At 70.0% G+C, this 57,671-nt stretch carries 43 protein-coding genes and 1 pseudogene (1 of these 44 running past the window's edge); 32 read left to right on the plus strand and 12 right to left on the minus strand.

Annotation, left to right across the window (positions count from 1 at the left end; translation table 11 throughout):
• A partial coding sequence (locus R2S09_RS18255) for a plastocyanin/azurin family copper-binding protein (RefSeq protein WP_306190940.1) occupies positions 1-510 on the minus strand: 510 nt, incomplete at its 3' end.
• Positions 511-1,326: 816 nt separating this feature from the next.
• Here R2S09_RS18255 and R2S09_RS18260 point away from each other — a divergent pair.
• From R2S09_RS18260 to R2S09_RS18270, 3 genes are all read left to right on the plus strand, one after another.
• Positions 1,327-2,343, plus strand: coding sequence for a multicopper oxidase domain-containing protein (locus R2S09_RS18260; protein WP_316742066.1), 1,017 nt, complete (start codon positions 1,327-1,329; stop codon positions 2,341-2,343).
• A gap of 198 nt (positions 2,344-2,541) precedes the next feature.
• Positions 2,542-6,591: a ThuA domain-containing protein gene (locus R2S09_RS18265; protein ID WP_316742067.1), complete on the plus strand. Its 4,050-nt coding sequence runs from the start codon at positions 2,542-2,544 to the stop codon at positions 6,589-6,591.
• Positions 6,592-6,887: 296 nt separating this feature from the next.
• Positions 6,888-7,127 carry a LuxR C-terminal-related transcriptional regulator gene (locus R2S09_RS18270; RefSeq protein WP_306190874.1) on the plus strand — a complete coding sequence of 80 codons (240 nt, stop codon included), beginning with the start codon at positions 6,888-6,890 and terminating at the stop codon, positions 7,125-7,127.
• 341 nt (positions 7,128-7,468) lie between these two features.
• On the opposite strand, the gene R2S09_RS18275 is transcribed toward R2S09_RS18270, so the two are convergent.
• Entirely contained in the window at positions 7,469-8,458 is a 990-nt protein-coding gene (locus tag R2S09_RS18275) for a sugar phosphate isomerase/epimerase (RefSeq protein WP_306190875.1), read from the minus strand.
• Positions 8,459-8,890: 432 nt separating this feature from the next.
• Here R2S09_RS18275 and R2S09_RS18280 point away from each other — a divergent pair, with 432 nt between their 5' ends.
• The 4 genes from R2S09_RS18280 (at position 8,891) to R2S09_RS18295 (ending at position 16,696) form a co-directional block, all read left to right on the plus strand.
• Positions 8,891-11,353 (plus strand): PQQ-dependent sugar dehydrogenase, encoded by a 2,463-nt coding sequence (locus R2S09_RS18280; RefSeq protein ID WP_306190876.1) that lies wholly within the window; start codon positions 8,891-8,893, stop codon positions 11,351-11,353.
• Positions 11,354-11,715: 362 nt separating this feature from the next.
• A complete protein-coding gene (locus R2S09_RS18285; protein ID WP_316742070.1) occupies positions 11,716-12,924 on the plus strand; it encodes a cytochrome P450 in 1,209 nt (402 codons plus the stop codon).
• A gap of 231 nt (positions 12,925-13,155) precedes the next feature.
• Positions 13,156-15,198 carry an alkaline phosphatase family protein gene (locus R2S09_RS18290; RefSeq protein WP_316742072.1) on the plus strand — a complete coding sequence of 681 codons (2,043 nt, stop codon included), beginning with the start codon at positions 13,156-13,158 and terminating at the stop codon, positions 15,196-15,198.
• A gap of 244 nt (positions 15,199-15,442) precedes the next feature.
• Complete coding sequence (locus R2S09_RS18295) at positions 15,443-16,696, plus strand: Ig-like domain-containing protein (protein ID WP_316742074.1); 1,254 nt, start codon at positions 15,443-15,445, stop codon at positions 16,694-16,696.
• Between the two features lie 273 nt (positions 16,697-16,969).
• Here the strand turns inward: R2S09_RS18295 and R2S09_RS18300 are convergent, their stop codons facing one another.
• Positions 16,970-17,806 (minus strand): alpha/beta hydrolase, encoded by an 837-nt coding sequence (locus R2S09_RS18300; RefSeq protein WP_316742076.1) that lies wholly within the window; start codon positions 17,804-17,806, stop codon positions 16,970-16,972.
• Positions 17,807-18,160: 354 nt separating this feature from the next.
• On the opposite strand from R2S09_RS18300, the gene R2S09_RS18305 reads away from it, so the two are divergent.
• The 3 genes from R2S09_RS18305 (at position 18,161) to R2S09_RS18315 (ending at position 20,764) form a co-directional block, all read left to right on the plus strand.
• Complete coding sequence (locus R2S09_RS18305) at positions 18,161-18,886, plus strand: alpha/beta hydrolase (protein WP_316742077.1); 726 nt, start codon at positions 18,161-18,163, stop codon at positions 18,884-18,886.
• 91 nt (positions 18,887-18,977) lie between these two features.
• Positions 18,978-19,319 (plus strand): GNAT family N-acetyltransferase, encoded by a 342-nt coding sequence (locus R2S09_RS18310; protein WP_316742079.1) that lies wholly within the window; start codon positions 18,978-18,980, stop codon positions 19,317-19,319.
• Between the two features lie 263 nt (positions 19,320-19,582).
• Complete coding sequence (locus tag R2S09_RS18315) at positions 19,583-20,764, plus strand: MFS transporter (protein ID WP_399144142.1); 1,182 nt, start codon at positions 19,583-19,585, stop codon at positions 20,762-20,764.
• A gap of 22 nt (positions 20,765-20,786) precedes the next feature.
• Here the strand turns inward: R2S09_RS18315 and R2S09_RS18320 are convergent, their stop codons facing one another.
• On the minus strand, positions 20,787-23,534 hold the full coding sequence (locus tag R2S09_RS18320; RefSeq protein WP_316742083.1) for an AAA family ATPase: 2,748 nt from the start codon (positions 23,532-23,534) through the stop codon (positions 20,787-20,789).
• Positions 23,535-24,733: 1,199 nt separating this feature from the next.
• On the opposite strand from R2S09_RS18320, the gene R2S09_RS18325 reads away from it, so the two are divergent.
• The 12 genes from R2S09_RS18325 to R2S09_RS18380 all read left to right on the plus strand — a co-directional run bounded on the left by R2S09_RS18325 (position 24,734) and on the right by R2S09_RS18380 (position 39,873).
• Positions 24,734-27,481 carry an AAA family ATPase gene (locus R2S09_RS18325; protein ID WP_316742085.1) on the plus strand — a complete coding sequence of 916 codons (2,748 nt, stop codon included), beginning with the start codon at positions 24,734-24,736 and terminating at the stop codon, positions 27,479-27,481.
• Between the two features lie 91 nt (positions 27,482-27,572).
• Positions 27,573-28,337 carry an alpha/beta hydrolase gene (locus R2S09_RS18330; protein WP_316742086.1) on the plus strand — a complete coding sequence of 255 codons (765 nt, stop codon included), beginning with the start codon at positions 27,573-27,575 and terminating at the stop codon, positions 28,335-28,337.
• A 181-nt stretch (positions 28,338-28,518) separates the two neighbouring features.
• Positions 28,519-29,727 (plus strand): sugar ABC transporter substrate-binding protein, encoded by a 1,209-nt coding sequence (locus R2S09_RS18335; RefSeq protein ID WP_316742088.1) that lies wholly within the window; start codon positions 28,519-28,521, stop codon positions 29,725-29,727.
• A 31-nt stretch (positions 29,728-29,758) separates the two neighbouring features.
• Positions 29,759-30,628 (plus strand): sugar ABC transporter permease, encoded by an 870-nt coding sequence (locus R2S09_RS18340; RefSeq protein WP_316742089.1) that lies wholly within the window; start codon positions 29,759-29,761, stop codon positions 30,626-30,628.
• Positions 30,625-31,440 carry a carbohydrate ABC transporter permease gene (locus R2S09_RS18345; protein WP_399144105.1) on the plus strand — a complete coding sequence of 272 codons (816 nt, stop codon included), beginning with the start codon at positions 30,625-30,627 and terminating at the stop codon, positions 31,438-31,440. Before R2S09_RS18340 ends, R2S09_RS18345 begins: the two co-directional genes overlap by 4 nt.
• 160 nt (positions 31,441-31,600) lie before the next feature.
• Entirely contained in the window at positions 31,601-32,575 is a 975-nt protein-coding gene (locus tag R2S09_RS18350; protein ID WP_316742090.1) for a helix-turn-helix domain-containing protein, read from the plus strand.
• Between the two features lie 203 nt (positions 32,576-32,778).
• The gene (locus R2S09_RS18355; protein WP_306190890.1) at positions 32,779-33,204 is read left to right on the plus strand and encodes an SsgA family sporulation/cell division regulator; all 426 of its coding nucleotides are present in this window, start codon (positions 32,779-32,781) and stop codon (positions 33,202-33,204) included.
• A gap of 136 nt (positions 33,205-33,340) precedes the next feature.
• The gene (locus tag R2S09_RS18360; RefSeq protein WP_316742092.1) at positions 33,341-34,705 is read left to right on the plus strand and encodes a cytochrome ubiquinol oxidase subunit I; all 1,365 of its coding nucleotides are present in this window, start codon (positions 33,341-33,343) and stop codon (positions 34,703-34,705) included.
• Positions 34,698-35,978, plus strand: a complete 1,281-nt coding sequence (locus tag R2S09_RS18365) for a cytochrome d ubiquinol oxidase subunit II (protein ID WP_316742093.1) — start codon at positions 34,698-34,700, stop codon at positions 35,976-35,978. Before R2S09_RS18360 ends, R2S09_RS18365 begins: the two co-directional genes overlap by 8 nt.
• Positions 35,975-37,741, plus strand: a complete 1,767-nt coding sequence (locus tag R2S09_RS18370; protein WP_316742095.1) for an ATP-binding cassette domain-containing protein — start codon at positions 35,975-35,977, stop codon at positions 37,739-37,741. The genes R2S09_RS18365 and R2S09_RS18370 overlap by 4 nt, the downstream gene beginning before the upstream one ends.
• A complete protein-coding gene (locus R2S09_RS18375) occupies positions 37,738-39,444 on the plus strand; it encodes an ATP-binding cassette domain-containing protein (RefSeq protein WP_316742097.1) in 1,707 nt (568 codons plus the stop codon). Before R2S09_RS18370 ends, R2S09_RS18375 begins: the two co-directional genes overlap by 4 nt.
• A gap of 189 nt (positions 39,445-39,633) precedes the next feature.
• A complete protein-coding gene (locus R2S09_RS18380; protein WP_316742235.1) occupies positions 39,634-39,873 on the plus strand; it encodes a WhiB family transcriptional regulator in 240 nt (79 codons plus the stop codon).
• On the opposite strand, the gene R2S09_RS18385 is transcribed toward R2S09_RS18380, so the two are convergent.
• The 5 genes from R2S09_RS18385 to R2S09_RS18405 all read right to left on the minus strand — a co-directional run bounded on the left by R2S09_RS18385 (position 39,870) and on the right by R2S09_RS18405 (position 45,115).
• Positions 39,870-40,763, minus strand: a complete 894-nt coding sequence (locus R2S09_RS18385; RefSeq protein ID WP_316742099.1) for a hypothetical protein — start codon at positions 40,761-40,763, stop codon at positions 39,870-39,872. The two genes, R2S09_RS18380 and R2S09_RS18385, sit on opposite strands and share 4 nt — an antisense overlap.
• Before the next feature lie 353 nt (positions 40,764-41,116).
• Complete coding sequence (locus tag R2S09_RS18390) at positions 41,117-41,854, minus strand: YoaK family protein (protein ID WP_306190895.1); 738 nt, start codon at positions 41,852-41,854, stop codon at positions 41,117-41,119.
• Entirely contained in the window at positions 41,835-42,359 is a 525-nt protein-coding gene (locus R2S09_RS18395; protein WP_316742100.1) for a DoxX family protein, read from the minus strand. The genes R2S09_RS18390 and R2S09_RS18395 overlap by 20 nt, the downstream gene beginning before the upstream one ends.
• A 56-nt stretch (positions 42,360-42,415) precedes the next feature.
• A complete protein-coding gene (locus R2S09_RS18400; RefSeq protein ID WP_306190897.1) occupies positions 42,416-43,078 on the minus strand; it encodes a hydrolase in 663 nt (220 codons plus the stop codon).
• Between the two features lie 150 nt (positions 43,079-43,228).
• On the minus strand, positions 43,229-45,115 hold the full coding sequence (locus tag R2S09_RS18405; protein WP_399144111.1) for an amidohydrolase: 1,887 nt from the start codon (positions 45,113-45,115) through the stop codon (positions 43,229-43,231).
• A gap of 385 nt (positions 45,116-45,500) precedes the next feature.
• Here R2S09_RS18405 and R2S09_RS18410 point away from each other — a divergent pair, with 385 nt between their 5' ends.
• A complete protein-coding gene (locus tag R2S09_RS18410) occupies positions 45,501-46,472 on the plus strand; it encodes an alpha/beta hydrolase (RefSeq protein WP_316742102.1) in 972 nt (323 codons plus the stop codon).
• A gap of 124 nt (positions 46,473-46,596) precedes the next feature.
• Here the strand turns inward: R2S09_RS18410 and R2S09_RS18415 are convergent, their stop codons facing one another.
• Positions 46,597-47,724, minus strand: coding sequence for a low temperature requirement protein A (locus R2S09_RS18415; protein WP_316742104.1), 1,128 nt, complete (start codon positions 47,722-47,724; stop codon positions 46,597-46,599).
• 50 nt (positions 47,725-47,774) lie between these two features.
• A complete protein-coding gene (locus tag R2S09_RS18420) occupies positions 47,775-48,059 on the minus strand; it encodes a hypothetical protein (RefSeq protein ID WP_316742105.1) in 285 nt (94 codons plus the stop codon).
• Positions 48,060-48,297: 238 nt separating this feature from the next.
• Between R2S09_RS18420 and R2S09_RS18425 the strand changes: the two genes are divergently transcribed.
• From R2S09_RS18425 to R2S09_RS18440, 4 genes are all read left to right on the plus strand, one after another.
• A complete protein-coding gene (locus R2S09_RS18425; RefSeq protein WP_306190902.1) occupies positions 48,298-48,876 on the plus strand; it encodes a Dps family protein in 579 nt (192 codons plus the stop codon).
• 99 nt (positions 48,877-48,975) lie between these two features.
• Positions 48,976-49,845: a LysR family transcriptional regulator gene (locus tag R2S09_RS18430; protein WP_316742106.1), complete on the plus strand. Its 870-nt coding sequence runs from the start codon at positions 48,976-48,978 to the stop codon at positions 49,843-49,845.
• Positions 49,846-50,094: 249 nt separating this feature from the next.
• Positions 50,095-51,222, plus strand: a complete 1,128-nt coding sequence (locus tag R2S09_RS18435; protein ID WP_316742108.1) for an LLM class flavin-dependent oxidoreductase — start codon at positions 50,095-50,097, stop codon at positions 51,220-51,222.
• Positions 51,219-51,833 (plus strand): FMN reductase, encoded by a 615-nt coding sequence (locus R2S09_RS18440; RefSeq protein ID WP_316742111.1) that lies wholly within the window; start codon positions 51,219-51,221, stop codon positions 51,831-51,833. Before R2S09_RS18435 ends, R2S09_RS18440 begins: the two co-directional genes overlap by 4 nt.
• Before the next feature lie 347 nt (positions 51,834-52,180).
• Here R2S09_RS18440 and R2S09_RS18445 read toward each other — a convergent pair whose 3' ends face one another.
• Positions 52,181-53,071 carry a LysR family transcriptional regulator gene (locus R2S09_RS18445; protein WP_316742113.1) on the minus strand — a complete coding sequence of 297 codons (891 nt, stop codon included), beginning with the start codon at positions 53,069-53,071 and terminating at the stop codon, positions 52,181-52,183.
• A 103-nt stretch (positions 53,072-53,174) separates the two neighbouring features.
• On the opposite strand from R2S09_RS18445, the gene R2S09_RS18450 reads away from it, so the two are divergent.
• The 5 genes and pseudogenes from R2S09_RS18450 to R2S09_RS18470 form a co-directional block, all read left to right on the plus strand.
• On the plus strand, positions 53,175-53,441 hold the full coding sequence (locus tag R2S09_RS18450) for a YciI family protein (protein WP_306190907.1): 267 nt from the start codon (positions 53,175-53,177) through the stop codon (positions 53,439-53,441).
• A gap of 75 nt (positions 53,442-53,516) precedes the next feature.
• Positions 53,517-53,821: pseudogene (locus tag R2S09_RS18455) on the plus strand (EamA family transporter); the annotation flags it as partial.
• A 796-nt stretch (positions 53,822-54,617) separates the two neighbouring features.
• Positions 54,618-55,679, plus strand: coding sequence for a sugar ABC transporter substrate-binding protein (locus R2S09_RS18460; protein WP_316742115.1), 1,062 nt, complete (start codon positions 54,618-54,620; stop codon positions 55,677-55,679).
• Positions 55,680-55,731: 52 nt separating this feature from the next.
• On the plus strand, positions 55,732-57,294 hold the full coding sequence (locus R2S09_RS18465; protein ID WP_316742117.1) for a sugar ABC transporter ATP-binding protein: 1,563 nt from the start codon (positions 55,732-55,734) through the stop codon (positions 57,292-57,294).
• A protein-coding gene (locus tag R2S09_RS18470) for an ABC transporter permease (RefSeq protein WP_306190910.1) crosses the window boundary here: on the plus strand, positions 57,287-57,671 show its beginning. Its footprint extends 659 nt past the window's final position; the window shows 385 of its 1,044 coding nt (coding positions 1-385); the start codon lies at positions 57,287-57,289; the stop codon falls past the right edge of the window. Before R2S09_RS18465 ends, R2S09_RS18470 begins: the two co-directional genes overlap by 8 nt.

The following is a 57,671-nucleotide window of genomic DNA, read 5'->3' on the forward strand; positions in this document are numbered from 1 at the left end:
GACCGTCGCACTGTCGACGTAGTTCCCCGAGGCGTCCTTCGTCCCCGACACCGACGCCGACGTGTCGGGGGCGGTGGTGTCGTCCCCTGGCGCGGCGGTGACGGTCAGTTCGCCCGACATGATGTGACCGGGCATCGCGCAGTAGTACCGGTAGACGCCGGGAGTGAGGGTGACCTCGGCGGTGTGCCGGCCGCCGCTGGAGTCCGACGGGCTCGCCTGGATGTTGAGGCTGACGTCGGTGTTGTAGTCGGAGTTGGAGGTGTCGAACGTCAGCGTGTGCGGCATTCCCGTCGTGTTGCCGGTCGCCGCGCTGTTCTCGAACACGATCGTGGCCGGTCCGGCCACCGCGGTGGTGGGGGCGGACGTGTACCCCGTGTATCCGTCGCCGGCCGTCCAGGTCAGCACCTGGGTCGCGGCCGTGGCGTCGTCGGCGCGGCTCCAGGCCGCGTAGGCGGCCGGGGCGGCCAACGCGAACACCGTGAGCACCAAGCCGCCCAGCGCCAGGACCACCGGATGCGTGACGAACCGGCTGCGTCGCGCGGGCCTGGAAGGGGGCGGATCCGTCTGGGTATGGAGCAGTCTTCTGAACACCGCTGCACCTTTCGCGAATTCGCTTGTTGCGGTACCGCGCACGGATCCGCGGTTCCGCCGGGTGGACGACCGGCCGCCGGGACGACCGGTCGGGGCCCGTCCGGCCTGGTGCCGCGCGGAACTCGGTTCCGAAGCGGCGTCGGCGCTCGGGCCGCCATACGGCCCGCGCCCTGAACTCGACGGCACGATGAGCGAGCTGTGGGTGATCACGGGTGCGTGACAACGGCTGACCGGCCGCGACCGCACGAGCGAGCGATCGGCGTCCGCTCCGCCCCGTGCCGGAGCGATGACGCCGCGGACCCGCGCACGAGACTCACCCACCTCTCCGATCGCAGCAACGTTGCGAAGCTACCGGTCTTTTGACGCCCCGCCAAGATCTATGACCGCAACCCAACCAACTTTGACCTGAGTCTGGAAAAACTGGAGCAGCGCCGTTACGGTGAGGCCGTTCCGAGGCGCAGTCCGCCTTGCCGAGCCGAGCCGACTTCGTCCGTACCGCGCGCATCCGCCCGCCGGACGGCCCCGAACCGGCGAACCGACCCGACGGCCTCTGTGTCGAACCCGACGACTCCTCTGCCGAACAAGACGACCGCTCCGCCGGCCCCGTGGGGGTCGAACGCCCGGCGCACCACCGCAAACCGCCGCGTCCGGATGCCGTGCCGCACGGGACGTCGGCGCACCTCACGACCACGAAACGCCTTCAGGCATCCCAGGCCTGTCGCGGATTGGAGAGCGATGACCGACTCAGGCGCAGGCGCGAGACGCCTCTTGACCCGGCGATCGTTCGCCACTTCAGCTGTGGCGGCCACCGTCGCCCCCGCGGTGCTGGGCGGTACCGCCGCCGCGACCCCGGGCAACACCGCCGTCCCGGCCTCGGACAAGCCCGCCGCCGCGGACAAGGGCGGCGATGTCCGCAACCTGACGCTTTACATGGAGAAGCTGCCGAACGGGGAGATGGGCTACGGCCTTCGCCCCGGCGAGGCGACGATCCCGGGCCCGCTCATCGAGCTGACCGAGGGCGACACCATGAACATCGAGGTGGTCAACAACCTCGATGTCGCCGCCAGCCTGCACGTGCACGGCCTGGACTACGACGTCGCCAGCGACGGCACCAAGATGAACGACAGCGTCGTCCAGCCGGGCGAGCGCAGAACGTACGTCTGGCGCACCCACGCCCCGGGCAGACGCCACGACGGGACATGGGAGGCCGGAAGCGCCGGCTACTGGCACTACCACGACCACAACGTGGGCACCGAGCACGGCACCGGCGGGATCCAGAAGGGGCTGTACGGCCCCGTGGTGGTGCGGCGCAAGGGCGATGTGCTGCCGGACAAGCAGTTCACGGTCGTCTTCAAGGACATGACGATCAACAACAGGACCGCGCCCAACACCCCCACCTTCAAGGCCGTCCGCGGTGAACGGGTGGAGTTCATCGTGATCACTCACGGGGACTTCTTCCACACCTTCCACGTCCACGGCCACCGCTGGGTGGACAACCGCACCGGGATCCTGGAGGGCCCGCAGGACGTCAGCCGGGTGATCGACACCAAGACCACCGGCCCCGCGGACTCCTTCGGGTTCCAGGTGATCGCCGGCGAACGGGTCGGCGCGGGCCACTGGATGTACCACTGCCATGTCCAGAGCCACTCCGACATGGGGATGTCCGGGGTCTTCATGGTGACCGAGGCCGACGGCACGGTCCCCGGCGGCATGCACTCCATGCCTGGCATGCCCGACATGCCCGGCATGTAGAAGGAGTGGCGCTCATCCCGTCGCTCCCCCGAGCCACGCCCGTCGGACCTGACCGGACGGTCTGACGGGCGTGCACCACCCCGCCACCGCTCGCTCGGCCCTGGGCCATCGGGTCCAGGGCGACGCCGACCGAGTGGCGGGCCCGGCTCTCCACCCCCTGACCACTCTTCCGTTGTCGGATCGAGTCAAGGAGCAACAATGGGCCGAAGAAACCGGTTCACCCTGTCGCGACTGAGTGGTGCGCCACCGTCGCATCCCGCGCCCTCCCCCCGTCGTACGCCCGCCTGGCGACGCGGGGTCGTCCTGCTGTCCAGCTCCGCGCTGGCACTGGGACTGTCCGCGCTGCCGGCCGTGCAGGCACAGGCGCGGCCACAGACGGGCGCGGCCGAGGACCAGAGCACCGCCGCCGACGCCTCGGTGAACGTCCTGGTCTTCCACGGACCGGCCGATCAGCAGGACGACCCCGTCACGGCCGCCGTCTCGACGATCAAGGAACTGGGCCAGAAGAACGGCTTCTCCGTGGACGAGTCGGACGACCCGTCCGTCTTCACCACCGACCGCCTGGCGCACTACCGCGGTGTGGTCTTCCTGTCGGCGAAGGGCGTGTCCCTCAACTCCGACGAGGAGTCCGCGTTCCAGGCCTACGTCAAGGGCGGCGGCGGTTTCGTCGGCGTCCACGACGCGGCACGCGCGGAGGCCGGCTCCAGCTGGTTCACGGGCCTGATCGGCACACGTCCGGCCGCCAGCCTGCCCGCCTCGGAGAAGGTGGCGGACGTCACGGCGAGCGACGACAACCCGCCCAACGAGACGAAGGCCAAGCTGTTCGACGGCAGCAACACCACCAAGTGGCTGGCTCACCAGAACACCGCGTGGGTGACCGCGAAGATGGACCGCGCGGTCGCGGTGGCCCAGTACGCGCTGACGTCGGCCAACGACTACCCGGGCAGGGATCCCAAGGACTGGACCCTGCAGGGCTCGCAGGACGGGAACGACTGGAAGACGCTGGACACCCAGACCGGCCAGAGCTTCCCGGACCGTTTCCAGACCAAGCAGTACAAGTTCTCCAACACCACGGCCTACCAGTACTACCGGCTGAACGTCACGGCCAACTCCGGTGAGCCGCTGACCCAGCTGGCCGAGCTGCGGCTGTTCGGCGCCGACCCGGCGCCCGCGCCGGAGACCAAGGTGCAGCAGGCGGTCGTGGACGTCACCGACCGGCAGCACCCGGCGAACAAGGGCCTGCCGCTGAAGTGGACCCGGTCCGACCAGTGGATGAACTGGGACCCGAACCCGAACGGCAAGGTCCAGACGGTCGCCCAGGTCGAGGAGAACTCCTACGACGCGGGACCGGCGGGCAACGGCGCCTTCCACCCGGTCTCCTGGTGCCGGGACTACGACGGCGGCCGGTCGTTCTACACCGGTATGGGCCGCACCGAGGACAGCTACACCTCGGACACCAAGTTCCAGAGCCATCTGCTCGGCGCCATCGAGTGGACGACCGGCATGGTCCGCGGCGACTGCCAGGCGACCATCGCGTCGAACTACTCCGTCGAGCGGCTCACGGCCAAGAACCAGTCCGGTCAGCTCGACCAGATCGGCGAGCCCCACGGTCTGACGGTCGCCCCCGACGGCAAGACCTTCTACATCGGCAAGGCCGCCTGCCCGAGCGGCCCGATCCCCGACTGGAACGACCCCAAGGTGGGCCTGGGCTGCGGCACCATCCACCAGTGGGACCCCAAGACCAAGCAGGTCAAGCTGCTCACCACGCTCGACGTGATGGGCAACCGCGGCAGCGGTGACGAGCTGGTCAAGAACGAGGAGGGCCTGGTCGGCATCACGCTCGACCCCAAGTTCGAGCAGAACGGCTGGATCTACATCTACTGGATGCCGCACGAGTCGGTCGACCGGGACAAGCAGACGGGCCAGCGCACCATCTCGCGCCTGACCTACGACTTCAAGAACCAGTCCATCGACAAGAGCACCCGCAAGGACCTGCTGCACTGGACCGCCCAGATCCACAGCTGCTGCCACACCGGAGGCGGCATGACCTTCGACAACAACGGCAACCTCTACGTGGGTGTCGGTGACGACAACTCCTCGCAGGGCGCCGGGGCGGGCTACTCCGGGAACAACTGGACCAAGGACTACAAGGGCCTGTCCTTCCAGGACGCCCGCCGTACGGCCGGCAACACCAACGACCTCAACGGCAAGATCCTGCGGATCCACCCCGAGCCCGACGGCACGTACACGATCCCCAAGGGCAACCTGTTCACCGGCAACGAGGAGGGCGGCGGCAAGACCCGCCCGGAGATCTACGTCATGGGTGTCCGCAACATCGCGCGGATCGCCTGGGACAAGACCAACAACTGGCTGACCGCGGCCTGGGTCGGCCCCGACGCGCCGACGCCCGACCCGGAGCTGGGCCCGGCCAAGTACGAGACCGCGACCATCATCACCTCCGCGGGCAACCAGGGCTGGCCTTACTGCATGGGCAACAAGCAGCCCTACCGCGACCGCAGCAACACCGACGCGAGCGTGCTCACCGGCTGGTACGACTGCGACCACCCGAAGAACACCTCGCCCCGCAACACCGGACTGGTGGACCTCCCGCCGATCCGCAGCAACATGATCTGGTACTCGCCGCAGGGCGGCGGCGTGGACTACCCGAAGCGCAGCGACGGCAGCGGGCTGCCCACGTACGTGCAGAGCGACGAGAAGTACACCGAGCCGTACCTCAAGGGCGGCGGCCAGGCCATCATGGACGGCCCGACCTACCACCGCTCGGAGGTCGACACCGACAGCGGTGTCGCCTGGCCCGCGTACTGGGACAACAAGTGGTTCATCGGTGACGAGTCCAACGCCAACAACCGCGTCGCGGTCACCGTCACCCCGGACAACGTCAAGGACCAGTCCCAGCCGGCCTTCGGCGAGGACCTGCGCCAGATCCTCCCCGGCGGCGTCGGCGACAACAAGGTGCAGAGCTGGATGGACGCCAAGTTCGGCCCGGACGGCGCGCTCTACATGCTCGACTACGCCGGCGGGTTCTTCAGCCTGGACCCGAACCAGAAGCTGGTCCGTGTCGCCTACCACGGCGGCCCGGCCACGCCGAACCCGAGCGACGCCGCGGGACGCGCTGTCGCGCAGAGCAAGCCGCGGACGATCCAGTTCTCGGCCGCGAAGGCGGGCGGCGTCTCCTGGGAGTGGGACTTCGGTGACGGCAGCCGGCCGTCGCACGAGGCCGACCCCACGCACACGTACGCCGATTACGGCACCTACCACGCCACGCTGAAGGTGACCTACGCGGACGGCGAGCAGGCCACCGGGAAGATCGACGTGACGGCGGGCTGCACGGCGCCCGACGCCCGTTCCACGGTCCGGCTGCTCGACACCGACACCGGTGTGGCCAACCACGAGGTCGGCGGCGGCTGCACGATCAACGACCTGATCGACGACGAGGGCGCCTGGCCGAACCACGGCGCGTTCGTCAGCAACCTCAACGACCTGGTCGACCAGTTCCGCAAGGACGGCATCATCGACAACCACGAGGCGGCGACGCTCAGCAAGGAAGGTGCCCGGTCGCCCATCGGCAAGACGCCCGGATACAAGTCCCTCTTCGACGGGTCGGCGAGCAGCCTCGCCGGATGGAGCCAGGCCGGTGCGGGCACGTTCTCGCTCCTGCCGGACGGCACCATGCGCAGCTCCGGCGGCATGGGCATGCTGTGGTACAGCAAGCAGCAGTTCAAGGACTACTCGATCAGGCTGCAGTTCCGGGACGTCGCTCCGGAGGGCCACCAGGCCAACAGCGGTGTGTTCGTGAGGTTCCCGGATCCGCGGACTCCGCTGGACCAGCGGCCCGAGGGCTGCAGCACCACGGGATCGGCCCGCACCGCTCCGGAGTGGGTGGCGATCTACTGCGGCAACGAGATCCAGATCTACGACGGCGCCACCGGTGAACCCCAGAAGACCGGCTCGGTCTACAACTTCGATCCACTCGGCCTGGACCAGGCGAAGGTCACCCCGAAGGGCCAGTGGAACGACTACGAGATCCGGGTCGTGGGGCAGCACTACACGATCATCCGCAACGGCGCGGTGATCAACGAGTTCGACAACACGCCCGGCAAGTCGTCGTCGCGGGCGGGCGATCCGCCCACGGACCTGCGTCAGTTCCTCAGCGGCTACGTGGGACTGCAGAACCACAGTGACAACGACCTGATCGAGTTCCGCAACATCCGGGTGCGGGACCTGTAGCAGGGAGCGGTCGACGCCGGGCTCGGGGCGGCAGCCCCGGGCCCGGCTCTGCCACGGGTTGAACCGTTCAACGGGCAGAAGTTTTCGTGTAGAGCGGATCAAATGCGGACCCATGCAGCAGCGGCACCCTTGACCCTGTGCACGCGACCGGTTACCCAAGCTACTGAAGTTGCCCGAGTCATCTGAAACGTTTGCAGGCGATGAAAGATCCCGCGGTCGATCACGGTTCTGGCCACCCCCTGTGGGGCGGCCTTCCCCGCGTTCCCTGCCGGCCGCGCTCGGCGAAGGAGACGGAAGTGTCCACGCTCAGCTACCCGACAGGCCGGCGAACCCAACCCGACACCGCGTGTCTGCTCAGAGACGAGGTGCGTCTGCTGTCGCTCCTGGCGACCGGTCTGCCGGTCGAGGCCGTCGCCCGGCGGCTCCACGTCTGCCCCCGCACGGTGCGGCGTCGCTGCCGGGGTGTGTGCGACAAGATAGGCGTCGGCAGTGTCATCGAGGCCGTCGCCTGGGCGGCCCGGCGCAGACTGATCTGAACGCGCCCCGAAGCGGGGCACCTCTCCTGACGCAGCGCACTCCTGCGCGCCCTGCCGCGTCCCTCGAGGGGTGCGGCAGGGCGCGCGAAGTCGGACGGGAGCGGGCTGCGTGCCGCGCGGGCCCGGCGGGTACGTCGGTCAGGGCCGCCGTGGGCGGGTTCACTCGCCGGCACGGCGGCGCGCCGGCGACCCCGGCACGGCCGTCCAGCGGCGACGTCTCGCGCGGTGAGGAGGCCCTTGAGGGGGCCGTCACGGCCAGGCATGAGAAAGCGGCCACCCCGTTCCGCCGCCCGCCCCGGCAGGAGCGGGGGTGGGCGGCGGAACGGGGTGGTGACGCCGGGTCAGGAGAGCAGGTCCGCGAGCGCGGTGTAGCTGCGCTGCGCGGCACCGAGCGAGCCGGGCGGGTCGGGCTGGGTGCCGGGGGCGGTGTCCTGCTCCCAGATGCCGTGGTGGTCGCCGAACGGGCCGATCGCGTGGATGAAGCGCTGGTAGCGCATGTCACCGGCGCCGAACTCGGTCATGTCGTAGCCGTCGGCGGCGTTCGGGTCGGACTTGCCGTCCTTCATGTGGAACAGCGTGTAGCGGTAGGGGTGCGCGCGCACATAGGCGGCGGGGTCGAAGCCCGGGTAGCGGAACTGGCCGACGAAGGCCCAGTACACGTCCATCTCGAGGTAGACGTGGGCGGGGTCGGTGTTGTTCAGGAAGACGTCGTACAGACGCACTTCGGGCTGGTCCTGGGCGAAGGCGAACTCGGCCCAGTGGTTGTGCTGGTAGAGCTTGAGTCCGCGCGCCGACGCGGCCTCGCCCCAGTGGTTGAAGTCCTCCGCGGCCGCCTGGTACGCGGCGACCGTCCGGGTGTCCGAGGGGGCGCTCGGGGTCCCGATGTTCCGCATGCCGAGGATCTGGGCGTTGTCGAGCTCCTGCTGCAGGTTGCTGCGGAAGGACCCGATGCCGATGTGGCTGCCGATGGCCCGCAGACCGTTGTCGTCGAGCAGCGTGCGGATCTCCTGGAGCGTGATCTGCCGGCCCAGGATGGAGGTGTTCTGGGTGTATCCGGCGAACTCCACCTCCTTGTAGCCCATCCGCGACAGTTCCTCGAAGACGACGCGGAAGCCGAGGTCGTAGACCTTGTCGCGGACGCTGTAGAGCTGGATGCCGATGGCGTCCTTCGGGATGCTCAGGCGCGCGCCCTGGGGCCCGGCGTCCGGGGCGAGTGTCTGGGCGGCCGCGGGGAGCGCGCCCGCGACGGACGCCGCGCCGATGGCCACGGTGCCGGCGGCTGCCGCCCGCAGAAAGCCTCTGCGGCCGACGTCATGGGTGAACTGACCCATCATCACTCCTTAGGTGGGGAGCAGGCGGTGCGTTGTACGGGGGCGTTCGTCGACCTGGAAGGCCTGAGGGACGGGTAGTTGGCGGAACTGACGGACGATGAACACCTGAGACGGCCGATAGTTCACCACGAACCGTCGCTACTTTTCACCGGACGAGCAAAAGATGTGGCCACTTGAGGCAATGAAACGCGGCTACCCGGCAGTAGATTCTTGACAGTGCATGGCCACGGGTTCACGCTCATGACGCTTCCTCAGGGGGCCGTGGATGGTGCGGGCGCCCGTGCAGATCTGGGACATGTGCCCGCTCCACCGGTCGAACGGCACACACCGGCCCGGCATCCGGCCCCGGCCCGACACCCCCGCGCGACGCGACGGTTCGCGCGATGTTCATCGCAGCGCCACACGAGAGGCAGGCAGTACGTGCGTACACCAGTGAGCCGACTACTCACCGCCACGTTGAGCGCGGTGCTCAGCGTGGGGGTCGCGGTGGCCGGATCGACGTCCGCGCAGGCGCGGACCGAGGCTTCGGCCCGTACGGCCGCGGCCGGGCCCAGTGCCGCGACATCCGACTTCCAGCAGGTCACTCTTGCCAAGGGACCCGAACAGGTGGGCGAGCCCATGGGGCTCGCCGTGCTGCCCGACGGCAGCGCACTGCACAGCTCCCGCGACGGCACCGTCTACTACACGACCCTCGACGGACTCACCGACGTCGCGGCGAAGCTGTCGGTCTACACCCATGACGAGGACGGGCTGCAGACCATCGCGCTCGACCCGCACTTCGCCAAGAACCACTGGGTCTACGCCTACTACGCCCCCCGACTCGACACCCCCATGACCGACGCCCCGGGGAACGGGACGGCCGCCGACTTCGCGCCCTACAAGGGCTACAACCAGCTGTCCCGGTTCACCTTCACCGACGGAAAGCTGGACCTGTCGAGCGAGAAGAAGATCATGCGGGTCGACACCGACCGGGGGCAGTGCTGCCACGTCGCGGGCGACATGCACTTCGACGGCGACGGCAACCTGCTGCTGAGCACCGGCGACGACTCCAACCCGTTCGAGTCCGACGGCTACGCCCCCATCGACCGGCGCCCGGAGCGCAACCCCGTCTTCGACAACGAGCGCTCCACGGCCAACACCAACGACCTGCGCGGCAAGCTGCTGCGGATCAAGGTGCACGACAACGGCACCTACACGATCCCCGACGGCAACCTGTTCCCGGAGGGCACGCCCAAGACCCGTCCCGAGATCTACGCGATGGGCTTCCGCAACCCCTTCCGGTTCAACGTCGACAAGAAGACCGGCGTCATCTACCTGGCCGACTACGGCCCGGACGCCAGCACCGCGAACCCGAAGCGCGGGCCGGAGAACACGGTCGAGTTCAACCGGATCACCAAGCCCGGCTTCTTCGGATGGCCCTACTGCATCGGCGACAACACACCGTACGTGCAGTACGACTTCGCCACCGGACAGTCCGGGAAGCCCTTCGACTGCGCCCACCCGGTGAACGACGCTCCTCTGAACACCGGTCTGAAGGACCTGCCCCCGGCCCAGCCGGCGTGGATCTGGAACCACTACGCGGGCAACCCGCTGTTCCCCCAGCTCGGCGGCGAGGGCGCGCCCATGGGCGGCCCCGTCTACGACTACGCCCCGGGGCTGAAGTCCGCGGTCAAGTTCCCCCAGAGCTATGACGGGAAGTTCTTCGCCTACGAGTTCGGCGCCCACTGGATCAAGCCGATCGCATCCGACGGCAGCGGAAAGATCCAGTCGATCGACACGCTGACCAACGGCAACGACTGGGCGCGCCTGGTGGAGCCCATCGACACCGAGTTCGGGCCGGACGGCTCGCTGTACGTGCTCGACTACGGCAGCGCGTGGTTCGGCGGCTCCCTGGACGCCGGGCTCTACAAGATCGAGTACTCGCCGGGCAACAAGGCGCCGACCGCCGTGATCAAGACGGACACCACCTCGGGCAAGAACCCGCTCACGGTGAAGTTCGACGGCACGGGCTCCACCGACCCCGAGAACGACCAGCTCAGCTACGCGTGGGACTTCGACAACGACGGCACGACCGACTCCACGAGTGCCGCCCCCTCGTTCACCTACACCGCGAACGGCCAGTACCACGCCAAGCTCACGGTCAGCGACCCGAGCGGCAGGACGGGTGTCGCCGCCGTCCTGGTCACGGCGGGCAACTCCGCGCCGGTGCTGTCGTTCTCCGAGCCGCCGAACGGACTGACGTTCAAGGACGGTGACACGGTCGCGTGGAAGATCGACGCGACCGACCCGGACGGCACCCCGGTGGACTGCTCCAAGGTCCAGGTCAGCTACTCGCTCGGCCATGACATGCACTCCCACAACCTCTCGCAGGCCACGGGGTGCAGCGGTACGTTCTCCATGACCACGGCGGGCCACACGGACTCCGACGACTTCTACGGCATCCTCTCCGCGAGCTACACCGACACCTCGCCGACCGCCGGGGTCCCCGACCTCACCGGCACCACGCAGATCATCCTGATGCCCAAGGGCAGGCAGGCGGAGTTCTACCGCACGCAGTCCGGCGTGCAGACGACCTCCGTCGCCGGTGCCCAGGGCGGCAAGGCGGTCACGTCGATCGGCAACGGTGACTGGATCGAGTTCGACCCGTACGACCTCCAGGGTGTGAGCAAGATCGACTTCCGGGCCGCGTCGAGCGGTGCCGGCGGCACGATCGAGGTCCGCACCGACGCCCCCGACGGCCCGCTGGCCGGTACGGCGACGGTCGGCGACACCTCCGGCGCCTTCACGACGGTCAGCGCACCGGTGACCGACCCGGGCGGGACGCACAAGCTGTACTTCGTCTTCAAGGGCGGCAGCGGCGACCTGTTCAGCCTGGACGCGTTCACCATGAGCTGAGCCGACAGCAGGCAAGGCGGAGGGTCCCGGAGACGGGGCCCTCCGTTCCTGTGCCCGGGGGCCGATCTCGACGACGCGTGTCGCTCACCGGCAGGACGTACCGGGCGGAGAAGTCACCGTAGTGGGCCCCGACCGCCATGAACGCCGCCGCTTCCCGCGCAGTCGTGAGCACGATGAGCCGGCTCAGCAGGGCGCGCGCCCCCAGCGCACCGCGCGGCGCACCGTACCCGCACAACGTTACCGGCCACGCTGCGGACACCGCGGGGCGCCGGTCTCGCCCGGCCCGGTTCGGCCGAATGCGTCCTTCGCCGAAGCACCGCCCCACTGCTAGCGTCGGGCGAAGCCGAAGACGGGGGCAGGCAATGGCGGCAGCCGAGGTGGTCGATCTGGTCGCGATGGGCGAGGACTTCGTCCGCGATCCCTATCCGGTCTACGCGGCGCTGCGGGAGCGCGGCCCGGTGCACAAGGTGCGGATTCCCGAGGGCACGGAGGCCTGGCTCGTCGTCGGGTACGAGGCCGGCCGGGCCGCGCTGGTGGATCCGCGGTTGTCCAAACAGTGGAAGAACGCCTCGCCCTCCTTTCCGTTCCCCAGTCCGGCCGCCGGGCCGCACATGCTCAACTCCGATCCCCCGGACCACGAGCGGCTGCGCAAGCTGGTCGTCCGTGAGTTCACGCCGCGCCGGATCGAGCAGCTCGAGCCTCGTGTGCAGCAGATCACCGACGAGTTGCTCGACACGATGGTGGCCCTGCCGGAAGGGCGGGCCGATCTCGTCGAGGCGCTCTCGTTCCCGCTGCCGATCTCGGTGATCTGCGAGCTGCTCGGCGTGCCGATGCTGGACCGGGCCGCTTTCCGGGCCTGGACCAGCACGGTCCTCACCGACCCGGACCCGGAGGCGCGGCAGGCGGCGACGCGTGAGACGTCCGAGTATCTCGTCGACTTGCTGGATCGCAAGCGCCGGGCCCCGGGCCAGGACCTGATGAGCGCTCTGATCCGCACCACCGACGAGGACGGTGACCGGCTGTCCGCGGACGAACTGCGCGGTACCGCCTGGCTGCTGCTGGTCGCGGGGCATGAGACCACGGTCAATCTGATCTCCAACGGCGTACTGGCCCTGCTGAACCATCCCGGCCAACTCGCCGCGCTTCGTGAGGACATGACGCTCATGGACGGCGCGGTGGAGGAGATGCTGCGCTACGACGGGCCGGTGGAGACGCCGACGTTCAGGTTCACCACGGAGCCGGTCGAGATCGGCACGACCGTCATCCCCGGCGGTGGTGAGCTGGTCCTCGTCGCCCTGGCGGACGCGAACCACGACCCGGCACGGTTCCCCGATCCCGACCGCTTCGACATCCGGCGGGGCGCGGGCGGTCATGTCTCCTTCGGTCACGGCATCCACTACTGCCTCGGCGCCCCGCTCGCCCGCATGGAGGCGCGCATCGCGATCCGTGCCCTGCTGGAGCGCTGCCCCGACCTCGAACTCGACGCCCACCCGGCCGCCTTGAGCTGGCGCACCGGCATGCTCATCCGGGGCCCGCACCGGCTGCCGGTCCGGTGGACGTCCCAACCCTGAGATTCAGCGACGGTACACGCCGGGCGTCATCCGGAGGCGGAAACACGACCTGGTCCGGCGGCTCGGAAGTTAGCGTTCCTCTCGCGACGGAGTCCGTCCCGGGAGGTCATGCGGTGGCGCGGTCCATGGACGACGAGCGCGCCGGCCTCGCCCCCGTCCCTGCCCCGCCCTCCACTGCGACGTGTCCTCGCCCCTCCCGTTCTCAGTGTTTTCTCCCGAGAGGTCCCACTGATGACACCCACCGTCACAGTACCCGCGTCCGCCGACAGTCCCCGCGGTGAACTCCGGCTCACCCGGCGCAGAGCGCTCCAGACCGCCGCGGGCGCCCTCGGTGCGCTCGCCATCGGCGCTGTCGCCGACCTCGCCGGCGCCACGGACGCGCGTGCCTCCGACCACGTCCTGCCGGAGGGCTTCAGCGGCGACATGTCCGATCTGAAGCACGTGGTGGTCCTGATGCAGGAAAACCGTTCCTTCGACCACTATCTCGGCCAACTGCCGGGCGTGCGGGGGCACAGCGACAAGCAGGTGCTGAAGTTCCAGGACGGCACCGATGTCTTCCAGCAGCGCGACGCCGACGGCAACATCGTGACTCCGGCCGTCTCCACCGCCACCTGGAGCGACAACCACAGCTTCTACGGCGCCAACGGCGGCCGCTGGAACACCTGGGCCAAGGACAAGGGCGACCACTGCATGTGGTACTACACGCCCGACCACATGCCGTGGATGTACTCGCTCGCCTCCCAGTACACCGTCTGCGACATGAACTTCTGCTCGCTGCACGGGCCGACCATCCCGAACCGCTACTACCTGATGTCCGGCACGGGAGGCGGCGAGACCTCCAACGCCGGGCAGAACAACTACACCCGGACCTGGCTGACGGTACCCGAGCAGCTGGAGCAGGCCGGCATCGACTGGCGTGTCTACTCGGACAACAGCGGCAACGGCGTCGGCCGCAGCATGCAGAGCGGCTTCATCGGCGAGTACGGCTGCAACGTGACGAACGGCTTCAAGGCCTTCGACCCGCGGATCGCGAGCGAGGAGGACCTCGCCCCGGGCACCGGCAGGATCTGGAAGGCCAACTCCTTCGTCTACTCGGGCGCGACCACGCCCGACGACGACTCGGAGGAAAACCTCGACGCGGTGCTCAGGGACCTCATCGCGGCCTGCGAGCCGGACGCCGAGTACCCGCTTCCGGAGGTCTCGTGGGTCGTCATGCCGGCGGCGTGGAGCGAGCACCCGAACTTCGACACCGTCCACGGCGAGCGCTACATGAACAAGGTGCTCCAGACGCTGCAGAGCAACCTGGACATCTGGAACCACACCCTGGTGATCATCACCTACGACGAGAACGACGGGAAGTTCGACCATGTGCTGCCGCCGCGCCCCGAGCCGGGCACGGCGGGCGAGTACTCCGGCACCACCCCCTACGGCTTCGGCCCGCGGGTGCCGATGCTGCTGGTCTCGCCGTGGACCCGCGGCGGCCATGTCGCCTCGGAGGTGTTCGACCACACCTCGGTCGTCAAGTTCCTGGAGACCTGGGCCGAGTACCTCGGCAAGCCGTTCACCTGCCCGAACATCACCGAGTGGCGTCGCTCGATCGCCGGTGACCTGACCAGCGCGCTCGACTTCGCCCGCCCCCGGCCGGGCCCCGTGGAGATCGCCGACCCGGTCGACGGGACGCCGCCGTCCTTCCCGGAGGGCGGGATGAGGCCACGCGGCCTCTCCTTCCACCCGCACGCCACGCTCACCGAGGACCGCGCCGCCGGCACGGTGACCGCGTCGATGACGCTGTCCGGCGGTCCGGACGGCAAGGCCGTGAGCCTTCAGGTCTTCCCGGACAAGTACCGCGACTTCTCGAACACGCCGTTCACCGTCTCCGCCTCCGACCCGCGCGAGTACACCTGGGACACGACCGAGACCGGCGGCGAGTACGCCTTCTCCGTCTACGGGCCCGACGGTTTCCTGCGCTCCTTCGCCGGACAGGTCGTTCGCGACGGCCGGACCGACGTCGCGATCCCGGTCGTCGAGGCGGAACTGATCAGCGGCCGGCACGCCAAGGTCCGGCTGACCCTGCGCAACCACGGCAGGCGGGCGGTCCACTACACCCTGACGGCGAACGACTACGCCGGCGGCACCCGGCACTACCACGTGGCCGGCGGCAGGTCGGTGGTCGTCCACTGGCCGACCGAACAGGGCTACTACGACGTGGTGATCACCGACGGTGGCGCGACCGGCTGGACGCAGCGGTACGCCGGTCGCGTGGCGACACGCTGAGGTGTGAGCGGCTGCTTGCCGACCTCGGCGCGGCCGGCGATCTCACTTTCGGTGACCGGCCGACCCCCGTCCAGGCGAGCAAGGTCTCGGGCGACGCGCTCGGCGAGGCGCTCGATAGAGCTCGAAAGACACGTGGCCTGCAACACAATTTACCCGTTTATGGACATACAGCTGCCTATAACTGTTTCTACGGCTGGTCGCGCCTCTGGGGCGATCAGCTCGCAGGCACCCGAAGACCAGCGGCATGGGAGACAGTTTGATCACGGCACGTAAACGACGCACTGGACTGGTGGCCACCGCCGGCGTACTCGGCGGCGTACTCGCGGTCACGGCCCTCAGCGGCACCAGCAGCGCCGCGACCGGCCGCGACGGCACCGGGAGTCACCCGAAACCGCAGGCAGCGGCGGGTCAGTCGGCCGCCCAGGACGCCTCCGACGCCCGAATAAAGATCACGCCCGGGCAGGGGGCCCACCAGGTCGGGGTCAACGACCCCGTCGAGGTCACCGTCAGTGACGGGAAGCTCACCAAGGTGACCATGACCGCCGTCGCGAGCGGTACCGAGGTCCCGGGCACCCTGTCCGCGGACGGCACGTCCTGGAAGCCGCACGGCCCGCTGGAGCGCGCCACCAGGTATCAGATCACCGCGGAGGCCGAGGACGCCAAGGGCCGCCCTGTCACCGGGAACGCCACGATCACCACGGCCTCCCCGGCCAACGACTTCATCGGGCACCTCTCCCCCGAGGACGGCTCGACCGTCGGCGTGGGCATGCCGGTGAGGGTCGATTTCGACAAGGCGATCAGCGACAAGGCCGCCGTGAAGCCGGAGATCCAGGTCAGCTCCAGCAGCGGGCAGAAGGTCGTCGGTCACTGGCTGAACGACAACCGCCTGGACTTCCGCCCCGAGAACTACTGGAAGGCCGGCTCCACCGTCACCGTCAAGCTCGACCTCCACGGCGTCCAGAAGACGGTCACGTTCAAGATCGGCCGGAGCCAGATCAGCACGGTCGACGCCGCGACCAAGCAGATGACCGTCGTACGGGACGGCAAGACGATCAAGACCATCCCGATCTCGTCCGGCAGCTCCGAGCACCCGACGTACAACGGCCAGATGGTCATCTCCGAGAAGTTCCGGCAGGTCCACATGAACGCCGCGACCGTCGGCCTCACGGAGAAGGACGGCAAGCCCTCGTACGACATCGCGGCCGTACCGCACGCCATGCGCCTGACCGACTCGGGCACGTTCATCCACGGCAACTACTGGGGTGCCGACTCGGTCTTCGGCAAGGTCAACACCAGCCACGGCTGCGTGGGCCTGAAGGACGTCAAGGGCGGCGGGGACAGCACCAAGCCCGCCGCGTGGTTCTTCGACAACTCGATGATCGGTGACGTCGTGATCGTCAAGAACTCCCAGGACAAGACCACGCTGGCCCCGGACAACGGCCTCAGCGACTGGAACATGCCGTGGAGCCAGTGGACCGCCGGCAGCACGACCCACTGACACCCGGCGAAGCGTCCGGTCGGTGTCTCGCCGCCGTCCGGATCACCATCACCCACGACAACGCACACGAGGGCCGCGACCTGAAGGTCGCGGCCCTCGTCTGCATTTCATCAAGTACCGGCTCACGGAGGAGGACCTCGCCCTGGTCGTCCGGCGCCGGAAGCCCGCCGGCCCGTTGCAGAAGATCGCCTCGTAGGCCGGGCCCGCGTACTGGGCCGAGTCGGTTACCGGTGGGGGCGCCGCAGACCCGCACGGCGGGCCTGCGGCGGGAGGTCACTTGCTCAGGAAGGCGAGGAGCGCGGTGTTGACTTCCTCCGCGTGGGTCCACAGCAGGCCGTGGGGGGCGCCCTCGATCTCGACGTAGTCGGCGGACGGGAGCGCCTTGTGGAACGGGCGCGCGGTGCCCTCGACGGGCAGGATCCGGTCGCCCGTACCGTGCAGGATCAGGGCCGGCACGTCGATGGCCGGGATATCGGCGCGGAAGTCGGTGTACCAGGTCGACGGAGCGGCGGCCGCCGCGAAGAAGCCGCCGCCCGCGGCGACGTTCCAGCTGTTGCGTACGGCCTCCTCGCTGATCCTGGTACCGAGGTTCTCGTCCAGGTTGTAGAAGTCCTTGTAGAAGTCGGTGTAGTAGGCGTAGCGGTCCGCCTTGACGGCCGCGACGATGCCGTCGAAGAACTCCTTCGGGGCGACCCCGTGGGGGTTGTCGTCGGTCTTGAGCAGGCAGGGCTCGAGCGAGGCCAGGAAGGCGACCTTGGAGACCCGGGCGGAACCGTAGGTGGACACGTACCGGGCGACCTCCCCGGTGCCCATGGAGAAGCCGACCAGGACGGCGTCTCGCAGGTCGAGGGTCTCCAGCACGGTGTTCAGGTCGGCCGCGAAGGTGTCGTAGTCGTACCCCGTGGCCGGCTGGCTGGACTGTCCGAAGCCGCGGCGGTCGTAGGTGATCACGCGGTAGCCGGCGTCCAGCAGCACGGCGCTCTGCCGCTCCCAGGAGTGGCCGTCGAGCGGGAAGCCGTGGATGAGGACGACCGGCTGCCCGGTGCCGTGGTCCTCGTAGTAGAGGTCGATGGTGGTGGAGTTCTCCTGGCCCACGGTGATGTACGGCAAGGTCTCGTTCCTTCTTCCGGAGTGACTGGCGTGTTCGCGGCATGCGCGGCACGGGAGGTCGTCACGCTACGGCGGACGTCGCGCCGCCTGTTGTCCTTGAGCGCATCGCGGCTTGCCCGGAAGTGCCAGGAAGAGCAGGAAGGGCAGAAAGGGCAGGAAGAGGACGAGTGCCGGAGCGCTGCCCGCACACGCCTTTCGAAGGTGTCCCCCGCCCGCACCCCGCACAGGCGCGGATGGACCACAGACGGTGCACCGGCGGACAAGGCACCCTCGCCGGCGGCCCCTAGTGTGCTGTTCGAGCCCGCGACCCGCATCAGCCGGTCACCACGACCGGCATCCACAGGGAGTTGTGCCTTGCCCCGTTCCGACAGCCCGACCGTCGTGCTGGTCCACGGCGCCTTCGCCGACGCGTCCAGCTTCGCCCGCGTCATCCCCGAACTGATCGCCCGTGGCCTGGACGTCGTGGCCCCGGCGGTGCCCAACCGCAGTCTGCTCGGCGACTCCGCCTACATCGCCTCGATCGTCCGCGGGATACCCGGACCGGTCGTCCTGGTCGGGCACTCCTACGGCGGCGCCGTCATCACCCTCGCCGGTGCGGAGGACAACGTCACGGCGCTGGTCTACCTGGCCGGCTACGCCCTGGAGGAGGGCGAGAGCCTGGGCGAGCTGCAGGGCGGCTTCCCGGATTCCGACCTCGCCACCGCGCTCGTCTACACACCGTTCCCGACCGAGGGCTCCACCACTCCCGGCACCGATGTGTCGGTCGAGATCGACAAGTTCCCGTCCGTCTTCGCCGCCGATGTCGATCCCGACCTCGCGGCCGTCCTCGCCGTCTCCCAGCGTCCCCTGGCCGCACAGGCCTTCGCGGAGAAGGCGCCGAAGGCGGCGTGGAAGACCAAGCCCTCCTGGGGTCTGGTCGCCACGGCCGACCACACCATCAACCCCGAGGTGGAGCGTTACGGCTACCGGCGTGCCGGCATGACCACTGTCGAGGTCGACTCCTCGCACCTGGTGATGCTCGCCCACCCGGAGCGCGTCATCGAGTTGATCGAGGACGCCGTCCGGGCCACCGCCCACTGAGCCGATTCCGATCCCGGGAGCCGGCTCCCGCCCTTCCCGCAGGCCACCATCGCGCCACGCAAGAACCCGACGCGCCCCCGAAAGGCTCACGATGACACATCCCGCCGCCGCTCCGACCGTCCAGCGCGTGGACGCCAGGCACCGGTACGAAATCCTGGTCGACGGCAGGACCGCAGGCCACACCGCGTACCGCGACCACGATGACCAGCGCGTCTTCTACCACACCGAGATCGACGACGCCTTCGCCGGTCAGGGCCTGGCTTCGACCCTCGTCCAGCAGGCCCTGGCCGACGTACGTGCCGCCGGGAGACGCATCGTGCCGGTCTGCCCTTACGTGGCGAAGTTCCTCAGGAAGCACGACGAGTTCGCCGACATGGCCGACCCCGTGACCCCCGAAGTCCTGCGATGGCTGCAGACCGAACCGGCGCACTGACCCGAGGCACCGGTACGCACCCGTCAAGCTCGCTCATCTCTGATGGAGATGACTGACATCCCGAACCATCGCCACAGACGGGGAAGCACCCAGAGCGGACCGACGCTTACGCCTGCGTGACGGCATCGAAGGAGCTGCCGGCCACCCACGGCACTACCGCCCGCGCCGGTCTCCCGGCCCGCCCCGCCAAGAAGGTGCACATGTCCGCATCATCCGAACCCAGGACCTCGCGTCGGCCCGCGACCGCGACGGCCCCGCACGGCGTGCCGGGGTGGCTGGTCGCGCTCCTGGCCGTCGCCTCCGGCATGACGGTCGCCAACCTCTACTACGCCCAGCCCCTGCTGTCCTCGCTGAGCGGCGTCTTCCACACCAGCACGGCCACCGCCGGCACACTGATCACGCTGACCCAGGTCGGCTACGTGATCGGCATGCTCTTCCTGGTCCCGCTCGGCGACCGGCTGGAGAAGCGCACCCTGGTCACCGTCCTGCTGGCGGTCACGACCCTCGCCCTCGTGGCGGCGGGACTCGCCACCAGCTTCCCCATGCTGCTGATCGCCTCGCTGGTCAGCGGAGCCACCTCGGTCGTCGCCCAGATCCTGGTGCCGTTCGCCGCCAGCCTCGCTCCTGACCACGCCCGCGGCCGTATCGTCGGCCGGGTGATGAGCGGTCTGCTCACCGGCATCCTGCTCTCCCGGACGCTGAGCAGTCTGGTCTCGGACCTCGCCGGCTGGCGCGTCGTCTTCCTCGGCTCCGCCGCCCTGATGGCCCTGCTGGCCGTGGCCCTGCGCGCGGCCCTGCCGCAGCACGCGCCGACCACCACCATCCCGTACCACCATGTGCTGCGCTCCACCGTCCGGCTGGTGCGCACGCACCCCGCACTGTTGCGCCGTGGCCTCTACCAGGCGGCGATGTTCGGCGCCTTCAGTGCCTTCTGGACCACGGTCTCCTTCGTCCTGACCGGCCCCCGCTTCCACTACTCCCCCGTCGGGGTCGGCGTGTTCGCCCTCGTCGGCGCGGCCGGAGCGGCCATCGCCCCGTTCGCCGGGCATTGGGCCGACCGTGGGCTCGTGCGCCCCATGACCGGCATCGCCTTCGTGGCCGCCGCCCTGGCCTTCGCGCTCGCCGGGTTCGGCGGACACAGCGTCGTGCTGATCGCCCTGGCAGCGATCCTCGTCGACATGGCCGTGCAGACGACCCTGATCCTCGGCCAGCACACCGTCTACCAGCTCGACCCCGCCGCCCGCGCCCGCCTCAACAGCGCCTTCATCGCCATGTTCTTCGTGGGCGGCGCGGTCGGATCGCAGCTCGGATCCGTCGTCTACCACGCCGGAGGCTGGACCGGCCTCACCGCACTCGGTGCCGCCCTCCCCCTCGTCGCCCTCCTGTACTGGACCACCGAACGCCGGAGGGCGGCGGCAGGAGAGCCGAACACGGCAAGCCTGTGACCCCGGGTCCGCTCAGGTGGGTTCAGCTCGCGGTCAGCTTGTCCCTCAGCTGGCCGCGAGAGGTGATCCCGAGCTTCGGGAAGATGCGGTACAGGTGCGCGCCGATCGTGCGCGGTGACAGATACAGCTGCCGGCCTATCTCCTTGTTGGAGAGGCCTTTTGCCACGAGCTGGGCGATCTGCAGCTCCTGAGGTGTGAGCAGGTCCCAGTCGGTAGGGCTTTGACGCATGCTGCCCTCGCCCGCCGAGCGGAGTTCCTGGCGTGCCCGTTCGCACCATGGCTCCACGCCGAGGACCGCGAAGGACTCCCGGGCGATCCGGAGCGGAGTGCGGGCTTCCATCACGCGGCGACGCCGCCGGAGCCAGGCTCCGTGAGCGAGCATCAGCCGGGCGCGGGCAAAGGGTGTATGGGACATGTCCAGATCGAGTGCCGATCGGAAGTATTCTTCCGCATCCTCGTCGTCGGCGAGCAGCGCACGGGCGAATCCCAGGTTGATCCGGACCAGTTGGGCCTGGCTCGATCCGGCGGACACGTCGAGCTGGTGCAACGCGGCTCGTGCCACGGCTCGTTGGTCATCGCCCGTTGCGGCTTCGGCCAACTCCGCGATGCCGAGGGTCTGCAGGAACGGGTGGTAAGCCGGGTCGGCCGGATCGAACACCCGCCAGACACAGTGGAACGCCTCCGCGTGGTTGCCGGCGGCGAGGCCGATGAGGCCACGTGTGATCTGGATGAACGCGAGCGTGGCGGGGTTGGCCACGGACAGCCCTTGCCGCTCCGCCTCGCCGATGACGTCGAGCGCCGTGTCCAGATCTCCGTGCAATGCGGCGAGCTGCGCCTTCGCGATCCGCGCCCCGGTCAGCCAGCGCGGCTGGGCGCTCTCCTCGGCCAGCCGCATCGCCTCGGCCACGGCCGGTAGTCCGGTCTCCCGGTCGACGGTGTGCACCGTACTGAACGCGAGGGACACCAGAGTCCGGGCCAGCAGCCCCAGACGGCCCTGGCCCCGCAGGCCTGCCGTGGCCTGCCGGAGAAACCCGACGGCGCGGTCGTACGCGTTCACCATCGTGGCCGCAGTGCCCAGGGTGGCGGCGGCCAGAGTGTCGTAGCCGCCCCGGCGTTCGAGGCGCTCCAGGCGTTCGAGCACCGTGGCCGCCCGTTCCACCGGGGTGGCCGCGGCCAGTGTGTACACCAGGTCCGGGTGGAGTTCCGGAACGGGCAGCCGTTCGGCCGCAGCCACCACACGCTCCCGCAGTTCCCGCCCCGGATCCGACCACCAGCACCGGCGCGCGGCCGTGCGCAGCAGGCGCAGGGCCAGTTCGGGATCGCCGGCCTCGCAGGCCCGCTCCGCCGTGGTGATCAGCAGATGGAGCCGGGGCGTGCTCGTCGCGACATCCACTTCGAGCCCCTCGCGCAGCAGGAGCACCCGTGCCCGTTCCAGCACGCCGAGTTCCAGCCGCCCGGCCTGCTGCAACAGGCTCGACACACGGTCCGCCCGGCCGAGTTCGAGGCCCAGTTCCGCGGCGCCCAGGAGGCGTGCCGCTCTTCCGGAAGGAACTTCGCTCAGTGTGGCGGCGCGTTCCAACGCCGTCATGGCCACCGCGGCGGCGCCGCGCTTTCCCGCTCCGAGAGCCACCTGGTCCAGTTGCCGCGCCACCGCTTCGTCGGGACGGCCGATGGCCGCGGCCCGGTGCCATGCCTGCCGGTCGGGCTGTGTGTGAAAGACGTCGGCGAGGGCCCCGTGCGCGGCAAGACGGTCCGCGAGCGTCGCCGCGCCGAGGACGGCGGAGCGCACCAACGGGTGGGTGAAGCCGATGCGGAACTCGTCGGCGCACACCAGCCCCGCGGCTATGGCCGGCTCCAGGGAGCGTACGGACATCTCCGTGCCGGTGAGTACCGATGCGGCGGCGAGCACATCGATCAGCGCACCGTCGTCGGCGGCGGCGGTGACGAGCAGCGCATGGCGCGTGTCGGAGGGAAGATCGGCCAGCCGCGAGGCGAAGGAGCGCTCGAGTCTGGCGGTCAGCGGGAGCGCCGCCGATGCCACGGACTCGGCGGGTACCCCGTCCGCGCCGAGGGTGACCGGCAGCTCGATCAGCGCCAAGGGGTTGCCGGCGGACATCTCCACCACACGGCGGCGTACGCCCGGGTCGAGACCGGGATGACGAGCGTCCAGCAGAGCGTCGGCCGCGGTCGGCTCCAGAGGCTTCAGGTGCAGTTCATGGAGGCCGGGGGCGCCCAGCGGCGCCGTGCGGCCTTCGCGGTGGGCAAGGAGGAGGCCGAGGGGTTCGGCGCCCAAGCGGCGTGCGATGAATCCGAGAACGTCCAGGGTCGGTGTGTCGAGCCACTGGGCGTCGTCCACGACCAGGAGCACCGGGACTTCGGCGGCCGCCTCGCCGAGCAGGCTGAGTGTGGCCACGGCGATCATGAAGAACTGGGGCACGGAGGCGCCGGGGGACGGCTCCGCCATGCCGAAGGCGCCCAGCAGCGCATCGGCCTGGGTGGGGGGAAGGCTCGAGACGCGGTCCGTCATGGTGTGGGTCAGCTGGTGCAGCCCCGCGAACGGCAGGTGGGTCTCGGCCTGTACGCCCGATGCCCTGAGGACGGTGAATCCCGAGTTCCGGGCCCGGGTGGCGGCGTGGTCCAGGAGACAGGACTTGCCGATCCCGGGGGCTCCCTGGATCAGCAGCGCGCTGCCGCGCTCGGGCAGTCCGTCGACCAGTTCGTCGACGGTCTCCAGCTCCTCGTCCCGACCGAACAGTACGGTGCCCGACATCCGATGTTCCCCCGCGCCGGTGTTCTGACCTGGACAGCTGCAGTCTATGTGCGCGCAGAGACTACCTGTGTGCGCTGAGAGTCACATGCCCGTCCGCGCATCGCCCCGTCACAGTCGCTTCGCAGTCATCATGCCTACGCCGTACGTGATGCCGTGTTCCAGACTGGACACCGTGCCGGGCCGGCTGCTTGTGCGGTGGTGAGTTCCGGCACACGATCGGCTGAGGGGCACGCATGACACCGGTGATCGACACAACCGGATTCCCGGACGGCGGGAACGGCGTTCGCCGCTGGAGCCGGGCTGTCTCCAGGGCCACTGTGCCGGTGACTGTCGCCTCGCACGGGGCACCGCCTGCGGAAGGCCGGATGACGACCCAGCCGCCGGGGCACCTGCTCTTCGTCGCGACGGACGCGGATCCGCAGTGCTTCCCGCAACAGGGCGGAAGGACGGCCGAGCTCACCGCCGGAACGCTTGCGCCGTGGGACACGGAGCGCCCGCATGTGGCCGGCTTCCCGCGCGGGGTGAACATCAAGGCCTGCCTCGTCCCCCGCCGTGCTCTCGGCGTACGGGACGACGAGCCGGAACGGGTCACCGCCACCGTGACCGAGGGGGATGGTCCGGTGGCTGCCCTGGTCGGACCGCTTCCAGGTGACCGGGGCGGCAGCGGTGGAAGGACGGCCTCCGGCGTGGCCCGCCGTGGGGGCTTCAGCAGTCCGGCCCGCTTCGGCCGGCTCTTTCACTCCGCGTACGGCCCTGCGAGCCGGTGGCGCGACACTCGCGGCGGCGCTGGGTCGTCCGGCCCGTCAGCCGTGGTGGACGGACCTCTCCCGACTCCAGCGGAGAACGATCGAGTCACCTCGGGTGCTCCCTGTCGTCGCGAAAGGCGCGACCGGGTGTCCTCAGTGCCCAAGCGCTCGAATACGGGGGGCTTGACCTGCGGCGATGAGGCGACGCACGGTGGGCTCGTGGGGATTCGCGGCCCACGGGACTCCCCACACGCCCTCATGTGTCTCCCCACCGACGGAGGACTTGGACTCACCGTTGATCTGCCCTCCGATGATCCGCTGTCCGACGCGCTCGCCGAACCGCCCGGCGACGAGACCTTCCCGCACCGCCAGGCGACGCCGAAAGGCGGAGCCACCGGTCGGCGTGGGCCGAGCCCGGCTTCGGCGGGCCAGTGCGGACAGGAAGGGGCTTGAGTGTCGGGGTCGAACGGCTCACTGTCGCGTACCGGTCTACGAGGCCGAGAGGGCGAGCTCGAACAGCTTCGGACACTGACCGACTCGGTGGCCCGCACCGGAAGCGGCGCCTTGGCGCTGCTCCAGGGGGAACCCGGCATCGGCAAGACCACGCTGCTCACCGAGGCCGTGTCCCGGGCCAGGGCGGCGGGATTCTCGGTCGGCCTCGGCAAGGCCGACGAGTTGCACCACATCGTGCCGCTGTCGTCGTTGGCGGCCAGTGTCCTGCACGGCGACCAGCCACTGCTGTCCGGCGTCGCCTTCGCCGATCTCGCGCGGAACCAGGATCAGCGGATCTGGCTGGTGGAGCGCCTCGCGGAGGCGATCGAAGCCAGAGCCGCCCGTGTGCCCGTGCTGATCGCCCTGGACGACGTGCAGTGGGCCGACCCGCTGAGCCGGTTCGCCCTGAAGCAGCTTCCGGCACGCCTGCGCACCTCGCCGGTCCTGTGGATGCTGGCCGGGCGACCGGATCCCACGGGGCCCACGGAAGAGATCGTCACAGCCGCGGCCGGCACACTCCCGACGGTCACCGTGTCCCTGGCGCCGCTGTCCGGCGCGGCCATCAGCCAGCTGGCCGACGACATCCTGGGGGCAGCCGTCGACGAGCGGGTACGGAACCTGCTCGACGGGGCTGGAGGGAACCCGTTCCTCGCGGTCGAGATGCTCACGGGACTGGGTACCGCCGAGGCCTCGGGTGATCCGGTGCCCTCCACGCTGGTGGTGGGTGTGCGCGGCAGACTCAGTTCCCTGCAGCCCAGCACCCTGCGCCTGCTTCAGATGGGAGCGGTGCTGGGGCGCAGGTTCGGCTTCCATGACGCGGCCGCGCTGTACGGCCGACCGCCCGCCACGCTGATCCCCGCGCTGGAGGAGGCGATCCGCGCCGGGCTTCTGGACGACGACGGCGACGGTCTGGTCTTCCGGCATGATCTGCTGCGCCAGGCCGTCTACGTCGACATCCCGCCGTCGGCCCGGAAGGCTCTGCACCGCGAGGCCGCCGGCCATCTCGTCTCCGCGGGCCGCCCGCCGACCGACGCGGTGCCGCACATCCTCAGGGGCGCCCTGCCCGGAGACGAGGAGTGCGTGACGCTGCTGCGGCGAGCCGCTGAGGACGTGCTGCCGGTCACGCCCGGCCTGGCGGCCGACCTCATGACGCGTGCCCTGGAACTGGCGCCGTCCGCAGGGCCGCTGAGGTTCGAGGCGGGTGAGCAGGCGATCCTCTCCCTGACCCGGGCCGGCAGGAGCCGGGAGGCGCTGTCCATCGGCGACCGGCTGCTGGCCTCCCGACCGCCGCTGGAGGTGTTCAGCCGATTGCAGGCCGCCCTCGGCGGGACGCTGTGGAACCTGGATCGCGCCGAGGAACTGCGTCGCCGGACCGAATCCGCCCTCGGAATCGGGGGTGCGGCCCCGGAGATCGCGGCGAGGTTGGCCGCCCTGCGGGCGCTGGCTCTGTCCCGGGGGCGTGATCTTGTCGCGGCGCGTGAGGCCGGTGAGACCGCGCTGCGTGCCGCCACCGCGACCGGTGACCGGGAGGCGCACGTCCTGGCCCTGTCCGGGCTCGGCGAGATCGCACAGAACGCGGGTGACAACGCGGTCGCGCTGGAGCGCTTTGCCGCGCTCAGCGCCCTCGATTCCGCTTTCCTTCCCGAAGAGATCGTCGCGCACCTGCACGTGGACGACTTCGCGTCCGCTGAACGACTCCTCCTTCAGGCAGCGGACGACACCGGGTCGATGCGTCCGGCGATGATGCTGTGGGCGCAGGGCCAGTACGACCTGGGGCTCGGCCGGCTCGATGACGCCGACGCCGACTTCGCGACCATGGAGCGCCTGGAAGACGACGTACAGACACCCGTCCAGCGGGTGAACGGTCGCGTGATCCGCTCCCGGATCGCCCTGCTGCGCGGCGACCGGGAAGCGGCGCGGGAGCACCTGGTCGCGGCGCGGGAAGGACTGGTGGTCAAACCGAACCCGGGCAACACGGCCGCGGTGCGCTTCCTGGAGGCGGTCCACGCAGAGGCCGACGGGGACATCGGGCGTGCCGTCGACAAGATCCGGCAGGTGCAGCAGGAAGGTTTCTTCATGCGTTGGCGGCTGTTGCGCGACTGGGTCGACTCCGCGATACGCATGGCCCTGCGCGGCGACGAGCACGAGCTCGCCGAGGACCTGGCGGCACAGGCCGGGGCCCACGCCGCGCGCAATCCTGCCGTGCCGACCGCCACGGGCATCGCGGCACAGGCCCTCGGGCTCGTGAAAAACGATCTCGTCATGCTCGAACACTCCGTCGAGCTCCTCAAGGCAAGCCCTCGCCCGCTGGTCCGGGCCGCCGCCTGCGCCGATCTCGGACAGGCGCTCCTGGCGGCGGGCCGCGGACCCCAGGCGGTGGCCGCCCTGACCCAGGCCCATGGCACGTTCGCCGAGTCAGGCGCCCACGCGGCGGCGGCGCGCCTACAGCGGGATCTGGACGGTGCGGGGGCCGGCAGCCGCAGGGCCGCGACCGCACAGCGGCCCGTCCAGGGATGGGGGGCCCTCACCGCCTCGGAGAAGAAGGTCGCGCGCCTGATCGCCGAGGGCCACACCAACCGGTCGGCCGCCGACGTCCTCATCGTCTCCCCGCACACGGTCAACACTCACCTGACCTCGGTCTTCCGCAAGTTGTCGGTGAACTCCCGGGTTCAGCTCGCCAACCTGGTCATGACCCTGCCCGACACCTGAGCGGCCTGTGGGTGATTGGTACGTTCGCGCGATGCCCGCCGCACGTGAACCCACTTGGCTGGGAAACCGAACTCGATCGGAGGGCACCGCCATGCCACCTGTCCCCGCACCGCCCGCCATCGTGCTCGTGCACGGCGCGTTCACCGATGCCTCGTCCTGGGCGAGGGTCATCAGACTTCTTCACACCGCCGGACTGACCGTGCGCGCCCCGGCGAACCCGCTGCGCGGCCTGGCACAGGACGCCGCCTGCATCGGCAGCGTGGTGCGGGACATCGAGGCCCCCGTCGTGCTGGTCGGCCACGACTACGGCGGCGCGGTCATCACGCACGCCGCCGCCGACGCCGACAACGTCGTGGCGCTGTGCTACGTCGCCGGGTTCGGCCTCGACGCCGGCGAGAGCGTCCTGGACATCACGCGCCGCTTCGCCCCCGCGCCGGTGGCCGACGCGACCGTCACCGCCGCCCTCCCCACCCAGGTACCCGGCGGCCCGGACAGCGAGCTCTACATCCGCAGGGAACGGTTCCCGCACGTGTACGGCGCCGACCTGCCGTCACGCGTGAAAGATGCGATGTCCGTGGCGCAACGTCCGATCGCCCAGCGCGCGCTGACCTCCAGATCGGGCCCGCCCGCATGGGCCTCCAAGCCGTCCTGGTACGCCATCGCGACCGCCGACCGGATGCTCAACCCCACCGCTCAGCGCTTCATGGCACAGCGCATGGCGGCCACCGAATACGTGCTGGACGGTTCGCACGCCGTGGTGCTGTCGCAGCCCGCCGCCGTCGTGGCGATGATCCGGGAAGCCGCCGAGCGGGGCCGTGGCCGCGGCGACGGCGACGTGCTTCGACAGGACTTCTGAGCAGGTGAAGCCATATAACATGCGTTCGAACGCAAGATGCCGGTATGGACCACCTGGACGGCACCCCTGCGGTTCGCCCACCCTCGCGACACCCACTCCGCCCACAGACGTCACGTCACTCGGTAAAGGCACCAGCATGATCTCACCGGCCAGACCGCCGGCGCGGCGGATCGCCGCCCTCTTGACCGGAACCATCGCCCTGGTACTCGCCGCCACCGGGTGCGGCGGCGGAACCGTGGCCGAGTCCGCGCCGGGCAAGGTCACCTCCATCACCGCGCTCGACTACTACACCGACGAACCCGAACACTCCCAATGGAGCGAGATACTCGCCTCCTGCGGCAAGAGCGCCGGTGTGAGGGTCGAGCAGACAAGCGTTCCCGGGGCGTCGCTCGTCCCCAAGGTCCTTCAGCGGGCGTCGTCACGGACCCTTCCCGACCTGCTGATGCTGGACAACCCCGACCTCCAGCAGATCGCGCAGACCGGCGCGCTGACCCCGCTGGACCAGTACGGCATCGACTCCGGCGGCTACGCCAAGGGCATCCTGTCGGCGGGCACCTACAAGGGAAAGGTGTACGGTCTGGCGCCCTACGTCAGCACGGTCGCCCTCTTCTACAACAAGGACATGCTCGCCGAGGCCGGTGTCACCGTACCGAGGACCTGGGACGAGCTGAAGACGGCGGCGGCCAGGCTGACGCGTCCCGGACGCTACGGCATGGCGGTCGACGCGAACGCCACCTTCGAGGGCACCTGGCAGTTCCTGCCCTTCCTGTGGTCCAACGGCGGGGACGAGAAGCACCTGGACACCCCGCAGGCGGCGCAGGCACTCCAGCTGTGGGTCGACCTGGTGAAGAGCGGGTCCATGTCGAAATCGGTGCTGAACTGGACACAGGCCGATGTGCACGATCAGTTCGTCGCCGGCAGGACGGCCATGATGATCAACGGCCCCTGGCGGATTCCCGCCCTGAACAAGGACAAGAAGCTGCACTGGGGAGTGGTCCCCGTCCCCGTCCCCCGGACGGGACAGACGCCTGTCACACCGCTCGGCGGTGAGGTGTGGACGATCCCGCAGAGCGCTTCCAAGGCCCGGCAGGAGAAGGCCGCCCGGGTACTCGCCTGCCTGAACAACTCCTCGACCATGCTCACCCTGGCCGAACAGCACTTCACCGTGCCCTCCCGCCCCGCGGTGGCCGCACAGTACGCCGAGCAGGTCCCGTCGATGGCCGCCTTCGCCAAGACTGTGGAAGCGGCACGGGCCCGTACCGGCGAACTCGGCGTCAGGTGGCCCAAGGCGGCGACCGGCATATACACCGCGATCCAGTCCGCGATGACGGGCGAGCAGACACCGCACGAAGCCCTCAGGCATGCGCAGCGGATCGCGACCGGCAACTGACCCACGCCGGTGGGAGCGGCCGGCCCGGTGGATGTACCTCGTGCCGGCCGCGGCATACCTGCTGCTGTTCTTCGGCTATCCGATCGTCAAGAACGTCGTGATGAGCTTCCAGCGGTACACGACCACGACGTTCTACACGGGCGACGCGCCGTTCGTGGGACTGCAGAACTATGCGCAGATCCTGGACTCGGACCTGTTCGCCAAGTCTCTGCTGACGACGCTCCTGTTCACCGCCGGCTCGATATGCGGGCAGTTCGTCCTCGGTCTGGCCTTCGCCCTGTTCTTCCAGCGTCGCTTCCCGCTCGGCGGCGTTCTGCGCTCGCTCCTGCTGCTGCCGTGGCTGCTGCCGCTGGTCGCCTCCGGAGCGACATGGAGATGGATGCTCGACCCCGACACGGGTGTCGTCAACGCGGTGCTGCGCGCCCTCCACCTCTCGTCCTCCGGCATCCCCTGGCTCACCGGCACCTCACAGGCCCTGCTGTCGGTGATCCTGATCAACATCTGGATCGGGATCCCCTTCAACACCGCGATCCTCTACGGCGGTCTCCAGGACATCCCCTCGCACCTGTACGAGGCGGCGAAGCTGGACGGCGCCGGCCCGGTGACGTCGTTCCGCCATGTCACCTGGCCACTGCTGCGGCCCGTGGTGAGCGTCGTGCTGGTGCTGGGCGTGGTCTACACCCTCAAGGTGCTGGACATCATCCTCGTGGTGACAGGCGGAGGCCCGGCAGACGCCACGGAGACCCTCGCCACCCAGTCCTACGAACTGTCCTTCCGGCAGTTCGAGTTCGGGCGCGGCGCCGCGATGAGCAACGTACTCGTCGTCATCTCGCTCGCCTTCGCCCTCCTCTACCTGCGCGCCAGCCGTCGCGCCCGGAACGCCGGAGAGGCGATCAGTTGAAACGCGCACCGGGCCGTGGCCGGCCGTCCACCATCGTCGGGGTCGTCCTGCTCGCGCTGATGCTGTTTCCCGTCTACTGGATGGTGAACGCCTCCCTCCAGCCGACGGGAAACACGCTGCGGGGAGACTGGCTCCCCCTCCACCCGGACTTCAGCGGTTACGCCACCGCACTGCGCGATCAGGGACGCAACCTCGTCACCAGCCTCGTCGTAGCCCTCGGCAGCGTCGCTCTCAGCCTCGCGCTCGCCGCGCCGGCGGCCTACGCGCTGGCCCAGTTCCGCATCCGCGGCACCGACCTCGTGCTCCTCGGCATCCTGGTCACACAGATGGTGCCGGGCATCGTCGTGGCCAACGCGCTCTACAGCGCCTACAGCGACCTGGGACTCCTGAACTCCTACGTCGGGCTGATCCTCGCCGACTCCACCGCAGGGGTCCCCTTCGCGATCATCATCCTGCGTTCGTTCATGCGGAGCATCCCCAGGGAGATCATCGAGGCCGCGCGCGTGGACGGTGCCGGGAGGCTGCGCGTCTTCCGCTCCGTGGTGCTCCCGGTGAGCAGGAACGCGTTGATCACCGCCGCCGTCTTCACCTTCCTCTTCACCTGGAGCGACTTCCTCTTCGCCCTCACGCTGACCAGCACGGAGACCGTCCGGCCGATCACCCTGGGGATCTACCAGTACATGGGTGCCCACACCAACCAGTGGAACGCCGTCATGGCCACCACGGTCATGGCGTCCGTCCCCGCCGCCGTACTGCTCGTCGCCGCTCAGCGCTATGTCGCCGCCGGTGCCACCGGCGGAGCCGTCAAGTGAGGCATCTCGGTCCGGCACCCCCGATCTAGCGGATTCACGCGATGTGCCGGCCCAGGCCGGCTGGCACGGTGTTCTGGAAGGCACTCCGGGTCTTCGGTGATCGGACCGTCCGGTGACCGGATCCGAACCGCCTGTCGATCACGAGGTCAAGGGGGGCCAGATGTCCGTCGTCCTTTCCACCGCGGAGCTGTCCGCAGCCGACCGGAGAGAGCGCTGGCACGAAGCGGTGTCCCAGACGTTCGTACCGCTCGATGTCAATATCCTGGAGGAAGATCCGTCGCCAGGAAGGATCGTCTCCCACCAGTTGGGTGCCACACAGGTGTCGGACGTCCAGGCCGGCTCTCAAGAGGTGACGCGCAGCAAGCGCCTGATAGCCCGGGACGAGAAGGAATACCTCATCCTCACGCTTCAGCGCAGAGGCAGCGCCGTCAAGGAGCAGGACGAGAGAGAGTGCCTGATAGAGCCGGGGGATTTCTCCATCTCTGATTCGTCTCGCGCGTTCAGAAAGATAGTTCAGGGCGAGTTCTGTTTCACCTCCTTTCAATTCCCTCGAAAGGAGCTTCGCGTGCGGGACGAGGACCTGCGGGCGTTGACCGCGAGAGCGTTCTCGGGTCGTGACGGAAGTGCCGCACTGGTGGCGACCTATTTCGCGCGCATGGCGCGCGAAGCAGCGGGCTTCGACGACCTCGTGGGCCGTCAGTTCGTGGCCACCGGCCTCGACCTCCTGGCACTGTTCATCAACGAGCGGCGCGGCCGCTTCAGGCCTCAGGCACCTGAAACCGCCGCGGCCATGATGGTCCGGGTGAAGGACCACATCGTGCAGAACCTCTCCGACCCGGACCTGTCACCCACCGCGATCGCCGCCGCCCACTTCATTTCGGTGCGCTACCTGCACAAGTTGTTCCAGTCGGAGGGAACCACCGTCGGGGAGTGGATCCGCACGGAGCGACTGGAACGGTGCCGTCGGGACCTTCTGCGGTCCCCGGCCCTGGGACTCGGGGTGGCGACCGTCGCCCGACGCTGGGGTTTCGTGAGCCCCAGCCATTTCAGCCGTGTGTTCCGTGCCGCTTACGGCATGGCGCCTCGCGACTGGCAGATTCACGGCCTGTCCGGTGAACGGCGCACGGCTGAGTGACGTTTTCCCGGCGGAACGATTCACGCGGAGCGGCTCACGGAAAGCCCGCGCCGGCCCGCCGGAACCGCCGCCTACGGGATGGGACCTCTGCCCAGTTCTTTCTCGCGCCATGATCCGTGCATTCGGAGACAAGACGCTCCGGCCCCTTGATTTTAGGGTTGTTCAAAGGAAACCCGCTCCTGCAGCCCTTGTTGGGGAATGAAATGATCCAGCCTCCAGCCTCGGTCATGTGCATGGTGACCGTGCTCGTCAGTGTCCCGGACGAGCTGCCGGCCCCGCTGCCTGCGGAGCTGCACTACGACATGTCCGATCCCTACGCCGTCCGACTCTCCCTCGGCGCGCCCGCGGCCGGACCCGTGCACTGGGTGTTCGCCCGCTCGCTGCTCACGGAGGGCCTGCGCCGGCCTACAGGTGCCGGGGACGTGCTGGTGATTCCCCGTCACCGTTGCCATCCGAACTCCGTGCGCGTCGTCCTGCGGTCCGCCGCCGACGCGGCGCTGATCGACATCGCGGAGTCAGCGGTCGCCGCGTTCGTGCGGCGGACGGTCTCGCTCGTGCCTCCGGGCACGGAGAGCCTTCACATCGACATCGACCGTGCCCTCGCCGAGCTCACCGGCAGACGGGACTGAACCGGCCTGGGCCGAGGGCCTGTGGCCTCTGAGCCCGTTGCGCTGCGGGAACACGTGCCATGCGCCGAGGGACAAAGGACGCCCGCCCACCGGTCCTACGGTGCCATCAGGACTCGTTCGACCAAGGGGAAACACCATGGCATCGCCCGCAGTGGTGGAGATCTCGCGATGGCAGTTCGCCATCACCGCCGTCTTTCACATGAGCTTTCCCGCACTGACCGTCGGTCTCTCCGTCTTCCTGGCCGTGATGTACACGGTCCACCTCAGGACCGGGAATCCGCTGTACCTGCAGATCTTCCGTTTCTGGAAGAAGATATTCGCGGTCGGATTCGGACTCGGCGTGGTCGCCGGTACTGTCATGACCTTCGAGTTCGGCCTCAACTGGGGAAGCTACGCCCACGCGGTCGGACCGATCCTCGGTGTCACGATCGGCATGGAGGTCATCACGGCCTTCTTCCTGGAGGCCGGGTTCATCGGCATCATGCTGTACGGCGACGGCCGGGTACGCCCACGGACCATGGCGCTGGCCTGCTGGATGCTCGTCGTCGGCACCCTGCTGTCCACGACCTGGATCCTGTCCGCCAACAGCTGGATGCAGGACCCGGCCGGCTTCACCGAGGTCGACGGCCAGTTCCGGGCGAGCAACTGGTGGCACGTGCTGTTCAACCCGGCGTTCGCCTACCGGTACCCGCACATCCTGCTCGCGGTGCTGATCAGCGCCGGTTGGTTCATCGGCGGGGTCGCCGCCTGGTACCTCGTCAAGCAGCGAGCACTGCCCTTCGCCCGTCGCACCCTGTCCATCGCCCTGGGAGTACTGGCGATCCTGATGCCCGTGCAGCTGTACGTGGGCGACGCCACCGCCGCGTTCATGGGCGTCCACCAGCCGGCGAAACTTCAGGCCTTCGAAGGCAACTGGAAGACCGACAACAACGGCTACAACCTGCTCGTGGTGCCCGATGCGGACCACGGCGAGAACAGGTTCCACGTCGAGATCCCGCACCTGGGCGCCGTCATCGGCAAGGACCTCTCCGGAAAGGCGCAGGTCCCCGGACTGCTGCAGACACCCGAGAACGACCGCCCCAACATGTGGTCCGCCTTCTACGGCTTCCGGGCGATGTACTTCACCGCCCTGGCGATGTTCGGCATGGCCTTCGCCGGACTGGTGCTGCGGCTGCGCGGCAGGCTGTACACCGCCCGGAGGTTCCACCGGCTGATGGTCTGGATGGCGCCCGCCGGTGTCGTGGCCATCAGCGGCGGCTGGATCACCGCCGAGACCGGCCGGCAGCCCTGGGTGGTCTACGGCCTGATCCGCACCAGTGACGCCGTCTCCCACCTCTCCCTCGGCGCGGCGATCGCCGGCCTCGCCGGCTTCGTCGCCGTCTACGCGCTGCTGCTCGGGCTGTGGATCCGCTACATCGTCCGCACGGTGCGCACCGGCCCCGAGCACCTGGTCGCCGACGCCGGCACCACCGTCCACCCCTCGGAGACCAGCCATGCTTGAGTACACGTCATACGCCTTGGTCTTGTTCGCACTCGGCGCCTACGTCCTGCTCGACGGCTACGACCTGGGCATCGGCATCCTGAGTCTGTTCGACCGCGACGACCGGCGGCGCAAGGAGTACAACGAGCTGATCGCGACCGCCTGGGACGCCAACGAGAGCTGGATCGTCCTGGCGGGTGTCGTGCTGTGGGCGGGCCTGCCCGGTGTCTACGCCACGGTGCTGCCCGGCGTCTATCTGCCGCTCATCCTCATGCTGCTCGCCATCGTGCTGCGGGGCACGGCCATCGAGCTGCAGAGCGCCGCCTCCGGCTACCGGCGCGGCTGGGGCCTCGTCTTCGGGCTCGCATCGCTGGTGGCCACGTTGTGCCAGGGCCTCGTGATCGGCGCCGTACTGTCCGGACTGCCGCACCGCGGCGGGGTGTTCACCGGGGGCACCTGGGACTGGCTGACGCCCTACAGCGTGCTGTGCGCCCTGGGGCTGGTGGCCGTGTATCTGCTGGCGGGCGCCGCGTGGCTGCAGGACAAGACGACGGGGACCGCCCACGCGTGGGCGGGCCGGCTGGGGCGGCCGCTGATCCTGGCGGTCGCGGTGGCCGGCCTGGTCCTGGGATCCGGACTCCGGCTCGCCGACCCGCAGCCCCTGCGGCTCGACCAGCCGCTCCGCGCGTCCCTGTTCGGCCTCGCGGTGGCGGTGGCCGTGGTCTGCGCGGCGATCGCCTGGTACGGCTTCGGCCGCCGGCCCGACTGGCGTCCGTTCGCCGCCGTGGCCGGTACGGAGGCCGCGGGCCTGCTCGCGCTCGTCGCCGTCACCGCACCCGTCGTCGTCCCGCCCGGCCTGACCGTGCACGCGGCCGCAGGCCCGCACGGCTCGCAGCTGTTCCTGCTCATCGGGGTGGGCGGGTGCATGCCGGTCGTCCTGACCTACAACATCTACGCGTGGTGGGTCTTCCGCGGGAAGTTCGCCCGGCCACCGGCCACCACCGCCGAGGCCGGCCGGCCGTCCGGCACCGCGGCTGCCTCGGGGCAGCCCGCGGCGGTGGTCCCGGCCGCAGGCGACGGTCCATGGGCGGTCGTCGTCGCCCGGCGCGTGCTCCTGACCCTTCTGGCCGTCGGGGTGGCCGCCGTCTCGCAGGACGTCTTCGGTGGCGTGCGGGTGTGGATCGGGCCGGTCGGTGTCTTCGTGTTCGCGTCGACCGCGCTGGCCGTGTGGATCCGGTCCGACCGCCGCTCGGCGGCCGTCGGCGAGTTCGACCTCCAGGCAGCCGAACAGTGACCGTGACCGGCATCCCCGACCATCTCGACCGCCTCGGCCGGGACGACGAACGGCGGCAGCGGGCGGCGGGTCTGCTCACCCTATGGGCGGCGGTCGGCGAACCCGCGTTCCGGCGAGCCGGCACCCTGCGCGGGCTGGCGGCCGCGGGGCATGTGCTGTGGGCGGCGGGGCTGGGCTGGACGGCGCGGGCCGCACTGCGCGCCCCGCACGGTGCTGTGGCCCTGGCTCCGGTGCTCTCCGGTGCGGCTCCGGTCGCCGTCGGGCTGCTGCTGCGCGCGGTTCTGCTCGCGGCGGCCGACCGGGTCGCCGAGGACGGGGCGGCCGCCGTTCAGGATCACCTGCGCGCTCGCCTGCTGCTGTCCGCACTCCCGTCCACGGGCGCGCCCGCCGAGGAGGTGTCCGACGCCGCTCTCGGTGAGGCGCTGGACAGCGAGGTGGGCCGGCTGAGCCCATGGCTGACGACGTACGTCCCCGCCCGGCGGGCGATGCTGCTGGGCAGCGGGATCATTCTGGCCGCTGTCCTGGTGGGCAGTTGGGCCGTCGCGCTGATGCTGGTGCTGGCGACCCCGCTGCTGCCGTTCAACCTGAAGGTGATCGGCATGGGCACCCGTGCCGCCGTACACGCCCAGCTCGGCGCGACCCGGAGGCTGAGCACCCATCTGCTGGACCAGTTGCGCGGACTGCCCACGCTCGTCGGCCTCGGAGCCGGTGCGCAAGCGGTACGCGCGACCGAGGCAGCCGACAGGGAACTGGCCAGGCGCACCAACGCCGTGCTGCGGGTCGCCTTCCTCTCGACCGCCTGGATCGAACTCCTCATCACCGTGGCCATGGCCGTCGTCGCCACGTACTGCGGGCTCGCCCTGCTGGGCTACCTCGACCTGCCGGTGGTCCCGTCCACCATGAGCCTGGGGACCGCGCTGTTCGTCCTCGTCCTGACCCCGGCGTACTTCGCGCCCGCCAGGGAACTGGCCCGCGGCTACCACGCCCGTGCCGAGGCCTCCGCGGCGGCCGAGCTGATCGCGGAGATCATCGACCGGACCGCCGTCACACCGGCCGGCGGCCCGCCGGCCCGCGTGCACGCCGTGCGCCCGCCGAGCCCGGCCGGTGTGCTCCTGGAGGAGGTGACGGTCCGGTACCCGGATCGCGACGACGCGGCCCTGACCGACGTCACCCTGACCGTGCGGCCGGGTTCCGTCGTGGCCGTCAACGGGCCCAGCGGCGCCGGAAAGACAACCCTGCTCTCCGTGGCGGCAGGTCTGCGCGAACCGGACCGCGGGCGGTGCCTGCACACCATCGGTTCCGCGGCCCTGCCCGCCTCACCGACCAGGACGGCATGGGCCGGACAGCCCTCCTACCTCCTCCCGGGCACACTGCGCGACAACCTGCTGCTGGCGCGGCGCGGCGCCGACGACGAGCAGCTGACCGCGGCGTTCGCGGCACTGGGCTTCGAGGACCTGCTGAACACGCTCCCCCAGGGACTGGCGACCCCGGTCGGCGAGCGCGGCTGGGGGCTGTCCTCCGGGCAGACGCAGCAACTGGTCCTGGTCCGGGCTCTCCTCCACGACACTCCGCTGCTGTGCCTGGACGAACCCACCGCCCATCTGGACCCGGACGGCGAGGCCCGGATCATCGGCGCCATCCGGACACTGGCGCGCACCCGCACCGTGCTGCTGACGACACACAGCCCGGCACTCCTCGACACCGCCGACGGCATCGTGCGGTTGAGCCAGGGACGGGTGTCCCGGATCAGGGAGACGCTGTGACCGCGTTCAGGCTGCTGTGGACCACGGCGGACCACCGGGCACGCCGCGACCTGCTGTTCGCGGCGGTGCTCGCCGGGACGGCCGAACTGTGTGCCGCCGGTCTGCTGGGGGTTTCCGGCTGGTTCCTGACCTCCTGCGCGGTGGTCACCGCGCAGGCGAACACCACCTGGTCGTGGATGTATCCGTCGGGGACGGTCCGCGCTCTCGCCCTGGGCCGCACCGGTCTGCGCTACACGGAGCGCCTGGTCAGCCATGGCGCTCTGCTCGGTGCGACCCTCTCACTGCGTTCACGGCTGGTCCGCGCCGCGACCACCGTGCCCGCACGCGAACTGCGCACCCACCGTGACGGCGCCCTGATGGGCCGGCTCACCGGCGACGTCGGCGCGGTGGGCGGGATGGCCGGCCAGGTCGTCCCGCCGCTGGCCGGGATCGGCCTGACCGCCACCGTCGTCGTCACTCTGCTGATGGCGGCGAGTTGGCCGTCGGGTGCGGCCGAACTGCTGCTGCTCGTGCTCTCCGCGGCCACGGCAGTGACCGCCGAGCGGCGGACCCGCGGCCATCAGCGGACGGCCGCGGAAGCCTGGGCCGCTGCCCGTACGGGGCTGCTCAGCGCGCGCTCGGCTCTTCCGGAACTGCGCTGCCTGGAGGCGGTCGACCTGGTCCGGGAGCAGGTCGCGCACGAGGTCGGCCGAGCCCGGCGGGCCGAGGCCGCGGCGGATTCGCTGATGCGCCGGTCCAAGCTGCTGCTGCGGTTGCCGGCCGTGGCCGGCCAGACGGCGGTCCTGGTCCTGGCTCTGTCCGGTCCTGTCCTCACCCAGCCGGCTGCCGACGCCATCGGCGAGGTGCTGCTGGTCGCGGCCGCGTACGAGCTGATGGAGGCGCTCCCTCAGGTGCTCCGCGACCACGGTCTGGCCGCCGAAGCCGCCCTGCGGCTGACGGACCTGGCGCACCGCGTCCTCCCGGACGAGGCGCCGACCATGTCCCCGTGGAAGTCGCCGCTCGCGGGCGCGGCAGGAGCGCCCCTGGTGGCCCGCCACCTGCCCGTGGGCGTCGGCGACGACCGCACCGGGTGGTCCGCGGTGATCGAGCACGGCAGCGTCGTCATGGTGACCGGACCCAACGGCAGCGGCAAAAGCACCCTGTTGGAGACGCTGGCGGGGCGCATCTCCCCCGCCGCTCCCGGGTCGGTGCTGCTCGACGGCCTCCCGGTCGAGTCCCTGCCCGCCCGTGCGATCGCCGATCGCCTCACCCTCGTCGAGGCAGAGGACTGGATCGCCGACGCTACGATCGCCGAGAACCTCCGGCAGGCCGCCCCGGACGCGGACGACGACGCGCTTCGGGCCGCGCTGACGGCTGCGGCCTTGGAGCGGCTGCCTCTCGACACCCCGACGGGCCCCCTGGGCCGTGCGCTCTCACAGGGTCAGCGACGCCGCCTGGTGATCGCGAGAGCGGTCCTGCGGACACCGGCGGTCCTCCTGCTCGACGAGCCGACGACCGGCCTCGACGCGCCCACGGCGGCGCGGATGCTGACGGGCGTGCGTCGCGCCCTGCCGGACAGCGCCCTGGTGATCGCCCTACCGGACCGGCACGACGACCTGATGCCCTTCGCCGCCACCCAGGTCCTGCGGCTGGAGCTCACTCCCCGGGCGGCGATCGTGGATCAGCCGGAGCACCCACGCCGACGGCTCCGCCGCTTTCCATGACCAGGCGTAAGGCCTTCTCGAATTCAGCCTCGAGGGACGAACGGTGCACCGAGAGGCATTCCTTGGTGCAGTGGACGGCAAGTACCGATTTCAGACGTCGCTACCTTACCGACAGGACCGTGAAACGAACGACGAGGGGCACACCGAGCGGAGGTTTTCGTGAAGATACGGACCAAACCCATTCTCGAAATGTGGAAGTGGCAAGCCGACGCCGCATGCCGCGGCATGGACAGCTCCGTCTTCTTCTCGCCCCACGGTGAGCGGGGCCTTGCACGCCGGCGGCGCGAGGAATCGGCACGTGCGATCTGCCGGACCTGCCCGGTCAGCTCTCCCTGTGCTCTCTTCGCCGAGGCCTCTCGCGAGCCTTACGGCGTATGGGGCGGCTGTACGGAGGCGGAACGCCACAGTCACCACGCGACCAACTCTTAGCCTGACTCCACGACCGCATCCGGCGTCCTCCCCTGCTGGCCCTGTCTGGCGCGCTGAATACACATCCGGGTGAAAGCGAGGACCTCGTCGGCGTGATCGGCGGGCTTGGGGGTGCCCCACGACGCCAGCTGGCACACGACGGTGCCGACCCGGGCCGCGGCGACCATCCCCACCTGGCCGCCAGAGGGGGCGTGGTCGATGAGGGCCATGCTCTCGTCACCGATCTTCGGCATCGCCAGGGATTTGACGCTGCCCTGATCGATGTCCCACGCCGACAGGATGTCCGAGCGGTTGAGTTGCTTCGAGGCCGAGGCTGCCGTCCCGAAGAAGTCCATGTCCAGGGTGATGCCGTACTCGGGCCCCGTGAGTTCTATGCTGCCGGAGAGCGGGTCTTCCTCCCAATAGGGTTCGTTTGCCGACCAGCCGGCAGGCAGGGCGGACTGGTCGGGCATGACCACCTTCGCGACGTTCCTGGTCCTGATCGGCTCCAGTTCGGGCTCTTTTTCGGCCTCCGGGGCAGTGGTCGATTCGGTGGGGCGCGTGGCCGGTGAGTCGTTGATGCTGATCGCTTGCACCGTGCCATATGCACCCAAGGCAAGTAATGAGGCCAGCACGATGACGGCAGCGATGAGAGCAAGGTATGCGCCGCGTGATTTCGTGATCGTCAACGGACCGATGTTGATGGTGCCCTTCACGGTGCTGCTGCTGACGCTGACCGTCTGTACGGTCACATCCCTGCCCGCATGGAGCGTGTTCTGTGTCGCAGCGGTCTCCAGCCGCATCGCAAAGGCCGGATCGTCGGCGAGAGCCCCTGTCAGGACCGACCGCACCCGGCTTTCCGCTTCGGATGATCCGGGCTGGCTCCTGATCGAGTTGCGCCAGTGCCGCACGGCCTTCTTGAGATTCGCGGAGCCGGTCCCTGACCAGTCGGGACACCTCCTCGCCGGCTGCCGTTCCCACGCTGGTGCCCGCGCTCGTTGCCAGGCCGCTGATCATCTGCATGACGACCGATGCCAGGTCAGCCGCTTCCATGCGTACCCTCCACCCGTATGACAGCCGTGGTCGGTAGGGGCCCTACCCTTCCTCTTCGACTTGACCACCACTGAGCACTGTGCATCGTGAAGGTGCAGGTCACCCGCTCGTGCCGGTCGAACTGGTGCGAGACGGAATGCGCCTGAGCCCCCTGGATCAGGGGGCTCAGGCGCATCCGGTGCGCGTCCCGTGGGGCAGGCGGTCCCTGCTCTCAGGACGGTGGCCTTGTCCAGGCCGGGTCGCCGGCCGAGAGGCGGTGGGTGGTCACCGAGGTGACCGCGAGGAGCAGCAGGGCCAGGCCGAGGGTGAGCACGAGGTGGCCGTGCAGCACCAATTGGGCCCCGACGAAGGCGCCGAGGAGCATCGCCAGCACGGACAGGATCCGGCGGCCGGGCCGTGGCGCCGCACCGCCGGCGGGGGTGGAGTCCGCGGCCAGCCCGGTCAGGGTCAGGGTGAGCACGGTCGTGGTGAGATCCGGGACGCCGAGGCGTCGGGCGACCGCGTTCTGCAGCCCCATGCCGAGCCCGAGGAACACGATCAGGGTGTACTGGACCCCGGTGGTGACCCGCCCGTCGGTGACCATGGCGGCGGCCACGGTGACGGCGACCAGGACCGTCTGCACGGCGGTGGCCGTCTTCAGCAGGTTTGCGCGGTGCGTCGCGAACCGGGTGCCGATCCTGCCCCCGGCGAGCGCGCCGAGGAGGAACGCCGCCAGCGCGACGATGGAGGCGAGCGCGGAGAGGTTCGCGGCGCCCACCAGCGCGAATCCGAGAAACACCACGTTGCCCGTCATGTTGGCGACGAAGACGTGCCCGAGCGCCAGATAGCTCACCGCGTCGACCAGGCCGGTGACCACCGTCAGCGTCAGCATCAGGGGAGGCAGCGGGCCGTGGCGGTCCTCTCCTCTCGGTACAAGTGTGCGTGCCGCGTCATTCAGCAGCCTGCGCATACCGCTTCCTTTCCGTTGCGGCGGGGGGACGGTGCAGCACGACGCGGGTGAGCAGTCCGCTCACCGGGCCGGCCACGACCGCGGGGAGGACGACCCACAGCGGCCAGGGCGTGATGCCCAGCGCCTGGTCGAGCGACCACCGGCCGGGCCCGGTGAGGGCCAGCGCCGCGGAGACGACGACGAGGACCATCGGGTATTCGTAGCCGTCGTTCTGCACCCACAGCCCCTTGGGCCGTTTGACCGTGCCCGCGACCGTCATCACCCCCATGGCGGCCATCGCGGCCAGGGGAGTGAGCAGTCCGGCGGTCAGGAACAGGCCGGCACCGATCTGACTGGCACCCGCGACGATCGCGGTCAGCCGACCGCCGCGGAACCCGTCGTGGCGGAACTCCTCCGTCCCGCCCGCCAAGCCGTGGCCTCCCAGCCGGTAGCTCACCTTCTGAACTCCGTGACCGGCGACGAGGAGTCCCGTCACCAGCCGGAGGACCAGCAGTCCAGCGTTCATCTTCTCCTGCCTGTTCCTGACACTCTGTCCGTGACTGCCCTACGAAGGTGCGGGGATCAGCCGGCGGCGTGGGCGCCGATGACGGCCTGCGCGTAGACCACGCCGAGGCCGTAGGCGCCGGCGTGCTCCTTCACCACGTCCATGACCGACATGTAGGTCTCGCCGCGAGCCCAGTCGCGCTGGAGCTCCAGCAGCACCTGCACCCAGGTCACCGGGACCGCGCCGCCCTGGACCATGCGCTGGACGGCGTGCTCGTGGGCCTGGGGGCTGACGCCGCCGGACGCGTCGGTGACCACGTAGACCTCGTAGCCCTGCGCGAGGGCGGAGAGCACGGGCAGGACGACACAGACCTCGGTCCACAGGCCGGCGATGACCAGCTTCTTACGGCCGGTGGCCTTGACCGCCTCGACGAAGTCGACGTCCTCCCAGGCGTTCATCGTGGTGCGGTCGATGATCTTCCGGTCGGGGAAGACCTCGGGCAGCTGCGGCATGATCGGGCCGGAGAAGGACTCGGCGGCCACGGTGCTCAGCACGACCGGCACGTCGAACGCCCTGGCGGCCTTCGCCAGGCCCACGGTCGAGTTGATGATCGCGGTGCGGTCGCCGCTGCCGGTGCCGAAGAACATCTGCGGCTGGTGGTCGATGAACAGCACCGCGCAGTTGTCCGGGGTGAGCAGGTCGGGGCTGGGGGCCGCGGTGACCTCGGAGACGTTGACCATGACGGTGGCCTTTCCATGTGTGTGGTGATCGCGGACGGGCGTCCGCTGTCGAACGCGACCGCGCGGTGGGCGGTGCGAGTCGGGGTGGCGTCCCGGGAGGGGCGGCTCGTGACCGTGCCCCTCCCGGGAGGTCGGGGAGAGAGCTGCGGTTCAGAGGGAGAAGCAGGGGTCGAAGAACGTGCTCGCGGGCCCGGGGGTGAGGCCGCGGCGGACACGCCACTGGCGGTGCTGCTCCGACTCGGCGACGGCCTGGCCGAGCAGTTCGGCCTGGCGGGCGCCCGACAGGCCCGTACCGGGTGTGGCCTGGTAGCCGCCGAAGTGCGCCACCGGGCTCCACTCGGGGCTGACCGGCGGCAGTTCCTCGTCCAGGCCCGCGTACTCGGCGCTGGCGTAGACGATCCGGCCGCCGACGACCGTCAGCAGGGACTCGATGTGCGCGATGTCCGGCTCGGGCACGGTGAAGTAGTCCTCGGACAGGACGGCCAGGTCACCGAGGAAGCCCGGACGCAGGACGCCCTTGACGCTCGTCTCCCCGGTCAGCGCGGCACCCGCCTCGGTGAACATCGCCAGCGCGGTTCGCCGGTCGACCCGGTTGTGCGGCGGGCGGACGACCAGGTCGCCGACGGTGCGGCCGGTGACGAGCCAGTGCAGGGCGACCCACGGGTTGTAGGTGGAGACCCGGGTCGCGTCGGTGCCGGCGCCGACGGTCAGGCCGCGCTCCAGCATGGCCCGGACCGGAGGGGCGTCCGCGGCGGCACCGGGGCCGTAGCGGCGTACGAACGCCTCACCCTGGAAGGACAGCCGGTTCTGCACGGACATCGCGCCGCCGAGGGCGGCGATGCGGTCGAGGCTGTCCGCGGAGACGGTCTCCGCGTGGTCGAACAGCCACCGGTTGCCGGCCGGGAAGAGCCCTTCCGCGGCGAGCTTCTCGAAGACCGCCAGATCCCGGCGGATGGTCTCGTCATAGGTGGCGTGCAGCCGGAAACCCCAGCCATTTTCCATGAGCAGGCGTACGGCCTTCTCGAATTCCGCCTCGTAGTCGCCCAGTTGCGGGCGTGGCTCGGCGAAGTTCTCGAAGTCCGCCGCCGCCCACGTCAGATTCTCGCCCGCACCGTTGAGGCGCAGCCATTCGTCCCCGTCCTCGGGGCGGGCCATCTCGATCCAGCGGGTGAGATCGTCGATTTCCTGACCTGCGGTCTGCGGGAAGAGGTGATAGGCGATGCGCAGCGACAGCTGACCGGCCTTCGCCAGTTCCACGACCGTGCTGTAGTTGTCGGGGAAGTTCTGGAACCCTCCGGCCGCGTCGATCGCCGACGTGAGGCCGAACCTGTTCAGTTCCCGCAGGAAATGACGGGTGGAGGTCTTCCTGTCCTCGCCCTCCAGGACCGGGGCCTTGGCCAGGGTCGAGTAGAGGATGAGGGCGCTGGGGGCGGCCAGCAGCATGCCCGTCGGCTCACCGTCCCGGCCCCGTACGATCTGGCCGCCCTTGGGGTCGGGGGTGTCCCGGGTGAAGCCGGCGGCCTTGAGAGCCGCCCGGTTGAGCACCGCCGCCTGGTACAGGTGCAGGACGAACACCGGGGTGTCCGGCGCGGCGGCGTTCAGTTCGGCGACGGTCGGCAGCCGCCGTTCGGCGAACTGCTCGGCCGACCATCCGCCCACCACCCGCACCCACTGGCCCTTGGGGGTGCGGGCGGCCTGCTCGCGCAGCATGGCCAGGCCCTGGCGCAGTGTGGGGACGCCGTCCCAGCGCAGCTCCAGTACGTAGTTGAGCCCGCCCCGGATGACATGCAGATGCGCGTCGTTGAGGCCGGAAACCATCCGGCGGCCGAGCGCGTCGACCACCTTCGTGTCCGGGCCGACGTGGGGTGCGACGTCGTTGTCGTCGCCGACGACCGTGATGACACCGTCGCGGACGGCGAGCGCCTCGGCCTGCGGGCGGACCGGGTCCGAGGTGTGGATCTTCGCGTTGCGGACGACCAGGTCCGCGGCGTTGTCGGTGGCGCGGGGAACCAGCCCACCGACCGGCATCGTGGACACCTTTCGGCAACCTCCTGCGGGATGAACGGCGTCGCATGCGTCTGCATCGACTTCCGTGTGCGTCGACAGCGGCGGGTCCGCATTCCGGGGCGGGCTGCCGTGCACTGCACAGGCCCCGCCCCCGGCGCCTCGACTGCTGCACCGCCAGGCTATTTCGAGCCGAAGCGTCCCTATGTCCCGGCAGTGCACCGGACGCGTTCCGACAGTGCACTGACGGTCCGTGCACTTTGAGGACAACTCCCGTGCACTCGTGGACGATCGCCGTCACCGGAAGCGGCTTAGCGTGGGGATCGACGACTCATCAGATCCCTGGGTCTGATGCGGAAGTCGACTCACCGCGCCCGCGCGCCCGGCGCGCCACGCCACATGATCTGGGGAGACACACATGTCCGACGCCGTAGAGCCGGTTCAGCCGGTCCTGGAGCCGGCCGCGGCCGCGTTCGCCGAGGCCACCGCCAACCCGCCCTACCTCTTCGACCTGCCCCCGGCGGAGGGCCGCAAGGCGGTCGACGAGGTGCAGTCCGGTGAGATCGCCAAGCCGCGGATCGACGAGGAGTGGATCACCGTCGACGGCGGTCCGACGGGCAGTGTCCGGGCCCGCGTCGTCAAGCCCGCCAGCGCCGAGGGGACCCTGCCGGTGATCCTCTACATCCACGGCGCGGGCTGGGTGTTCGGCAACGCCCACACACACGACCGCCTGGTGCGCGAACTCGCCGTGGGCGCGAACGCCGCCGTGGTGTTCCCCGAGTACGACCTGTCACCCGAGGTCCGCTACCCCGTCGCCATCGAGCAGAACTACACGGTCGCGAAGTGGGTCGTCGAGCAGGGCGCTGCCAAGGGCCTGGACGGCTCCCGGCTGGCGGTGGCCGGCGACTCCGTCGGCGGCAACATGACCGCCGCGCTGACCCTGATGGCGAAGGAACGCGGCGGCCTCCCGCTCCTCCAGCAGGTGCTGTTCTACCCGGTGACCGACGCGAACTTCGGCACCGGCTCCTACCACCAGTTCGCCACCGGCTACTTCCTGCGCCGTGACGGCATGCAGTGGTTCTGGGACCAGTACACGAGCGACGAGGCCGAGCGCGCCCAGATCACCGCCTCCCCGCTGCGCGCCACCACCGAGCAGCTCACCGGCCTGCCTCCCGCCCTGGTGATCACCGGTGAGGCCGACGTGCTCCGCGACGAGGGCGAGGCCTACGCCAACAAGCTGCGCGAGGCCGGCGTCCCGGTCACCGCCGTGCGCTTCCAGGGCATCATCCACGACTTCGTCATGCTCAACGCCCTGCGCGAGACCCACGCCGCCGAGGCCGCCATCACGCTGGCCACCGGCACCCTGCGCAGCGCGCTGCACGCCGGCTGACAGCGCGCTCCGCGCCCAGACCCGAGCGGTGCGACGCGGGGCCGTGCGGACGGACTCCCTTCACGGCGTCCGTCCGCGCGGCCCTTTCGTCATGGATCAGGGCGGGACCCCGCGCCGGCCCCGGTCACCGACGCGGCACCGTGACCACAGCGACCAGGCTCGCCAGAACCACACCGGCGACGAGCGCGGGCGCCGGGGACCAGGCGGCCGCCAGGACACCGGCCGCGGCGAGGGGAAACAGAACGCGTTCGGCCACGCGCTGTCGGTGTGGCCGCAGGTGCACCATCCAGACCGTCATCAGGAAGACGGCCGCCGGCCCAGTGACCGCGGCGCCGGCCGCGGCCGGTGAGGTCCCGGTGTGCCGTGTGACGTGATCGGCGTACGCGGCCAGGCCGGCGCCCTCGGCGGTGGCCGAGGCGAAGATCAGGTAGTGACCGTACGCCCAGGGGAATCTCCTGCGGTCGACCTGGTGTGTCGTGGCGAGCAGCGTGTGCGCGGGCCGGGCGAAGTACAGCCACCACATGGCGTAGGCCATGAGCAGTCCGCCGGCCGCCAGCACATAGAGCGAACCGGTGCCGTGATGCCGGTCGAAGGCGCTGCGGACGGCGACGGTGGCGGCCGCTACGGACTCGCCGAGGACGATGAGGGTGAACAGTTCGTAGCGCTCGGCGATGTGACGCGGATGCCAGGGCGTCATCCCGGCGGACTGCGCCCACACGGGAACGGCGACCTCAGCCGCGATCATCACCACGATGCCGCCCAGCCGCACCGACGCCGGGACGAAGAGCAGTCCCACCCAGCCGAATTGGCATGCCGTCACTCCCGCGGCGAAGCGGAGCGTGGTGCTCCGCCGAGCGGGATCGGACAGGGCGGCACGCAACCACAGCGCGGCGAGCGCCGTCCGCAGCACGAGGTACCCGAGCGTGATGACGTGCAGATCCCCGTCCTCGAACGCGCGGCGCACTCCGGCGGCCAGGACGAGCGATCCCGTGATCTGCACCAGCACCGTCAGCCGGTACGGGACGTCGTCCGGGTCGTAGGCGGAGGCGAACCACGTGAAGTTCATCCACGCCCACCAGATGGTGAAGAAGACCAGCGAGAAGCGCAGCCCACCGCCGGCGTAGTCCCCTTCCGTCAGTGCCCCGCGCAGGCTCGTGGACGCCTGCGCCACCGCGACCACGAAGCACAGGTCGAAGAAGAGCTCCAGCGAGGTGGCGGACCGGTGCGGCTCGCCGGGGTCGCGGCCCACCATGGTGCGCCGCCGCCTGGCTCCCGGGTCCGCCCGCAGGGTCGGGACGCGGTTCAGTGGAGGGCTCCCGGGGCCGCCTCGATCGCCCGGTGGAAGGCGGGACAGGTGTAGATCATGTGCCGAAGCCGGTCGACGGGTACCGCCGCGTGGACGGCCGCGCTCAGCCCGTACGACACCTCCCCGCCCGCCGGCCCCGCCGAGGCCGCACCGGCCGGCACGCCCCGGCCGGCGTCCTCGACCACCACGTCCAGTCCCGCTTCGGCCGGCGTGTCGGCGACGTACCCGCCGCCCTCCCCCAGCACGAGGACCACCACGTCCGCCTGCTCGTCCGTACTCATGCCTCTCCTCGTTCCGCCGGCCCTCCGGCCATGGGTCGTCCCGCCGACGGTAGAGCTGCCGGAGAACCGCCCGAGTCCGCCGGCGCACGGAGGCTTGTCCGAGAGCGAACGCCCGGCACCAGCGCCGGACTCAGTGCGCGGGCAGGCGGCACCGCATGCACTGCGGGTCAAGCCATGCCTCGACCAGGCACCTAGCGTCACCGCAGTACGAACAACACGGCACCGCAGGAGGCGGACCATGACCACCAACCCCCCATCCGTCCACAGCAGCCAGCCCTGGCTGCACCAGAAGGGCGAGGTGATCCAGGAGTTCGGGACCGTCAAGCAGTTCCCGGTCGCCCTGTCCTACGAGGCGCGCATGTACTCATGCCAGCGCCTGAACAAGGTCCTCGCGGACACGCAGATCCTCTACGGCCTCTACAAGAAGCACCACTGGCTGATGCGGGGCGCCACCTTCTACCAGCTGCACCTGGTCCTGGACAAGCACGCGGGTGAACAGCTGGAGATCATCGACACCATCGCCGAACGCGTCCAGTCGCTGGGCGGCGTGGCGGTGGGAGATCCGCGGCACGTCGCCGAGATCACGTCGATCCCGCGGCCCCCGGACGGGGTGGAGGAGGTGCCGGCCATGCTGTCCCGGCTGCTGGAGGCCCACGAGACCATCCTCATCGACGCCCACGACGCCACCGCCCGGACCGCAGAGTGCGGTGACGACGGCACCATCGACCTGCTGGTCTCGCAAGTGATCAGGACCGGCGAACGGCAGGCGTGGTTCCTGGCCGAGCATCTGGTCGACACACCGCTGGTGCGTGCCTGACCGACGGTCTGCGGTCACTGTCCCGGCCGATGTGAGCCCTGCCGTCCGCATACGATGCAGCGGAGATCGAAGCCAGCGCTGCTTGACCGGGAGCGGATGATGGATCTGCGGCAGATGGAGGTCGTCGTCGCGGTGGCCGACGCGGGCGGTTTCACGGCGGCAGCACGGCGGCTGCACGTGGTCCAGTCCGCCGTGTCCAGCACGGTCCGCGCCCTCGAACGCGAACTGGGCACCCCCTTGTTCGACCGCACCACACACCGCGTCGCCCTCACCCCGGCCGGCGAGGCGTTCGTCCCCGCCGCACGCGCGACGCTCCGGGCCGCCGAGCTGGCACGGGAGGCCGTCGACGCCGTACGGGGGCAGCTGCGCGGGCGGGTGACGGTCGGCACGATGCAGGGGGTGTGGGCCGGACTCCACCACGCCCTGGCCGCGCTGCGTGCCGAGCATCCGGGCGTGGTCGTGCACCTGCGGCAGGCGGCCGTCGCCGACATCCGGCAGGCACTGCGCGACGGCACGGTGGACCTGGCCGTGGTCGCGCTGGACCGCCAGCAGCAGCGCGGGCTCGCGACCCGGCTGCTGTCCCGCGAGGACATGGTGCTGCTGGCGGCGCCCCGGCGGGTACTCGCCGGGGCCACGCCGAACGGCGAGGTCCGGCTCGCCGACATCGCCCGGTTGCCCCTGGTGGACTTCACACCCGGCTGGGCCATCCGCTACGCGGTCGACCGGGCCTTCCGGGCCGCGGGCGTCGACCGCAGCACGACGTTCGAGGTGAACGACATCGGCGCGGCGGCCGAACTGGTCCGGGGCGACCTGGGCGTCTGCATCATGCCCAAGTCGATCGCGGACCGCTTCCCCGATCTGTCCCAGTACCGGTTCGACCGGTACGCACCGACCTGGAAGATCATGGTGGTACGGCCGCCCGGCGAAGCACCCCCGGCGGTCGCCGCGCTGCTGCGCCACATCACCTGACCGAAGCGGGAACGCCGCTCGTCCTCCCGGCCGTCACGCCGTCACCGCGCCGAACGTCGTGCCGGACCGCGTGCCTTCTCCTGCCCGCGAACGCACGGCGGCTCAGGACTCAGCACCTCTGCTCCCATGATGAGGGCATCCCGAGAGGAACGCTGTGGGACCACTTGCCGTGCACGCACGGTCATCCTGGCCGCGCGGTGAACTTCTACCGTTCGAGAACCACTCGATCACCGGACAACCGGAGGAACCTTGCAATTCGGGATCTTCAGCGTCGGCGACGTCACACCGGACCCCACCACGGGACGGACCCCGACCGAGCACGAGCGCATCAAGGCCATGGTCGCGATCGCCCAGAAGGCCGAGGAGGTCGGACTCGACGTCTTCGCCACCGGCGAGCACCACAACCCACCGTTCGTACCCTCGTCGCCGACCACGATGCTCGGCTACATAGCGGCGAAGACGGACAAGCTGGTCCTCTCCACCGCCACCACCCTCATCACCACCAACGACCCGGTGAAGATCGCCGAGGACTACGCGATGCTCCAGCACCTGGCCGACGGCCGGGTGGACCTGATGATGGGCCGCGGCAACACCGGCCCGGTCTATCCCTGGTTCGGGCAGGACATACGGCAGGGCATCAACCTCGCCATCGAGAACTACAGCCTGCTGCACCGCCTGTGGCGCGAGGACGTCGTGGACTGGGAGGGCAAGTTCCGCACCCCCCTGCAGGGCTTCACCTCCACGCCCCGCCCGCTGGACGGCGTACCGCCCTTCGTCTGGCACGGCTCCATCCGCTCCCCGGAGATCGCCGAACTGGCCGCGTACTACGGCGACGGCTTCTTCCACAACAACATCTTCTGGCCCGCCGACCACACCAAGCGGATGGTCGAGCTGTACCGGACCCGCTACGCCCACTACGGGCACGGCACGCCCGAGCAGGCGATCGTCGGCCTCGGCGGCCAGGTGTTCATGCGGAGGAACTCCCAGGACGCGGTGCGCGAGTTCCGCCCCTACTTCGATGTCGCGCCGGTCTACGGCCATGGACCCTCCCTGGAGGACTTCACGGCCCAGACGCCGCTGACCGTCGGCTCCCCGCAGCAGGTCATCGAGAAGACGCTCACCTTCCGCGAGTACGCCGGCGACTACCAGCGCCAGCTGTTCCTGATGGACCACGCCGGGCTGCCGCTGAAGACCGTCCTGGAGCAGATCGACATGCTCGGCGAGGAGGTCGTACCAGTACTGCGCAAGGAGTTCGCCGTCGGACGCCCGGCGGACGCGCCGGAGGCGCCGACCCACCAGTCCTTGCTCGCGGCGACTGCGGAAGCCACTCCGGCAGCCGCTTCGGCAGCCGCTTCGGAAGGGACGACCGCCGCATGAAGCTCGTCGCCGTATCCGCGGGCCTGAGCACCCCCTCCTCCACCCGCCTGCTGGCGGACCGTCTCACCGACACCGTCCGCGACGAGCTCGCCGATCAGGGCCACAAGGCGGACGTGGAGGTCATCGAGTTGCGCCCCCTGGCTGTCGCCATCGCCAACAACCTCGTCACCGGGTTCCCCCCACCGCAGCTGGCCGACACGATCGAAGCGGTGACGAGCGCCGACGGCCTGGTCACCGTGACACCGGTGTTCAGCGCCTCGTACAGCGGGCTGTTCAAGTCCTTCTTCGATCTGATCGATCCGGGCGCCCTCACGGGCAAGCCGGTCCTGATCGGAGCGACGGGTGGCACTCCCCGTCACTCTCTCGTGCTGGAACACGCGCTGCGCCCGCTCTTCACCTACCTGCGGACCGTGGTCCTCCCGACCGGCGTGTACGCGGCGTCGGAGGACTGGGGTTCAGGCAGCGACGCGCACACCGAGGGCCTGCCCGCGCGCATACGCCGGGCGGGCCGGGAGATGGCCTCGATCCTGGTCGCCAGAGCCGCCGATCCCCTGCCCGAGGACGACCTCACCTTGGCCAGGAAGCAGCTCTCCGATCTGCGCTTCGACTGAGCGCGCCCCATGGCATCCCGGTCAGCCAACGGCGCACGAGGGCCAACGTCCTCCACGGCTTCGCGGGCTTCGGCATCCGGCCGACCAGGACTGGTCGCCCCGGTTGCACACCTGCGGCCCCACCACCACGCGCCAGGCCGAGTCAGGGCGGCCGAGGCGGGACAGCGCGCCGCGCAGCCGAGCGGCCGGGACCGCGGCGAGGGCGGCTGTGGCCGACGGCAGCGGCGCTGACTCCTCGTTCTCATCGGCCCCATCGGTCACGGAAGCGAGCCGGCTCGTCACGGCCGGGCGGCACCCGAGCGGTCTCAGCGCCGGGCGGAGAAGGGTGGCGGTGGTGATGGCCGCCGTCACGCCGGCAGACCGTCAGCCGCCTTGCTCTCTGTTGCCAGGTACTGGCCCCAGGGGGTGCCGGCAGCCGCCGCCAGCACCAGCCGTTCATGGGGCGGCTCCGGTCCGACGGGGCGCCAGACGAGGTCCGGGTCAGCGGCCGAGCCGCTGCGGGGCCGGAGCGCGACGAGAGCGTCCTCGCTGATGAGCCGGTGGCGGAACAGCGTATGGCTGCCGTGATCGTCGGAAACCGTGTCAGGAGTCCACCCGTGCTCGCGCAGGCGCGTGAGGACGGCGGCCGCAAAGCCAGGGGCTCGTTCCGAAGGAAACCAGAGCAATCGCTGGCCGCGCAGTTCGGACCAGGTCAGTTCCGGTCGGCCGGCGAGGGGGTGGCCGGCGTGCAGCACGACGCCGAGCGGCTCGTCGTTGAGTGTGCACAGCTGGAGGCCCGAGGCAGTCACGGGCATGCGCAGAATGCCGAGGGCCAGGGTGCCCGCGCGCAGCCGATCGCCTTGCAGCCGGGAGTCGATCCGCTCGTAGGCGAGTCGCAGCGGCCGGCCGAGCGTGATGGCCCGCTCGGCTGTGGCGAGCACGGCACGCGGCACGCCCCGGCACACCCCGACGGTCACCGTCGGGGCTTCGGCGCGTGCTGCCGAGATCGACGAACTCAGCTCGCCGAGCGCCCGGTTGACGCCGCCCAGCAGCAGCCGCCCGGCGCCGGTCAGTTCCATCCCCTGGGGCAGACGGCGGAAGAGCTCCCTGCCGATGCGTCGCTCCAGCAGCCGGATCTGCTGGCTGAGGCTGGGCTGGGCGATGCGCAACCGCCGGGCCGCCTCGGTGACGGTGCCGGCCTCGGCGACAGCGGCGAAGTACCGCAGGTGCCGCAACTCCACGCCGGAGAGCTCATCCATGCCCCGCCCACCCACCCTGATCACCGGCCATAGGTGCCAGCCTATAGGCGGGTCACGAAGCCGGACTTGGCGCTGTCGGAGCGGCCTGCCTTTGACTTGAGGCATGTATGTGATCGTGCTCAAGTACCACGCGCCCCTGGACACCATCGACGCGCTCAAGGACGCCCACTACGCCAACCCCGACGGTGTGTTCGCGAAGGGGATGGTGCGCTACGCCGGACCGTTGGAGCCCCGTACCGGCGGGTTGATCATCGCGGACGGCGAGCCGTCGGAGATCGAGGCGGCCGTCGCTTCCGACCCGTTTGTCACGCAGGGCGCGGCCACCGCCGAGATCCTGCGGTTCGAACCCAGCTGGACGCCATCCCCCTGAAGATGCGGCGGCGCGCCGGCCGAACCGCTCAACGACCCGACGTCGCCCCGGCGAAGAGGTCTCGGCTTCGGGAGCATGACGAACGCCGCCAGAAGCCGTCCACAGATGCTCGCCAACGGCGCCGCCGCTGTCGCCGTCGTGCTGTGGGCCTCCGCCTTCGTGGCGATCCGCAGCGCGGGAACCGCGTACTCGCCGGGCGCGCCGGCGCTCGGCCGGCCTGCCCCGGGTGCCCTCACCTCTGAGCGTCATCTCGGCCGTACGGTGGGAAGGGCTGCCACCCAGGTCCGCCTGGCGCGGAATCCCGCTGTCCGGCCTGCTGCCGTTCGGGTTCCGCATGGTTGCCCTGAACTGGGGCGAGCGACGGACGGACGCCGGCAGGCCCTCGTCATGGCTGCTGCTCGGCGAGGCGCCGGAGGCGCTGATCCTGGTGGGTGGCCTGCTGTGCCTCGCCGGTGTGACGGTGTCGCGCTCCCGGGCGGACGGCTCCCGGTCGGCTTCGGTCGCGGCCGGGAGCCGCGGCCCGAGAGAGCCCCTGACCTGTCGTCACACCACCGGCGCCCGGCCGCCGTTGCCGACTGGCATGTTCCCGAAGGCGGCCGGAAGGCCGTCGCGTGCGATCCACTCGGTGGCGGGCGCGAGGCACGTGGCGCTCGACATCACCGACCCCGCCCAGACGGTCGTGGCGGCCGGGCCGCGCCGACGTGACCCCACGGGGCTGCCGGCACCACGTGTGCGAGCGGCCGGGTCGCCCGCTGCGCTCCATAGGGGCGCGCCGCCCTGGCGCGCCCCTTCCGCGGCGCGTCGCGTTGGTGCGACCGGTTCGTACGGGGGTGTATGAACTCGGTGCCGCCTGGGCGACGCCGGCCCCCAGGCCGCCGCCCGCGACGGCTGCCGCCGCTGCACCTGTGACGGGCGGCCAGGAACTGGCGACTGTCGAACGAGCTCGACATGGGGGGCCGTCGGCGCCTTGCAGATACTCCTCATTGATGGGATTGATTCAACCCGCCGGTCACCGCGACGGGTTCCGTACCCCCTCTCTTACAGGAACTTTGCCCGGGACCTAGACAGGCCCCTCAGTCGCCGCCTATACATACATCCCATCTCTTCGATGCGGCGGCACACGGCTGTCGCCCTGCGAACCATCTCCCGCTCCGGGACAAGCGCGAGGAATGCCCGATGAGACTCAGAACAGCCCTCTGCTCCACCGCCTCCGTCCTCTCCGCACTGGCGCTGCTCACCGCCTGCAACGGCTCCGGCACCGCGGCGTCGTCCAACGGCACGCCGCTGGTCGGTGTCGACTACCCGCGTTCCGACACCGACTTCTGGAACTCGTACATCAAGTACACACCGGAGTACGGCAAGCAGCTCGGCCTCTCGCTCAAGACCACCAACTCGCAGAACGATGTCGCCAAGCTCACCGCCAACGCCCAGACGTTCATCAGCCAGGGCGTCAAGGGCATAGCGATGGCCCCGCAGGACACCGCGGCCATCGCGCCCACCCTGTCGCAGCTGGAGGCGAAGAAGATCCCGGTCGTCACGGTCGACACCCGCCCCGACACCGGCAAGGTCTTCATGGTCGTCCGCGCCGACAACCGCGCGTACGGCGAGAAGGCCTGCCAGTACCTGGGCACCAAGCTCGGCGGCAAGGGCAAGGTCGTCATGCTCCAGGGCGACCTGTCCTCCATCAACGGCCGTGACCGTACCGAGGCGTTCAACGACTGCATGAAGAAGAACTACCCCGGCATCAAGGTGTTCGGCGAGGCCACGAACTGGGACGGCGCCGTCGCCGCGCAGAAGCTGCAGACGGACCTGACCGCCAACCCGGACATCAAGGGCATCTACATGCAGTCCAGCTTCGCCCTGTCCGGCACCCTTCAGGTCCTCAAGCAGAGGGGCCTGCTGGTGGACCCGGAGAACAAGAAACACGTCTTCATCGTCTCCAACGACGGCATTCCCGAGGAGCTGAAGGACATCGCCGCCGGACGGATCGACGCCACCGTCTCCCAACCGGCCGACCTCTACGCCAAGTACGCCCTGTACTACCTGAAGGCCGCGATCGACGGGAAGACGTTCCAGCCCGGCAGGACCGACCACAACAGCGCCATCGTCAAGGTCCGCGACGGGCTGCTGGAGGACCAGCTCTCGGCTCCGCTCGTCACCGCCGACGGCGGCACCTACGGCGGCGTATCCAGCATCAAGAGCGACGACAAGTCGCTGTGGGGCAACAACCTCGGCTGACACCACGCCCACCACCGGAAGAGCAACGGCGAATATCACCAAGGCGGTTGAGATGAGCGACGGGGATCGAGCAGTCCGCCCCGCACCCTCCCCGACGGACGACGGACGGGTCCCGGCGGGTCCGCCCGTCGTCCAGGCGACGGGCATAGTCAAACGATTCGGTCCGACGGTGGCCCTGGACGGCGCCCGGATCACCATCAGGTCCGGCGAGACGCATGCCCTTGTCGGCCGCAACGGCGCCGGCAAGTCGACCCTGGTGTCCGTCCTCACCGGCCTGCAGGCCCCTGACGAGGGGACGGTGACCTTCGGCGGCAGCCCGGCGCCACGGCTCACGGACCGCGACGCCTGGCGTCGGCGCGTGGCCTGCGTCTACCAGAAGTCGACGATCATCCCCACCCTGACCGTCGCCGAGAACCTCTTCCTGAACCGGCACGACCACGGCCGCCACCGGCTGATCAGCTGGCAGGGCGTACGGCGCCGTGCGAAGGATCTGCTGGCGACCTGGTCCGTGGACGTCGACCCGCAGACCCCCGCCGCTGATCTCAGCGTGGAACAACGGCAGTTCGTGGAGATCGCCCGCGCGCTGTCCTTCGGTGCCCGGTTCATCATCCTCGACGAGCCGACCGCCCAGCTCGACGCCGCGGCGATCAACCGTCTCTTCGACCGCATCCGCGACCTGCAACGGCAGGGCGTGACCTTCCTCTTCATCAGCCACCACCTGCAGGAGGTCTACGAGATCTGCGACATGGTGACGGTCTTCCGGGACGCCCGCCATATCCTGACCTCACCGGTCGCCGAGCTGCCCCGCACCGAACTCGTCACCGCCATGACCGGTGAGGCGGCGGCCGACCGGCGCGAGGAACGGGCGAGCACCCTCGACGCCGACGCCACGGCCGCGCTCGGTGTCCGGGGTCTGAGCGGCGAGACCTACGGCGACATCACCTTCCGGGTCGGCGCCGGAGAGATCGTCGGGCTCGCGGGGGCCGCGGGCAGCGGACGCACCGAAGTGGCCGAGACGGTGGTGGGGCTGAGGGCCGCCGCCGGCGGCGAGGTGGAGATCGCCGGCAACCGTCCGCGTCCCGGCAGCGTGCCCGCCGCGCTCGCCGCCGGCGCCGGGTTCGTCCCGCAGGACCGACACCACCAGGGCTTCGTGCCCGGCATGTCGATCGCGGACAACGCCACACTGTCCGTTCCCCGCCGGCTCGGCAGGAACGGATTCCTCAGCCCGCGCCGACGGGACCGGCTCGCCGAGGGGATGATCGAGCGTCTGACGATCAAGACGCCCGGCCCCGACCTGCCCGTCTCCGCCCTCTCCGGCGGCAACCAGCAGAAGGTCGTCATGGCCCGCGCCCTCGCCGACGACCCGCGGCTGCTGGTTCTGATCAACCCGACCGCGGGCGTGGACGTGCGCTCCAAGGAGTTCCTCCTCGGCAAGGTCCAGGAGACCGCGGAGACCGGCACCGGAGTGCTCATCGCCTCCGACGAACTCGACGACCTGCGCATGTGCGACCGGGTCCTGGTGATGTTCCAGGGCCGTGTGACCTCAGAGATCGCCCGCGGCTGGCACGACCACGAACTCGTGGCCGCGATGGAAGGAGTGGACCTCCATGCCTGACACCGTCCTCGCGGCGGACACCCCCGCCCCCGGGACCACCGAGCCGACGGCCAGGCGCGGTCTGTTCGGCGGCCGGATACCTCTGGCCCGGCTGCGCGATCTGGCCCTCGTTCCCGCGATCGTGGTCATCGCCGTCGTCGGCCAGGTCGTCAACCCGGTCTTCCTGCAGGCGGACAACCTCATCAACGTCCTGCAGACCATGTCCGAGATCGCCCTGCTGGTCCTCGCCCAGACGATGATCCTGATCGTCAAGAAGATGGACCTGTCACTGGAGTCCACCATGGGCCTCGCACCCGGCGTCGCGGCCTGGCTGGTGGTTCCGGCCGGCGCGGGCCACGGCCTCGGCCTGCTGCCCGGCGCATGGGCGATTCCCGTGA

The sequence above is a fragment of the Streptomyces sp. MK7 genome (genome assembly GCF_032658145.1).
GTDB classification, from domain to species: domain Bacteria; phylum Actinomycetota; class Actinomycetes; order Streptomycetales; family Streptomycetaceae; genus Streptomyces; species Streptomyces spiralis.

Bases quoted from the DNA above. Each gene is read 5' to 3' on its own strand.
- R2S09_RS18430 (WP_316742106.1), top strand. From the start codon at position 48,976: ATGGATCTGCGGCAGATGGAGGTCGTCGTCGCGGTGGCCGACGCGGGC.
- R2S09_RS18465 (WP_316742117.1), top strand. From the start codon at position 55,732: ATGAGCGACGGGGATCGAGCAGTCCGCCCCGCACCCTCCCCGACGGAC.
- R2S09_RS18380 (WP_316742235.1), top strand. From the start codon at position 39,634: ATGTGGAAGTGGCAAGCCGACGCCGCATGCCGCGGCATGGACAGCTCC.
- R2S09_RS18365 (WP_316742093.1), top strand. From the start codon at position 34,698: ATGCTTGAGTACACGTCATACGCCTTGGTCTTGTTCGCACTCGGCGCC.
- R2S09_RS18440 (WP_316742111.1), top strand. From the start codon at position 51,219: ATGAAGCTCGTCGCCGTATCCGCGGGCCTGAGCACCCCCTCCTCCACC.
- R2S09_RS18310 (WP_316742079.1), top strand. From the start codon at position 18,978: ATGACACATCCCGCCGCCGCTCCGACCGTCCAGCGCGTGGACGCCAGG.
- R2S09_RS18295 (WP_316742074.1), top strand. From the start codon at position 15,443: ATGGGAGACAGTTTGATCACGGCACGTAAACGACGCACTGGACTGGTG.
- R2S09_RS18355 (WP_306190890.1), top strand. From the start codon at position 32,779: ATGATCCAGCCTCCAGCCTCGGTCATGTGCATGGTGACCGTGCTCGTC.
- R2S09_RS18390 (WP_306190895.1), bottom strand. From the start codon at position 41,854: ATGCGCAGGCTGCTGAATGACGCGGCACGCACACTTGTACCGAGAGGA.
- R2S09_RS18265 (WP_316742067.1), top strand. From the start codon at position 2,542: ATGGGCCGAAGAAACCGGTTCACCCTGTCGCGACTGAGTGGTGCGCCA.
- R2S09_RS18290 (WP_316742072.1), top strand. From the start codon at position 13,156: ATGACACCCACCGTCACAGTACCCGCGTCCGCCGACAGTCCCCGCGGT.
- R2S09_RS18275 (WP_306190875.1), bottom strand. From the start codon at position 8,458: ATGGGTCAGTTCACCCATGACGTCGGCCGCAGAGGCTTTCTGCGGGCG.
- R2S09_RS18415 (WP_316742104.1), bottom strand. From the start codon at position 47,724: ATGGTGGGCCGCGACCCCGGCGAGCCGCACCGGTCCGCCACCTCGCTG.
- R2S09_RS18460 (WP_316742115.1), top strand. From the start codon at position 54,618: ATGAGACTCAGAACAGCCCTCTGCTCCACCGCCTCCGTCCTCTCCGCA.
- R2S09_RS18340 (WP_316742089.1), top strand. From the start codon at position 29,759: ATGTACCTCGTGCCGGCCGCGGCATACCTGCTGCTGTTCTTCGGCTAT.
- R2S09_RS18260 (WP_316742066.1), top strand. From the start codon at position 1,327: ATGACCGACTCAGGCGCAGGCGCGAGACGCCTCTTGACCCGGCGATCG.
- R2S09_RS18420 (WP_316742105.1), bottom strand. From the start codon at position 48,059: ATGAGTACGGACGAGCAGGCGGACGTGGTGGTCCTCGTGCTGGGGGAG.
- R2S09_RS18410 (WP_316742102.1), top strand. From the start codon at position 45,501: ATGTCCGACGCCGTAGAGCCGGTTCAGCCGGTCCTGGAGCCGGCCGCG.
- R2S09_RS18395 (WP_316742100.1), bottom strand. From the start codon at position 42,359: ATGAACGCTGGACTGCTGGTCCTCCGGCTGGTGACGGGACTCCTCGTC.
- R2S09_RS18360 (WP_316742092.1), top strand. From the start codon at position 33,341: ATGGCATCGCCCGCAGTGGTGGAGATCTCGCGATGGCAGTTCGCCATC.
- R2S09_RS18320 (WP_316742083.1), bottom strand. From the start codon at position 23,534: ATGTCGGGCACCGTACTGTTCGGTCGGGACGAGGAGCTGGAGACCGTC.
- R2S09_RS18425 (WP_306190902.1), top strand. From the start codon at position 48,298: ATGACCACCAACCCCCCATCCGTCCACAGCAGCCAGCCCTGGCTGCAC.
- R2S09_RS18285 (WP_316742070.1), top strand. From the start codon at position 11,716: ATGGCGGCAGCCGAGGTGGTCGATCTGGTCGCGATGGGCGAGGACTTC.
- R2S09_RS18450 (WP_306190907.1), top strand. From the start codon at position 53,175: ATGTATGTGATCGTGCTCAAGTACCACGCGCCCCTGGACACCATCGAC.
- R2S09_RS18330 (WP_316742086.1), top strand. From the start codon at position 27,573: ATGCCACCTGTCCCCGCACCGCCCGCCATCGTGCTCGTGCACGGCGCG.
- R2S09_RS18350 (WP_316742090.1), top strand. From the start codon at position 31,601: ATGTCCGTCGTCCTTTCCACCGCGGAGCTGTCCGCAGCCGACCGGAGA.
- R2S09_RS18400 (WP_306190897.1), bottom strand. From the start codon at position 43,078: ATGGTCAACGTCTCCGAGGTCACCGCGGCCCCCAGCCCCGACCTGCTC.
- R2S09_RS18445 (WP_316742113.1), bottom strand. From the start codon at position 53,071: ATGGATGAGCTCTCCGGCGTGGAGTTGCGGCACCTGCGGTACTTCGCC.